This window comes from Phenylobacterium sp. (genome assembly GCF_030693625.1).
Classification (GTDB): domain Bacteria; phylum Pseudomonadota; class Alphaproteobacteria; order Caulobacterales; family Caulobacteraceae; genus Phenylobacterium; species Phenylobacterium ferrooxidans.
Genome location: NZ_JAUYAF010000026.1, coordinates 1 through 54,279, shown reverse-complemented (window position 1 = coordinate 54,279; position 54,279 = coordinate 1). Strand labels below are relative to the sequence as shown.

57 protein-coding genes, 2 tRNA genes and 1 pseudogene (1 of these 60 only partly in view) are annotated in these 54,279 nt (G+C 68.0%); 22 read left to right on the top strand and 38 right to left on the bottom strand.

Features of this window, described 5'->3' with window-relative positions:
* The 11 genes from Q8N10_RS05875 to infA form a co-directional block, all read right to left on the bottom strand.
* Positions 1 to 343: the start of an energy transducer TonB gene (locus Q8N10_RS05875; protein WP_304775718.1), read on the bottom strand. Its footprint begins 356 nt before the window's first position; 343 of the gene's 699 nt are visible here — the first part of the coding sequence; it begins with the start codon at positions 341 to 343; its stop codon lies beyond the left edge, outside the window.
* Positions 344 to 352: 9 nt separating this feature from the next.
* Positions 353 to 784 (bottom strand): biopolymer transporter ExbD, encoded by a 432-nt coding sequence (locus tag Q8N10_RS05870; protein ID WP_304775719.1) that lies wholly within the window; start codon positions 782 to 784, stop codon positions 353 to 355.
* Positions 785 to 789: 5 nt separating this feature from the next.
* Positions 790 to 1,701 (bottom strand): MotA/TolQ/ExbB proton channel family protein, encoded by a 912-nt coding sequence (locus Q8N10_RS05865; RefSeq protein WP_304775721.1) that lies wholly within the window; start codon positions 1,699 to 1,701, stop codon positions 790 to 792.
* Positions 1,702 to 2,363: 662 nt separating this feature from the next.
* The gene (locus tag Q8N10_RS05860; protein ID WP_304775724.1) at positions 2,364 to 4,466 is read right to left on the bottom strand and encodes a TonB-dependent receptor; all 2,103 of its coding nucleotides are present in this window, start codon (positions 4,464 to 4,466) and stop codon (positions 2,364 to 2,366) included.
* A gap of 156 nt (positions 4,467 to 4,622) precedes the next feature.
* Positions 4,623 to 6,557: a translation factor GTPase family protein gene (locus Q8N10_RS05855; protein ID WP_304775726.1), complete on the bottom strand. Its 1,935-nt coding sequence runs from the start codon at positions 6,555 to 6,557 to the stop codon at positions 4,623 to 4,625.
* Positions 6,558 to 6,692: 135 nt separating this feature from the next.
* Entirely contained in the window at positions 6,693 to 8,972 is a 2,280-nt protein-coding gene (locus tag Q8N10_RS05850) for an NADP-dependent malic enzyme (protein WP_304775727.1), read from the bottom strand.
* A 92-nt stretch (positions 8,973 to 9,064) separates the two neighbouring features.
* Positions 9,065 to 9,140, bottom strand: a tRNA-Phe gene (locus Q8N10_RS05845).
* A gap of 154 nt (positions 9,141 to 9,294) precedes the next feature.
* Positions 9,295 to 9,468 (bottom strand): DNA gyrase inhibitor YacG, encoded by a 174-nt coding sequence (yacG, locus tag Q8N10_RS05840; RefSeq protein WP_293492475.1) that lies wholly within the window; start codon positions 9,466 to 9,468, stop codon positions 9,295 to 9,297.
* A complete protein-coding gene (locus Q8N10_RS05835; RefSeq protein WP_304775732.1) occupies positions 9,465 to 10,496 on the bottom strand; it encodes a ribonuclease E/G in 1,032 nt (343 codons plus the stop codon). Before Q8N10_RS05835 ends, yacG begins: the two co-directional genes overlap by 4 nt.
* A complete protein-coding gene (locus Q8N10_RS05830; RefSeq protein WP_304775734.1) occupies positions 10,493 to 11,074 on the bottom strand; it encodes a nucleoside triphosphate pyrophosphatase in 582 nt (193 codons plus the stop codon). Before Q8N10_RS05830 ends, Q8N10_RS05835 begins: the two co-directional genes overlap by 4 nt.
* A 16-nt stretch (positions 11,075 to 11,090) precedes the next feature.
* Positions 11,091 to 11,309, bottom strand: coding sequence for a translation initiation factor IF-1 (gene infA, locus Q8N10_RS05825; RefSeq protein WP_215341158.1), 219 nt, complete (start codon positions 11,307 to 11,309; stop codon positions 11,091 to 11,093).
* Positions 11,310 to 11,443: 134 nt separating this feature from the next.
* Between infA and Q8N10_RS05820 the strand changes: the two genes are divergently transcribed.
* Positions 11,444 to 12,190 carry a nucleotidyltransferase domain-containing protein gene (locus Q8N10_RS05820; RefSeq protein ID WP_304775737.1) on the top strand — a complete coding sequence of 249 codons (747 nt, stop codon included), beginning with the start codon at positions 11,444 to 11,446 and terminating at the stop codon, positions 12,188 to 12,190.
* On the opposite strand, the gene Q8N10_RS05815 is transcribed toward Q8N10_RS05820, so the two are convergent.
* The 6 genes from Q8N10_RS05815 to Q8N10_RS05790 all read right to left on the bottom strand — a co-directional run bounded on the left by Q8N10_RS05815 (position 12,187) and on the right by Q8N10_RS05790 (position 16,017).
* Entirely contained in the window at positions 12,187 to 12,639 is a 453-nt protein-coding gene (locus tag Q8N10_RS05815; RefSeq protein WP_304775740.1) for a low molecular weight phosphatase family protein, read from the bottom strand. The genes Q8N10_RS05820 and Q8N10_RS05815 overlap by 4 nt on opposite strands.
* A gap of 6 nt (positions 12,640 to 12,645) precedes the next feature.
* Entirely contained in the window at positions 12,646 to 13,125 is a 480-nt protein-coding gene (locus tag Q8N10_RS05810; RefSeq protein WP_304775742.1) for a UPF0262 family protein, read from the bottom strand.
* Positions 13,126 to 13,265: 140 nt separating this feature from the next.
* A complete protein-coding gene (locus Q8N10_RS05805; RefSeq protein ID WP_304775744.1) occupies positions 13,266 to 13,913 on the bottom strand; it encodes an SH3 domain-containing protein in 648 nt (215 codons plus the stop codon).
* Between the two features lie 140 nt (positions 13,914 to 14,053).
* On the bottom strand, positions 14,054 to 15,337 hold the full coding sequence (gene hisD, locus Q8N10_RS05800) for a histidinol dehydrogenase (RefSeq protein WP_304775746.1): 1,284 nt from the start codon (positions 15,335 to 15,337) through the stop codon (positions 14,054 to 14,056).
* A 42-nt stretch (positions 15,338 to 15,379) separates the two neighbouring features.
* Positions 15,380 to 15,799, bottom strand: a complete 420-nt coding sequence (locus Q8N10_RS05795; protein WP_304775748.1) for a DUF2948 family protein — start codon at positions 15,797 to 15,799, stop codon at positions 15,380 to 15,382.
* An 86-nt stretch (positions 15,800 to 15,885) separates the two neighbouring features.
* Positions 15,886 to 16,017 carry a hypothetical protein gene (locus Q8N10_RS05790; protein ID WP_305663876.1) on the bottom strand — a complete coding sequence of 44 codons (132 nt, stop codon included), beginning with the start codon at positions 16,015 to 16,017 and terminating at the stop codon, positions 15,886 to 15,888.
* A gap of 104 nt (positions 16,018 to 16,121) precedes the next feature.
* Here Q8N10_RS05790 and Q8N10_RS05785 point away from each other — a divergent pair.
* Both Q8N10_RS05785 and Q8N10_RS05780 read left to right on the top strand, forming a co-directional pair.
* A tRNA-Thr gene (locus tag Q8N10_RS05785) sits at positions 16,122 to 16,196 on the top strand.
* Positions 16,197 to 16,380: 184 nt separating this feature from the next.
* Positions 16,381 to 16,956: a DUF2239 family protein gene (locus Q8N10_RS05780; protein WP_304775752.1), complete on the top strand. Its 576-nt coding sequence runs from the start codon at positions 16,381 to 16,383 to the stop codon at positions 16,954 to 16,956.
* Here Q8N10_RS05780 and Q8N10_RS05775 read toward each other — a convergent pair.
* Positions 16,953 to 17,123 carry a hypothetical protein gene (locus Q8N10_RS05775; protein ID WP_304775754.1) on the bottom strand — a complete coding sequence of 57 codons (171 nt, stop codon included), beginning with the start codon at positions 17,121 to 17,123 and terminating at the stop codon, positions 16,953 to 16,955. The two genes, Q8N10_RS05780 and Q8N10_RS05775, sit on opposite strands and share 4 nt — an antisense overlap.
* Positions 17,124 to 17,346: 223 nt before the next feature.
* On the opposite strand from Q8N10_RS05775, the gene Q8N10_RS05770 reads away from it, so the two are divergent.
* Positions 17,347 to 18,132, top strand: coding sequence for an SDR family oxidoreductase (locus Q8N10_RS05770; protein WP_304775756.1), 786 nt, complete (start codon positions 17,347 to 17,349; stop codon positions 18,130 to 18,132).
* Positions 18,133 to 18,173: 41 nt separating this feature from the next.
* On the opposite strand, the gene Q8N10_RS05765 is transcribed toward Q8N10_RS05770, so the two are convergent.
* Positions 18,174 to 18,971, bottom strand: coding sequence for a hypothetical protein (locus tag Q8N10_RS05765; RefSeq protein WP_304775758.1), 798 nt, complete (start codon positions 18,969 to 18,971; stop codon positions 18,174 to 18,176).
* A gap of 588 nt (positions 18,972 to 19,559) precedes the next feature.
* Between Q8N10_RS05765 and Q8N10_RS05760 the strand changes: the two genes are divergently transcribed.
* On the top strand, positions 19,560 to 20,519 hold the full coding sequence (locus Q8N10_RS05760; RefSeq protein WP_304775759.1) for an alpha/beta fold hydrolase: 960 nt from the start codon (positions 19,560 to 19,562) through the stop codon (positions 20,517 to 20,519).
* 1,101 nt (positions 20,520 to 21,620) lie between these two features.
* The gene (locus Q8N10_RS21015; protein ID WP_370690179.1) at positions 21,621 to 21,737 is read left to right on the top strand and encodes a DUF3291 domain-containing protein; all 117 of its coding nucleotides are present in this window, start codon (positions 21,621 to 21,623) and stop codon (positions 21,735 to 21,737) included.
* 106 nt (positions 21,738 to 21,843) lie between these two features.
* Here the strand turns inward: Q8N10_RS21015 and Q8N10_RS05755 are convergent, their stop codons facing one another.
* From Q8N10_RS05755 to Q8N10_RS05735, 5 genes and pseudogenes are all read right to left on the bottom strand, one after another.
* The gene (locus tag Q8N10_RS05755; RefSeq protein ID WP_304775761.1) at positions 21,844 to 23,301 is read right to left on the bottom strand and encodes an Ig-like domain-containing protein; all 1,458 of its coding nucleotides are present in this window, start codon (positions 23,299 to 23,301) and stop codon (positions 21,844 to 21,846) included.
* A 603-nt stretch (positions 23,302 to 23,904) separates the two neighbouring features.
* A pseudogene (locus Q8N10_RS05750) lies at positions 23,905 to 24,054 on the bottom strand (IS5/IS1182 family transposase); the annotation flags it as partial.
* A gap of 245 nt (positions 24,055 to 24,299) precedes the next feature.
* Positions 24,300 to 25,061, bottom strand: coding sequence for an enoyl-CoA hydratase/isomerase family protein (locus Q8N10_RS05745; protein WP_304775763.1), 762 nt, complete (start codon positions 25,059 to 25,061; stop codon positions 24,300 to 24,302).
* Between the two features lie 59 nt (positions 25,062 to 25,120).
* The gene (locus Q8N10_RS05740) at positions 25,121 to 25,699 is read right to left on the bottom strand and encodes a hypothetical protein (RefSeq protein WP_304775766.1); all 579 of its coding nucleotides are present in this window, start codon (positions 25,697 to 25,699) and stop codon (positions 25,121 to 25,123) included.
* Positions 25,700 to 25,731: 32 nt separating this feature from the next.
* Complete coding sequence (locus tag Q8N10_RS05735; RefSeq protein WP_304775768.1) at positions 25,732 to 26,046, bottom strand: hypothetical protein; 315 nt, start codon at positions 26,044 to 26,046, stop codon at positions 25,732 to 25,734.
* An 83-nt stretch (positions 26,047 to 26,129) separates the two neighbouring features.
* Here Q8N10_RS05735 and Q8N10_RS05730 point away from each other — a divergent pair, with 83 nt between their 5' ends.
* The 5 genes from Q8N10_RS05730 to Q8N10_RS05710 all read left to right on the top strand — a co-directional run bounded on the left by Q8N10_RS05730 (position 26,130) and on the right by Q8N10_RS05710 (position 30,311).
* The gene (locus Q8N10_RS05730) at positions 26,130 to 26,771 is read left to right on the top strand and encodes a S24 family peptidase (protein ID WP_304775771.1); all 642 of its coding nucleotides are present in this window, start codon (positions 26,130 to 26,132) and stop codon (positions 26,769 to 26,771) included.
* Positions 26,772 to 26,851: 80 nt separating this feature from the next.
* Positions 26,852 to 27,310 (top strand): hypothetical protein, encoded by a 459-nt coding sequence (locus tag Q8N10_RS05725; protein ID WP_304775772.1) that lies wholly within the window; start codon positions 26,852 to 26,854, stop codon positions 27,308 to 27,310.
* Positions 27,311 to 27,345: 35 nt separating this feature from the next.
* Positions 27,346 to 27,786, top strand: coding sequence for a MarR family winged helix-turn-helix transcriptional regulator (locus tag Q8N10_RS05720; RefSeq protein ID WP_304775774.1), 441 nt, complete (start codon positions 27,346 to 27,348; stop codon positions 27,784 to 27,786).
* The gene (locus Q8N10_RS05715) at positions 27,783 to 29,225 is read left to right on the top strand and encodes an MFS transporter (RefSeq protein WP_304775776.1); all 1,443 of its coding nucleotides are present in this window, start codon (positions 27,783 to 27,785) and stop codon (positions 29,223 to 29,225) included. The genes Q8N10_RS05720 and Q8N10_RS05715 overlap by 4 nt, the downstream gene beginning before the upstream one ends.
* An 18-nt stretch (positions 29,226 to 29,243) precedes the next feature.
* A complete protein-coding gene (locus tag Q8N10_RS05710; protein WP_304775777.1) occupies positions 29,244 to 30,311 on the top strand; it encodes an NADP-dependent oxidoreductase in 1,068 nt (355 codons plus the stop codon).
* Positions 30,312 to 30,347: 36 nt separating this feature from the next.
* Here the strand turns inward: Q8N10_RS05710 and Q8N10_RS05705 are convergent, their stop codons facing one another.
* Together Q8N10_RS05705 and Q8N10_RS05700 are read right to left on the bottom strand one after the other, a co-directional pair.
* On the bottom strand, positions 30,348 to 30,560 hold the full coding sequence (locus Q8N10_RS05705; protein WP_304775779.1) for an alkylphosphonate utilization protein: 213 nt from the start codon (positions 30,558 to 30,560) through the stop codon (positions 30,348 to 30,350).
* Positions 30,561 to 30,639: 79 nt separating this feature from the next.
* Positions 30,640 to 31,149, bottom strand: a complete 510-nt coding sequence (locus Q8N10_RS05700) for a DUF1993 family protein (RefSeq protein WP_304775781.1) — start codon at positions 31,147 to 31,149, stop codon at positions 30,640 to 30,642.
* 97 nt (positions 31,150 to 31,246) lie between these two features.
* On the opposite strand from Q8N10_RS05700, the gene Q8N10_RS05695 reads away from it, so the two are divergent.
* Both Q8N10_RS05695 and Q8N10_RS05690 read left to right on the top strand, forming a co-directional pair.
* Positions 31,247 to 31,600, top strand: a complete 354-nt coding sequence (locus Q8N10_RS05695; RefSeq protein WP_304775783.1) for a DUF4180 domain-containing protein — start codon at positions 31,247 to 31,249, stop codon at positions 31,598 to 31,600.
* Positions 31,601 to 31,679: 79 nt separating this feature from the next.
* Complete coding sequence (locus Q8N10_RS05690) at positions 31,680 to 32,915, top strand: acyl-CoA dehydrogenase family protein (RefSeq protein WP_304775786.1); 1,236 nt, start codon at positions 31,680 to 31,682, stop codon at positions 32,913 to 32,915.
* Here Q8N10_RS05690 and Q8N10_RS05685 read toward each other — a convergent pair.
* Positions 32,912 to 34,645 (bottom strand): PAS domain S-box protein, encoded by a 1,734-nt coding sequence (locus tag Q8N10_RS05685; protein WP_304775787.1) that lies wholly within the window; start codon positions 34,643 to 34,645, stop codon positions 32,912 to 32,914. The two genes, Q8N10_RS05690 and Q8N10_RS05685, sit on opposite strands and share 4 nt — an antisense overlap.
* Positions 34,646 to 34,777: 132 nt before the next feature.
* Between Q8N10_RS05685 and Q8N10_RS05680 the strand changes: the two genes are divergently transcribed.
* Positions 34,778 to 34,966: a hypothetical protein gene (locus Q8N10_RS05680; protein WP_304775789.1), complete on the top strand. Its 189-nt coding sequence runs from the start codon at positions 34,778 to 34,780 to the stop codon at positions 34,964 to 34,966.
* Between the two features lie 113 nt (positions 34,967 to 35,079).
* Here Q8N10_RS05680 and Q8N10_RS05675 read toward each other — a convergent pair whose 3' ends face one another.
* Positions 35,080 to 35,289: a cold-shock protein gene (locus tag Q8N10_RS05675; protein WP_215341185.1), complete on the bottom strand. Its 210-nt coding sequence runs from the start codon at positions 35,287 to 35,289 to the stop codon at positions 35,080 to 35,082.
* Positions 35,290 to 35,390: 101 nt separating this feature from the next.
* The gene (locus Q8N10_RS05670; RefSeq protein WP_304775792.1) at positions 35,391 to 35,807 is read right to left on the bottom strand and encodes a hypothetical protein; all 417 of its coding nucleotides are present in this window, start codon (positions 35,805 to 35,807) and stop codon (positions 35,391 to 35,393) included.
* Between Q8N10_RS05670 and Q8N10_RS05665 the strand changes: the two genes are divergently transcribed.
* Genes Q8N10_RS05665 through Q8N10_RS05655 form a run of 3 tightly spaced genes read left to right on the top strand, consistent with a single transcriptional unit; the run spans position 35,806 to position 38,443 of the window.
* The gene (locus tag Q8N10_RS05665; RefSeq protein ID WP_304775795.1) at positions 35,806 to 36,798 is read left to right on the top strand and encodes an ATP-binding cassette domain-containing protein; all 993 of its coding nucleotides are present in this window, start codon (positions 35,806 to 35,808) and stop codon (positions 36,796 to 36,798) included. The genes Q8N10_RS05670 and Q8N10_RS05665 overlap by 2 nt on opposite strands.
* A gap of 3 nt (positions 36,799 to 36,801) precedes the next feature.
* Complete coding sequence (locus Q8N10_RS05660) at positions 36,802 to 37,635, top strand: hypothetical protein (protein ID WP_304775797.1); 834 nt, start codon at positions 36,802 to 36,804, stop codon at positions 37,633 to 37,635.
* Positions 37,636 to 37,639: 4 nt separating this feature from the next.
* Positions 37,640 to 38,443, top strand: coding sequence for an ABC transporter permease (locus Q8N10_RS05655; protein WP_304775799.1), 804 nt, complete (start codon positions 37,640 to 37,642; stop codon positions 38,441 to 38,443).
* A 73-nt stretch (positions 38,444 to 38,516) separates the two neighbouring features.
* Here Q8N10_RS05655 and Q8N10_RS05650 read toward each other — a convergent pair whose 3' ends face one another.
* Entirely contained in the window at positions 38,517 to 39,542 is a 1,026-nt protein-coding gene (locus Q8N10_RS05650) for an alpha/beta hydrolase (protein ID WP_304775801.1), read from the bottom strand.
* Positions 39,543 to 39,608: 66 nt separating this feature from the next.
* The gene (locus Q8N10_RS05645) at positions 39,609 to 40,613 is read right to left on the bottom strand and encodes a nitronate monooxygenase family protein (RefSeq protein ID WP_304775803.1); all 1,005 of its coding nucleotides are present in this window, start codon (positions 40,611 to 40,613) and stop codon (positions 39,609 to 39,611) included.
* 138 nt (positions 40,614 to 40,751) lie between these two features.
* Here Q8N10_RS05645 and Q8N10_RS05640 point away from each other — a divergent pair, with 138 nt between their 5' ends.
* The 3 genes from Q8N10_RS05640 to Q8N10_RS05630 all read left to right on the top strand — a co-directional run bounded on the left by Q8N10_RS05640 (position 40,752) and on the right by Q8N10_RS05630 (position 45,148).
* Positions 40,752 to 42,182 carry a methylmalonyl-CoA mutase family protein gene (locus Q8N10_RS05640; RefSeq protein WP_304775806.1) on the top strand — a complete coding sequence of 477 codons (1,431 nt, stop codon included), beginning with the start codon at positions 40,752 to 40,754 and terminating at the stop codon, positions 42,180 to 42,182.
* Complete coding sequence (gene scpA / locus Q8N10_RS05635) at positions 42,179 to 44,341, top strand: methylmalonyl-CoA mutase (protein WP_304775809.1); 2,163 nt, start codon at positions 42,179 to 42,181, stop codon at positions 44,339 to 44,341. Before Q8N10_RS05640 ends, scpA begins: the two co-directional genes overlap by 4 nt.
* 84 nt (positions 44,342 to 44,425) lie before the next feature.
* Positions 44,426 to 45,148 carry a M23 family metallopeptidase gene (locus Q8N10_RS05630; protein WP_304775812.1) on the top strand — a complete coding sequence of 241 codons (723 nt, stop codon included), beginning with the start codon at positions 44,426 to 44,428 and terminating at the stop codon, positions 45,146 to 45,148.
* Here Q8N10_RS05630 and Q8N10_RS05625 read toward each other — a convergent pair.
* The 3 genes from Q8N10_RS05625 to Q8N10_RS05615 form a co-directional block, all read right to left on the bottom strand.
* Entirely contained in the window at positions 45,129 to 46,415 is a 1,287-nt protein-coding gene (locus tag Q8N10_RS05625) for a SulP family inorganic anion transporter (RefSeq protein WP_304775815.1), read from the bottom strand. The genes Q8N10_RS05630 and Q8N10_RS05625 overlap by 20 nt on opposite strands.
* Positions 46,416 to 46,546: 131 nt before the next feature.
* Positions 46,547 to 46,981, bottom strand: a complete 435-nt coding sequence (locus Q8N10_RS05620) for a DUF4112 domain-containing protein (RefSeq protein ID WP_304775816.1) — start codon at positions 46,979 to 46,981, stop codon at positions 46,547 to 46,549.
* 35 nt (positions 46,982 to 47,016) lie between these two features.
* Positions 47,017 to 47,478, bottom strand: a complete 462-nt coding sequence (locus Q8N10_RS05615; protein ID WP_304775819.1) for a DUF4112 domain-containing protein — start codon at positions 47,476 to 47,478, stop codon at positions 47,017 to 47,019.
* 159 nt (positions 47,479 to 47,637) lie between these two features.
* Here Q8N10_RS05615 and Q8N10_RS05610 point away from each other — a divergent pair, with 159 nt between their 5' ends.
* The gene (locus tag Q8N10_RS05610; protein ID WP_304775821.1) at positions 47,638 to 47,976 is read left to right on the top strand and encodes a heavy metal-binding domain-containing protein; all 339 of its coding nucleotides are present in this window, start codon (positions 47,638 to 47,640) and stop codon (positions 47,974 to 47,976) included.
* Positions 47,977 to 48,142: 166 nt separating this feature from the next.
* Here Q8N10_RS05610 and Q8N10_RS05605 read toward each other — a convergent pair whose 3' ends face one another.
* The 4 genes from Q8N10_RS05605 to Q8N10_RS05590 all read right to left on the bottom strand — a co-directional run bounded on the left by Q8N10_RS05605 (position 48,143) and on the right by Q8N10_RS05590 (position 53,415).
* Positions 48,143 to 50,752 (bottom strand): polar localization protein TipN, encoded by a 2,610-nt coding sequence (locus Q8N10_RS05605; RefSeq protein ID WP_304775824.1) that lies wholly within the window; start codon positions 50,750 to 50,752, stop codon positions 48,143 to 48,145.
* Positions 50,753 to 50,922: 170 nt separating this feature from the next.
* The gene (locus tag Q8N10_RS05600; RefSeq protein WP_304775826.1) at positions 50,923 to 51,147 is read right to left on the bottom strand and encodes a hypothetical protein; all 225 of its coding nucleotides are present in this window, start codon (positions 51,145 to 51,147) and stop codon (positions 50,923 to 50,925) included.
* Between the two features lie 236 nt (positions 51,148 to 51,383).
* A complete protein-coding gene (locus Q8N10_RS05595) occupies positions 51,384 to 51,923 on the bottom strand; it encodes a methylated-DNA--[protein]-cysteine S-methyltransferase (protein WP_304775829.1) in 540 nt (179 codons plus the stop codon).
* A complete protein-coding gene (locus Q8N10_RS05590) occupies positions 51,904 to 53,415 on the bottom strand; it encodes an AlkA N-terminal domain-containing protein (RefSeq protein WP_304775831.1) in 1,512 nt (503 codons plus the stop codon). The genes Q8N10_RS05595 and Q8N10_RS05590 overlap by 20 nt, the downstream gene beginning before the upstream one ends.
* Positions 53,416 to 53,616: 201 nt before the next feature.
* On the opposite strand from Q8N10_RS05590, the gene cysD reads away from it, so the two are divergent.
* Positions 53,617 to 54,279, top strand: a 663-nt coding sequence (cysD, locus tag Q8N10_RS05585) for a sulfate adenylyltransferase subunit CysD (RefSeq protein ID WP_305663875.1), incomplete at its 3' end; no start/stop codon positions are given.

Genomic DNA, 54,279 nt, shown 5'->3' with positions numbered 1-54,279 from the left:
GCTTCTCGACCGGCGGAACCGGCAGAGGGGGGATCGTCGGCATATCAGACGGCACGTTCACCGGAGGCCGCGGCTGCAGCTTGGGCGGCGGCGGCGGCGGGGTGTTCGGCGGCGGAGGCGGAGGCGGCGGAGGCGGCGGCGGGGCGGGCTTGATAAGCGCCACGTCCGTCACTTCGTCCGAGTATTCCTTGAACTCCGACTGGAATTTGGCTTTCCAGAGGTAGACGCCGACCACGCCGTGGACAACGACAGAGCCGATGATGGCGGCAGTCACCCCGTTGTTGCGCTTCTTGCGTGGCGCATCAAAGGGGTTGTGCCCGGGGTGGGTGATGTCTTCAGCCATGCTCCACCCCTACTTATCTTCGCCGATCAGCGCCACGCTATAAAACCCATTGTCCTGGAGCTGGTTCATCACGCCCATGAAGTCCCCGTAGAGGACCCCTTTATCGGCGCGGATGAAGATCCGCTCTTTCTCCGGGTTGCGCTTGTTGCCGATGTTCTTCCGCAGGTCGTCACCCAGGGTCGCGATCTCAGTGGGAATGTCCCCAATGAACAGGCGACCGGATTCCTGGATGGAAATGTAGACCGGCTTGGGAGGGTTGGTAGACGGCGGAGCCACCGCGTTGGGAAGTGCGACCTTCACCGTTACGGCGGCCATGGGTGCCGCCACCATGAAGATGATCAGGAGGACCAGCATGACGTCCACGAAGGGCGTCACATTGATCTCGCTGTTCGCTTCCACGGCGTACCTGCCACCCCCAGAACCTGAGAGTTTGGCGCCCATGGTGCTTAGGCCCCTTTGTCGAGCTGCCGGGAGATGCCGTTCATCAGCTCAGCCACGAACCCTTCCGTACGCGCACCGTAAGCGGAGATGCGGGTCTGGAAGTAGTTGTAGAAGATAACCGACGGGATGGCGGCGAACAGGCCGATACCGGTGGCCAGCAGCGCCTCGGCGATACCGGGGGCGACGACGGCCAGGTTGGTCGTGTTGGTGTTCGCGATCCCGATGAACGAGGTCATGATCCCGTAGACGGTGCCGAACAGACCGATGAACGGACCGGACGAACCGACCGAGGCCAGGAACTGCATGCCGCTGGAGAGACGACCACCGAGCGACGCCTGGACGGCGGAGACGGCGTTCTCAGCGCGATGGATGACCGCGTCACGGTGAGCACCGTTGATGGCCAGGCCGGCTTGGCGCGACAGTTCGACTTCTTGGGCGGCCGCGGCGGCCATATCGGCCAGCGGATTGCCTTCGAATTCGTCTGACATGCCGATGCGGCCCATGTCGTTGATGGTCTTGGCGGTGCGGAAGGCTTCGAGGAAGCGATCCGTCTGGCGGTTAAGAGCGCCATACTCGAGCAGCTTGGTGACCAGCAGAGTCCACGAGAAGATGGAGCAGAGCACCAGGCCGATCATGACCACCTTGACGACGGCGCCGGCGTCCATGGCCATCTGGATGACGCTGAGCTTGCCAGCGCTTTCCATTTGGGGCGGAGCAGCTTCTTCGGCCGGAGCGGCCTCAGCAGCAGGGGCGGCGGCGGCGGCGTCAGCCGGAGCAGCGGCGGGAGCCGCAGCGGCGGCGTCAGCAGCAGGGGCGGCCGGTGCGGCGGCATCCTGCGCGAACGCCGGCGCGCTCGTCATCAGCACCAAGGCGCCGAAGAGAGCGATGAAAGGAGTCGTTCGTTTGTTGTCGAGCATCTGTCGCCAGTTCCTGATTGGTCTAGCACGTTTGGACCGAGGGTCGTCGCGCGAGAGCGTGTCCACCCCAATTGAAATTGCCCGCAGTCCCGCTCGTAACCACGAGAGGAACGACGGAGCCGCTATCGCTGCGCCCGACCCGTAACCCGCGTCGCCATTTGGCGACCTCGCGTTCCGAGGGCGGGAGCGACCTCGCCTGCCCCGAGGGGAAGTTGAAGTCTTACCGCTATGTTAGACGTGCGGCAGGGGTGCTTTGGCAACCCCTTTTCCAAGCGTCAAGGGGGCTTACCGCCAAGCGTAACCATACGGGCGCAATGGAGGATACGGTATTGCTGCACCGCACAACGTGATCCGCAAGTAATCCTGATCGTTTTTCTACTAGCGAGGGAATTTCTGCGCTGCATTGCAGCATATTCGGCGGAACGTGGGTCTTGAAATAACACGGTCGCTGAACAGCCCGGAGGCCTTCACGCCTGATTTTCGGTCAGGTCGCGGTACGGATCGGGAAATGGGAGTCTGGGGCGCGGGCGTCAAGACCGGTCCGCCCGAGTCGGCGGCGGAAGTCGCCCGCCATGGCCTGGCGGCCACAGTTGATGACGTCGCCAGGGGCGACGTCGCTGGACCGCGTGACACCCCCGCCCAGGGAAGGGGGCAGCCCTAGCCTAGAAGCTGTATGTGACGCCCGCACGAAGGGTGCGGCCCGGCAGAGGGGCGATGTCCTTCAGGAAGGAGGCGTGCTCGCGGGCCTCCTCGTTGGTCAGGTTGCGCCCGTCCAGGAAGACCCTGAAGTCCTGATCGGCCAGGGGCCGGTAGGACACTCGGGCGCTCAGCAGGGTGTAGGCCTCAGTCGGCGGCTCGAAGGTGCTGACGCGATCCTGCTTGCCGACATGGCGAACCTCCACCTGAGCATCCAGGCGCGGCGCGGTCCACACCACGCGCCCCGTCACCGAATAGGGCGGGATCCGCGCGGGCGGCCCGCTGTCGGTCTGGCCGTGGACGTAGTCATAGGCGCCCTGCAGGGCGAGCACGCCGTCACCATGGCACCAGACATCATAGGTCCCCTCCACCTCGCCGCCATAGAAAGTGGCGTCGGACTGGATGAAGCGCACCACCGGGAGTTCCCCGGCCGGATCAAGCACCCCGGCGTCGTCCACCATGTCACCGGTGCGCGCCTCGTCGATGAAGCCCTGGTAGGCGGCGCGGTAGAGATGAGCCTCCACCTTGCCGTTTTCCCCGGTCCACCGAAGCGTCGCCTCCAGGGAGGTGACCTGCTCGGCGTCGAGGGTGGGGTCGCCGATCTCGTAGGATCCCGTGCCGCCGTGCGGGCCGTCGGCGAAGAGTTCGAATTCGGTGGGAGCCCGGGCGTTGTGCGCCAGGCTGAGACCCAGGAACCAGGCGGAAGCCGGCCGCCAGAAGACGGCGACGGAGGCCGAGGCGTTGGTGAAGTCCTGCTTCCCCGACGCCGTGGCCCAGTTGATCCCGTCGCCCGCCGCCGCGTCGCTGGTGGGACGGCCCCGGAGATCGGCTTCGAGGGTGCGGGTGTCGACCCGCAGCCCGCCCTCCACGCCCCAGGCGTCACGGTCCAGGCGCTGCAGCATGAAGGCGCCCAGCTCGCCGATCTCCACGGCTGGGATGAAGGCCTCGCCGCCGAGAGCCTGGAAGTCACGGCCCAGCACCTGGAGGCCGAAGGCCCCCTTCCAGCCGTCCCGCTCGCGCTGGACCAGCTCGATTCGGCCCTCGGCGCCCTTTGACAGGAAGGTGGTTCCGATCGCGCCGGTATCGACCTCGATCTCCTGGTGTTCGTAGTCGGCATAGCCCACGGACACGCGGACCGTCTCGAAGGGCCCCTGGTGCAGGGCCGTCTCGCCACGCAGGTCGTAGCGCGTCTGCTTCAGGTCGATGAAGACCGGCCCCTCTTCCGGCGGCGGGCCGACCTGAAGGATCTGCGGGAACGGGACGCCATAGCGGGTCTCGGTGCGCTTGATGGAGGCGCCGATGAAGCCGGCCTCGCCGACATAGGAGACCCCTGCTCCATAGGCGGTGAGATCCACGTCGGTGTTGCGGACGGCGCGGTCCGGCAAGGCGGTGACGCCGTTGGCGGCTTCATAGCGAGTGGAGACCGGATTGACCGGGGTGTCGTAGTCGCCGCTTTCGCGTTGGACGGCGTCCAGAGCCACGACCCAGGGCCCCTGCCCCGCCTTGAGGCCGGCCGAAACCGCATAGGAGTCATCGCCCGAACCATAGGAGGCCGACACATGGCCATCCGCGCCACCCTGGGCCGTCGACGAGGGCACGCGCTCGTCGAGGATATTGACCACGCCGCCGATGGCCGAGCCGCCATAGGCCAGAGTTGAGGGGCCGCGCAGAATCTCGATGCGCGAGGCGTCACCGGGATCGGAGGCCACGGCGTGGTCCGGAGACAGCGAGCTGGCGTCCACCAGGCCGACGCCGTTCTGCAGGATCATGACGCGCGGACCCGACAGGCCCCGGATGATCGGCCGGCTGGCGCCGGGACTGTAGGAGGTGGACCTTATCCCGGGCATGCCGTTCAGCAGGTCGCCGATCCCCACCGGCGGCGCCGTGGCCAGCTGCTCCTGGGTGATGATGTTGATGTGGGTGGTGGCGCTGTCGAGGGACACAGCATAGGGCGCGCCAGTGACCACCAGTTCCGAGACGGTGGGGCCACCGACGTCCTCGGCCATCGCCTGGCCGGTGCAGAGGGCGGACACGCCGACAGCGGCGAGAAGGAGTGTTTTGGCGCGCATGTGGGAACCCCAGGAAGCAATTCTGGAGTCCACTATGTTATATCATAACACCACTCAAGTGGTTTTCGATCTGTCGAGGCGAGCGGATCGAGGCGCCGTCGTTTCAGGCGACCCACTCCCCTCGATCATCACGGCCGGGCTTGTGGTGTGGGCAAATCACCCTCGCCGGGCCAGCCGCGTGAGGTAGTCCTTGCGGTTGAGAGGATTGTTGTCGGTGCGCGGGCGCATGGGAATGTCGCCGCGAACCGGTCGGTAGTGATCAAAGGCCGCCTCCAACACCCCCTCCCCGCGCGTCAGGCCCGGCAGTTGCTGCTGCAGGTCGTGGACCCTGGCCGCGGGGATGTCCCCCTCCAGCCAGCAGCCCGCGCCGCGCATCGCCGGAACGCCCGGCGCGGCGCCCAGCTTGGCCAGCACGGGAAGCATGGGCCCCAGCACATCGGCGGGGATCTCCAGGCCGAAGCGGTGGACCGGCTCGCAGACCTGGACGCCGGCCCGCTGCAGGGCGGTCATCAACACCAGGGGCGTGAGGTTGCGATGTTCCGACGGGGTGCTGGTGGCCCAGTCCCGATAGCGGATGCCGTGGGTCATGGTGACCCGGCAGTCGGTGACCCGCCATCCATGCAGGCCCTGGCCCAAGGTTTCGCGCACGCTTTCCTCCACCGCCTTGTGGAAGGCCAGCGGCAGGGAGCCGAACTCGACTTCCAGCTGGAACTCCACGCCGCTGTCGACGGGGCCGGGCTCGACCCGCAGGCCGATGGTGGCGATGAAGGGATAGGGGGCGTGCTCGATGGCGGTCCCGACTCCCGTCGGCCGTTCGATGCAGATCACCCGGGTCTCGCGGAACTCCGCCTCGACGCCATAGTCGTTGGCCAGGGTCTCGCGGATCACCTCCTTCTGCACCTCGCCATAGAGGGAGACGGAAATCTCCTGGCGCACGTCATCCTGGCGCAGGTTGATCAGCGGATCCTGCTCGGCCAGTTGGGCGAGCGCGGCGTGCAGCGCCCGGCCCTCCCCAGGGTGGCGCGGATAGATCACCGTCTCCAGGGTCGGGGGTGCGAAGTGGTGGGCCGGGCCGCCCGTTCGCGGGACGCCGAGGTTGTCGCCGATCTGGATGTCGGCGAGGCCCCAGAGCTTGGCGATCTGCCCGGCCGCCGCGCTGTCCGTGGCGACCGCCGGGCCGCGATCAAAGACGCTCAGGGCCGTGATCTTGGCCGTTCGGTCCTGGCCGAAGCTCAGCCGATCGCGCACGTGGATCGTTCCTGAGAACAGCCGCGCATAGGCGATCTTCTCCCCGGCCGGCCCACGCTCCACCTTGAAGACCGTGCCGGAGACCGGCGCCTCGCCGTCGCCCTCGGCGGCCGGGAGCAGGGTGGTGATCCCCGCCATCAGCGCCTCGGTCCCCGTTCCGGTGATGGCCGAGCCCAGGAAGACGGGGTGACACCGTCCTTGCCGCGTCTGACGCCGCAACGCCTTGCGCAGACGCCCAGGGGAGATCGCCTCGCCGCCAACATAGGCGGCCATGAGCGCCTCGTCCTGCTCGGCCAGACGCTCGGAAAGTCGTTCGCCATCGCCGGGGCCGAAGGGAACGAAGGCCGCGTCCCGCTCGCCGGCGGCGCGGGCGACGCCCATGGGCGCGACGGCCGGGGTCAGGCGCTCGGCGATCGACCGCAGCACCCGCTCGGGATCGGCGCCGCGCCGGTCGATCTTGTTGATGAAGATCAGGGTGGGGATGCGCAGCCTCTGCAGAGTCCGCATCAGGACCCGGGTCTGGGCCTGCACCCCCTCCACCGCCGAGACCACCAGAACCGCGCCGTCCAGCACGTTCAGCACGCGCTCCACCTCGGCGATGAAGTCCGGGTGGCCAGGCGTGTCGATCAGATTGACCGCCACATCGCCCATGACGAAGGACGCCACGGCCGCCTTGATGGTGATGCCGCGCCGCCGCTCCTGATCCAGGGAGTCGGTCTGGGTGTTTCCGCCGTCGACGCTGCCGATCTCGTCGATGACGCCGGCGCCAAAGAGCAGCCGTTCTGTCAGGCTCGTCTTACCGGCGTCGACATGCGCCAGGATTCCCAAGTTCAACGTACGCATTCCGCCTCATGTCCTCTTGAAGGGTCAGTCCCGTCTCGATGGTCATGAAGGGTCGGCGCATGGGTCTCTCCTTGGGGCGGATGCCTCGTCGCTCAGTACAGATCACCCCGTTCTCCGGAGCAATCGAAATATCGTCTACAACATGCGTCCAGTGCTGGCCTCGACGGCGGCCAGGGCGGTCAGGTTGACGATTCCCCTCGCCGTGACGCTGGGGGTCAGGACGTGGACCGGCTTGGACATGCCCAGCAGCATGGGCCCCACCAGCAGCGCGTTGGTGGAGGCCTGCAGCAGGGTCAGGCTGATATTGGCCGCGTCCAGGTTGGGCATGACCAGCAGGTTGGCCGCGCCCTTCAGGCGGGAATCGCTGACCAGCCGGTTGCGCTGGTACTCCAGCAGGGCGGCGTCGGCGTGCATCTCGCCGTCCACCTCCAGTTCCGGCGCCTGGGCGCGCAGCAGGGCCAGGGCCTGACGCATCTTCCGCGCGCTGGGGGAATTGGAGGCCCCGAAGCTGGAGTGTGAAAGCAGCGCCGCCTTCGGCTCGATGCCGAAGCCACGCACGGTGTCGGCGGCCAGGCGGGTCATCTCGGCGATCTGCTCGGCGGTGGGATCGGGGTTCATGTGCGTGTCGCAGATGAACAGCACCCCCTCCCGCGTGATCAGGGCCGACAGGGCGTGGATGCGGTCGATGCCGGGGCGGCGCGGGATGATGGGCATGACATAGGTCATGTGTTGCCACCAGTCGCCGGATCCGCCGACCAGGGCGGCGTCAACATGGCCGCTTTCCAGCAGCATGGCCGCCGTGACCGAGGGCCGGCGCTCGACCCGGCGGGCGGCGGCCGCGGGTGGCGCGCCCCGGCGGCTGACCAGGGACTGGTAGCGGCTGATCAGCGGCGCCAGGAGCGCGTCGTCCTGGTTGGGGTCGAGGATCTCGATGTGGGTGTCGAGCTTCATGCGCAGGCCCAGGGTGGCGATGCGGGCCAGGATCACCTCGCGGCGCCCCACCAGGACAGGCCGGGCCAGGCCCTCGTCCACCACCGTCTGAACCGCACGCAGCACACGATCGTCCTCGCCCTCGGCATAGGCGACCTTCTTCATGGCCTTGCGGGCGCCTTCGAAGATCGGCCGCATCAGCTGGCCCGACCGGTAGACGAACCGCTCCAGCTCGGTGCGATAGGCGGCGAAGTCGGCGATCGGCCGCCGCGCCACCCCGGTCTCCATGGCCGCCTTGGCCACGGCCGGTGCGATCTGCAGGATCAGGCGCGGATCGAAGGGCTTGGGGATGATGTACTCGCGCCCAAACAGCGGCGCGGCCCCGCCATAGGCGGCGGCCACCACCTCGGAGGCCTCGGCCCGCGCCAGGGAGGCGATGGCCTCGACGGCGGCCAGCTTCATGGCCTCGTTGATCTCGCTGGCCCCCACGTCCAGGGCGCCCCGGAACACGAAGGGGAAGCAGAGGACGTTGTTGACCTGGTTTGGATAGTCGCTGCGGCCGGTGGCGACGATGGCGTCCGGCCGGGCGGCGGCCACCAGCTCGGGCAGGATCTCCGGCTCGGGATTGGCCATGGCCAGGATCAGCGGATTGGGCGCCAGCAGGGGCAGCCACTCGGCCTTCAGCACCCGCGGCGCCGACAGCCCCAGGAACACGTCAGCGCCCGACAGCACCTCCGGCAGCGTCCGCGCGTCGGTCTGGCGCGCATAGGCGGCCATGTTGGGTGGCATGTCGGGCTCGCGGCCCTGATAGACCACGCCCTTGATGTCGGTGAGCGTGATGTTCTCAGGCTTCAGCCCCATCGCCACCAGCAGGTCGACGCAGGCCAGCGCGGCGGCCCCGGCGCCGGAGGTCACCAGCTTGATCTCGGCCAGGGTCTTGCCCTGCAGAACGAGCGCGTTGCGGACGGCGGCGGCGCAGACAATGGCCGTGCCGTGCTGGTCGTCGTGGAAGACCGGGATGTTCATCCGCTGGCGCAGGGCCCGCTCGATGGCGAAGCACTCCGGCGCCTTGATGTCCTCCAGGTTGATCCCGCCGAAGGTCGGCTCCAGGGAGGCGACGATGTCGACGAAGCGGTCGGGGTCGAGGGCGTCGATCTCCAGGTCGAAGACGTCGATGCCGGCGAACTTCTTGAAGAGCACCGCCTTGCCCTCCATCACCGGCTTGCTGGCGAGCGGCCCGATATTGCCCAGGCCCAGCACCGCCGTGCCGTTGGAGATCACCGCCACCAGGTTGGCGCGGGCGGTGAACTGGTCCGCCGCCGCCGGATCGGCCACGATCGCCTCGCAGGCCGCGGCCACGCCGGGAGAATAGGCGAGCGCCAGGTCACGCTGGGTGTCCATGCGCTTGGTGGGCTCCACCGACAGCTTCCCGGGTCGGGGAAGCCGGTGATAGTCAAGCGCGGCCTTGCGGAAGTCGTCGTCCATGATCGTCAGGTCTCCTGAGGCGACCTCTGCGACGATGCGGCGTCATCTTCAAGGCCTAGGGCCGAAGGGCGCGTCATGATGTTCGGGAGAAGTGGTGCCTGGGGGCGGATTCGAACCACCGACACGTGGATTTTCAATCCACTGCTCTACCAACTGAGCTACCCAGGCCCGGAGCCTTTTTCAAAGAAAAGGCTCGGAATTCTTAGTTGGAGCGCGACGGTCGCCTGAACCGGTATCCACTTCAGGCTGTCACGCTCCGTGCCCCGCCTTCGCGGGAGCCGCGTCTATAAAAGAGGGTCGGGGCGGTGTCCAGCGAGGAGCATCAATTCCCGTCATCCTCGTCGTGGAGGCTGTCGGCCTCGTCTTCCTCCACCGGAATCGCATAGCTCCCCACCAGCCAGCGCTGCAGGTCCACGTCCGAACAGCGGCGCGAGCAGAACGGCCGATACTCCACCGAGCCGGGCTTCTTGCAGATGGGACAGGGGGCGGCGGTCATCTGACGTCCAGGCGGTCGCGGGCCCAGTCGGGGTTCGTCTCGATGACGAACCGCGCCCCGATCCGCGCCGCAAGAGTTTCGCCGTAGGGCTTGGCCGCCTGGGCCACCGAGGGCGCGCAGGTGGCCACGAGGCGTCCGCCGGGATCGCTGGCGGCGGCGGCCTCCAGGCGGCGGATCAGGCGCAAGGCGAGGGTCAGGTCCGAAAGCCCCCCTGCCCCGTCCCCCAGGATGTCGCGGAGCGCGCGGCCGCGCCGGGGCACGGTCATCTCCATGGTGCCGAAGCGGCCCACGGGACCGATGGCGACGCCGGGATTGTCCGGGGCGAAGGCGGTGCGGGCCGCTGTCAGGAGGGCGTTGCCGTCATGGCCGCGCCCCACGAGATCGATGACCACGATGCCGCCCAGGCCCTTCAGGCGCAGCAGGCGGGCGGATTCAGCGAGCGCCGTGTGGTTGGCCTGACGGGTGACGCGCTTGACGTCCTGGCCCTTGCGCTCGCCGACATCGACGTCGATGGCCACCAGGGCGCGGGTCGGCTCGATGGCCAGGTCGCCACCGCCGGGCAGCGGGTGAAGGGTCTCCAGGGCCTCGGCCTCGGCGGCGTCGGCCATGGCGCGGGCCTGACGCCCCTCGATGATCGGGGTGTCGCGGGCGAAGAAAGCGAGCTGTTCGGCGATGTCCGGCGCGGCGGTCAGCAGGCGCGGCTTGCCCTCGGCCGGGCCGATCAGGCGCGCGGTGGCCAGCTTGCCGTCGCGCGGCTCGCTGCGGATCTCCACCTCGATGGCCTGGCCCTCGACGGGGCGGGCGTCCGGCTTGAAGGACATCAGGGCCTCGACGCCGCCCAGGTCGATGAAGGCCGAGGCGAAGGCCGGCTCCACCTTGCGCACCCGTCCCACCAGCCGCGCGCCCAGTTGGGTCAGCGGACCGTCCCCATCGCGGGCGATCAGCAGGCGCTCCGGCGCGCCGTCGAGCGTGACAACACCACGGGTCTCGCCGATCCCCCGGTCCAGATAGAGTTTCCGCACGCTCATGGCCTTGAATACCCCAGGCCGGTCAGCAGGTTCAGGGTTTCGTAGAGCGGCAGGCCGACCACGGCGGGATAGGAGCCCTGCAGCGACATCACGAAGGCGCCGGCCCGGCCCTGGATGGCGTAGCCGCCCGCCTTGCCGACACCCTCGCCGCTGGCGAGATAGGCGGTGATCTCGGCGGGCGTCAGTCGCTTGAAATGCAGACGGCTCTCCACCAGCCGGCTGGCCTCGCGACCGTCGGGACCGCGCACGGCGACAGCAGTCAGCACCTTGTGGGCGCGGCCCGACAGCAGCTCCAGGCAGGTGCGGCCCTCGGCTTGCGTCTCCACCTTGGGCAGGACACGGCGGCCCACCGCCACCACCGTGTCGGCGGCCAGGACATAGACGCCCGGCTGCTCGGCGGCGACCTTGGCCGCCTTGGCGACGGCCAGCCGCAGCGCCAGCAGGCGTGGCGTCTCGTTGGAAAGGGGGGTTTCGTCGATCTCGGCGGCCACCACGGCGTCCGGTTTGAGATCGATCTGGGCCAGGAGATCGAGCCGCCTGGGGCTCGCGGAGGCCAGCACCAGGCGCGGCGTCGTCATCGGGGGCGAACGCCCGCTAGCGGACGCGGAAGGTGATGCGGCCCTTGGACAGGTCGTAGGGGGTCATCTCCACCAGGACCTTGTCGCCGGCCGAGACCCGGATGCGGTTCTTGCGCATCTTGCCGGCGGTGTGGGCGATGATCTCGTGATCGTTCTCGAGCTTCACGCGGAAGGTCGCGTTGGGCAGGACTTCACTCACCGTGCCCGGAAACTCCAAAAGTTCTTCTTTAGCCATGCAGGCTCCAAATAGACGCCGATAAAAGTCGAACGGCCCACGCCTGAATCGAGGGGCGCGAGCCGTGGGAGAGGCCTCTATCATAACGCGGAGCCCGCCGCACGGTCGAATGCCACGGCTGGAAAGTGAGAGAATTGAGCGATCACGCCACCGAACGCCCCCGATACTTCGAACTTCTGGAGCTGGCCGAGACCCATTCAGAGGTCCTGGCCTTCTGGTTGACAGGGTCGCGCGGCAAGGGCCGGGAAACTGCGGCGTCGGACTACGACTGTGTGCTGATCGTCCGCGACGAGGCTTTCGAGGCCTGGCGCGGGCGCTACGCCAGGCGGGCCTACGGGCGGACCGACTGCTCCGTGATGACCCTCGAGGGCCTTCGCGCCCACGCCGCATGGGGCGGGCCCGACGCCTGGGACCGCTACAGCTACGCCCATGTACGAATGCTGGTGGATCGGACAGAGGGGCTGTGCCAGCAAGTTATCGATGAAAAGGCCCGCGTCCCCGGTCCGGAGGTCGCGGGGTTCGTCGATCGGTCGTTGGATCACTATCTCAACCAGACCTATCGCGCCCTGAAGTGTCTGCGCGGCGGCCAGCCCCTGGCCGCGCGCCTGGAGGCGGCGGAAGCGATCGCGCCCCTACTGGACGCCCTCTTCGCCCTTGATGGCGGTCGGCTGCGGCCCTTCTACAAGTATCTGGCGTGGGAATTGGCGGAGCACCCGCTCAGCTCAGGCCAGGCCTTGGCCCTCCAGACCCCTGCGCTGCTGGACCCTGACCCAGCGACCCTCCGGCGCCTTCTTCGCGACACTGAGGCCCGGTGCCGAGACGCCGGTCACGACTCGGTCTTCGACGGTTGGGGCGGTGATCTCGCCTGGATGCGCGGTTAGCGCGGAAACCGCTGGGCGATGTGGGCGGCGAGCGTGTCGCGCACCTCGCGATAGGCCGCCAGCCTCGCTTCCCGCGAGCCTTCCACCAGGGTGGGGTCGAAGGTCGGCCAGTACTCGATCTCGGCCGCCCGGCCCCGGGTCATCTCGACGGCCCGGTGCTGCGCCTCAGGGGTCAGGGAGACCACAAGGTCGAAGGACGAATCCTCCAGGTCGTCGAAGGTCTTGGGCCGATGATCGGCCAGGTCGACGCTGAGCTCGGCCATCACCGCCTCGACGAAGGGATCGGCGCCGTCGGCCGCGTCCCGCTTCAGGCCGCAGCTGTCCACATAGACCCGGTCGCCCAGGGCGCGCTTCATCAGCGCCTCGGCCATGGGTGAGCGCACGCGGTTGAAATTGCAGGCGAAGAGCACCGCGCCGGGCAGCGGCGGGGCGGACGGGTCAGCGGCCATCGAACCCTAGCCCCGCCAGTGCAGGGCGCACATCAGGGTGAACAGCCGCCGCGCAGTGCCGAGATCGGTGTCGATCTTGCCCGCCAGCCGGGTGCGCAGCAGGGTCGAGGCCTCGTTGTGCAGGCCGCGCCGGCCCATGTCCAAGGCCTCGATCTGTGACGGGGTCGAGTTGCGGATCGCCTGGTAGTAGCTCTCGCAGATCAGGAAGTAGTCCTTGATCAGCGGCCGGAAGGGCGACAGCGACAGGATGTGCCGGCGCTCGTAGTTGGGACCACGCACATCCAGGACCAGGCGGTTCTCCACGAGGCCCATCTTCAGGTCATAGGGCCCGCCCTCGGCGCCCTCAGGATGGAAATAGTTCTCCTCCAGCAGATCGAAGATGGCGATCTGCCGCTCCTGTTCCTGGTCGCGCGAGACCGCGGCGAGGGATTCCTCGTCGATCTCCACGGTCTGCAGGCGGTGCTTGGTGCGGTCTTCGTCGGCCATGGCGGTCGAAAGGGAGGAACAGGTCAGCGAGCTTTATTGCAAACCAACCCCTAACGTCATCCTCCCGATCGCGGCACAAAAAATCGCCCGACGCTGGGGAGCGCCGGGCGAAGTCGGTTCGGGGAGGAACCTAGAGGGGCTTAGTAGCCGTAGGACGCGTACTGGTGGCCGACGGGCTGGGCGTAGCGGCCGCTGACATAGCCAACGCCGACGCCGTCCTGACCCACCAGGATCCAGTCGGTCCCGCGCACGCGGGCCAGGGCCTGGAAGCGCTCACCGGCCCTGAGCGAGCCGACCTTGTGGGCAGAGGTGGACGGGGCGCCCCGCAGGTTCAGCTTGCTGCTGGCCGCGAAGGTCCCACCGTCCCGGACATACCTGGCCGGCGAGATGTCCCCCGACAGGCGATAGCCCGAATGGCTGTAGGTCGCCGGCTGCTGATATGCAGGCTGCTGATATGCAGGCTGGTAGGTCTGGCCATAGCCGTAGGCGTTCTGGCCCTGGTCTGAGCGCTGCATCCTGCAGCCGACATAGGAGCCGGTGGCCCCGCCGACCACGGCGCCGATGGCCGTGCCCGTGCCGCGGTCATTCTTGGCCAGGTTCGAACCGGCGACCGCGCCCAGCAGGGCGCCGATCAGGGCGCCGCCGACCTGCTTGTTGCCGGGCGCGTCGCAGCCGACCACCGGGCTTAGGTTGGTCTGGGCCGACGCGCCCGAGACGGCGCCGACGGAAAGGGCGGCGGCCATCGTCGCAACGGCCGCGCTGCGGATCAGCTTGGAAGAGGTTTGCATGGCTTGGTCTCCGTCTTGAATGGGTCCGAAGCCTCGTCGGCTCCGATGACCCCACACTAGGGGACCCATCCTGAACGGGCGCCTGGACGGCGCTGTTAGACGCCGTTCAGCTTACCGGGACTCACCCAAGCCCTTCGTTCCTAGCCTTGGCCCAGGCGAATGGCGGCGGAGCGCGCGTGGGCGGGCAGACCTTCGGCGTCCGCCAGCGCCACCGTCGGCGGCCCGAGAATCGCAAACGCCGCCTCGTCGCACTTCACGATCGAGGTGCGCTTGATGAAGTCGTACAGCGACAGTCCCGAGGAGAACCGCGCCGCGCGGCTGGTGGGCAGGACGTGGTTGGAGCCGGCCACATAGTCGCCGACGGCTTCGGGCGCGTGCCGTCCCAGGAAGATTGCTCCAGCGTGCCGCACCTGGTCGGCCAGGCGCTCGGGCTCGTCCAGGGCGAACTCCACGTGTTCGGGCGCGATCATGTTCACCAGGCGGGGCGCCTCGCTTAGCGGCGCGATGATCACCGCTCCGTGGTTGCGCAGCGAAACCGTCGCGTCGTCGCGGGTCTCCAGGCTCCCGAGCTGCAGGGCGATCTGCGCCTCGACAGCGTCGGCGAAGGCCTCGTCGTCGGTGATCAGGATCGATTGCGCCGCCGGGTCGTGTTCGGCCTGGGACAGCAGGTCGGCGGCGATCCAGTCGGGCCGGCTGGCGGCGTCCGACACCACCACGATCTCAGAGGGGCCGGCCAGGGCGTCGATGCCCACCGTGCCATAGACCCGCCGCTTGGCGGCGGTGACGAAGGCGTTGCCCGGCCCCACGATCTTGTCCACCGGCAGGATCGGTCCGGCGCCATAGGCCAGGGCTCCGACCGCCTGGGCGCCGCCCACCCGCCAGATCTCGGTCACCCCGGCCTCCTTCGCGGCCGCCAGCACCGCCGGCTGCAACCGCCCCGGCGGGGTCACCATGGCGATGCGCTCAACGCCGGCCGCCGCCGCGGGCACCGCGTTCATCAGCACGGTCGAGGGATAGGCCGCGCGGCCTCCGGGCACATAGATCCCCACCGCCTCCAGCGGGGTCCAGCGCCAGCCCAGCTCGACGCCGGCCTCGTCGGTGAACCACTGGTCGGCGGGACGCTGCCGCTCGTGATAGGTGCGGATGCGCTTGGCGGCGAAGGCGATGGCCTCGCGGACTTCAGGCGCGCATTGCGCGGCGCCGGCTTCAATCTCTTCCGGGGTGACCCGGATGTTTTCTGCGCTCACATTGGCGCGGTCGAACTGGCGGCCAAAGCGCAGGACAGCCTCGAGCCCCTCCGCGCGGACCGCCGCCAGGATGTCACGCACCAGGGCGTCGACATCGTCGGGGGTCTCACGCCGTTCTTCGACAAAGGCGGCGAAGGCGGCCTCGAAGCCGGGCTCGGAAAATCGGAAACGGCGCATGGGCGCTACTTAGCGACGCAAGCGGCTTCGCGCTACGGCTTGTCAGGCATCGTGTGCGGGAGTTCTGGGCGTCGGCCAGGGCGCGGAGATGTCGGCCAGCACCGCGTCGATGCATTCGACTGCGATGCGCAGATCGCCATCGCCGGCGAAACTCAGGGTGATCGTGCCGCCCGGCGCTTCGCCAGGCGCGAATTCCAGGGTCAGCAGCTCGATCACCGCCGACTTGGCGCCGCGCCGCAGATTGCGCGCCTGCACCCCCAGCACCGAACCGATCTGCAGGGCCGATCGCACGCGCTCGCCGCCCTTGCCTTCCCAGCGATAGCGATTGAAGGCCACCGTCACCCGGCGCCCCCGCTGCTCCACCGTGATGTCACCGATCTTGGCCACCGCGTCCTGCAGGGCCGCGGAGATGACCGCGAGGTCCTCCGCATCTTCCGCCAGCAGGTGAAGCAGGTCGTTCATCTCAGATCCCCGGTTTGTCCTGACGCGGCGCGCCACGGCAAGGCTCGTTGTCTAGCCCTCGAGCCCGCCTTACGGAAGGTGGCGTCCTATTTCTCGTCATCGACCTTGGCGGGCGCCGGCCTGGGCTCGGGCGCCTTGCGGCGACGCAGATTGGCGCGCAGCGCCTGGGCGAGCTGGGCCTCGCGCTCGGCCGACTTCGGTTTGCCGGATTTGTCCATATTCCCAGGGGTGCGGCGACCGGTCCGGGAGGTCAAGTTGTCTTCCGGCGCTTTTGGGCTTCACGCGGCCCCCGACGTTGGCTATAGCCCGCCCTCGCCTTTTCGCCGTTGTAGCTCAGAGGTAGAGCGCATCCTTGGTAAGGCTGAGGTCCAGGGTTCGAATCCCTGCAACGGCACCACTACAAACCCTTGCGGTGCAAGGGATTTCAGGGGGACGGAACGCACCAGCGCTCCGTCCCTTTGTCATTTCGCACCGTTGGAATGCCTGGCCCGCATCGCAAACCTGCTTGCCGCCCATCATCCTCCGCATATATACCCGGGCAATATTCGCGCCAAGGGCGCCCTGACCTCGACGAGGCGCTGATGGACGAAGCCGCCACCTACACCGCCTTCGCTGCGCAAGAGGGGTTGGCTGCGGGCTCGCTCCGGGACGTCGCCCTTGCCGCCAAGGCCGCCCACGACAGCGGGCGCGAACGGGTCCTGGTCTTCGACGACGCCACGGGCCGGACAGTCGAACTGGACTTCCGGGGTACGCCTGACGATGTCCTGGCGCGCCTGGCGGCGAGCGAGCCGCCGCCAAAGCCAGGGCGGGGCCGGCCCAGGCTCGGAGTCACGGCGCGCGAGGTGACCCTCCTGCCCCGGCATTGGGAATGGCTGGCCAGTCAGCCAGGCGGCGCATCGGCCGTACTGCGCCGCCTGGTCGAGCAGGCGCTCCGCGAGAACTCGGGCGCCGACGACACCCGGCAGGCCCTGGAGGCGGCGCACCGCGCCATGACCACCCTGGCCGGCGACCTGCCCGACTATGAGGAGGCCATGCGCGCCTTCTACGCCAAGGACTATGATCGCTTCGGCAGCCTCACCGCCGTCTGGCCAAGGGACATCGGCGACTATCTTCGTCGCCTTGTGGCCACGGTGCGGGAGCGGCGGGCTCGCGCCTAGCGTCCGTCCAGGGACTTCAAGCCCATCCCCGCGGCGAAGGCCGAGACGCCGGCCGCCAGCCACGGCGCGCTCTTGACCATCCAGTTCCAGAACACCGCCGCGCCGAGAATGTAGCGAAACTGCGCGAGGTCGTCAAGAACAAAATAGGAACATTTGTCGCCTGTCATCCCGACGCACGCCGGGCCTGTATCCAACCGGAGCTTCGAAGGCGGCCCCCGTTCGTGGGGTTCGTGGGGTTCGTGGTTCCAAGTCTTCCGGCCGTAACACCGCGAGGCGGATCAGGTTTGTCCACGAACCCCACGAACCCCACGAACAGGCCCGCCCATTGCCTTGCCCCCCTCCCCGCCCTACCCCTGCCTCCAACAAGACACGCGGGACGGAGACCAAGACATGGACGTGAAGGGTAAGATCGTTGTCGTGACCGGCGCCGCCGAGGGGATCGGCGCGGCGCTGGCCCGCCGCTTCGCCGCCGAGGGCGCCGCCCACGTTGCCGTCGTCGACCGCAACGCAGAGGGCGCCCAGGCCGTGGCCACCGAGATCGGCGGGACCGCCTACACCGTCGATGTCTCCGACGGCGCCCAGGTGGCCGCGATGGTGGCCGCCGTCGAGGCCGCCCACGGCCGCATCGACCTCTTCTGCGCCAATGCGGGCGTTGGCGACGGCGACCCGGATCGCGAGAACGCGGTCTCCTCCCCCGACGCCGTCTGGGCCCGCGCCTGGGGGGTCAATGTCATGGCCCACGTCCACGCCGCCCGCGCCGTCCTGCCCGGCATGATCGCCCGCGGCGAGGGCTACCTGCTCAACACCGTCTCGGCGGCGGGCCTGCTGTCGCAGATCGGCGGGGCGGTCTATTCCACCACCAAGCACGCCGCCGTCGGCCTGGCCGAAAGCCTGGCCATCACCCACGGCGACCAGGGTATCAAGGTCTCGATCCTCTGCCCGCAAGGCGTCGACACCGCCATGCTGCGCGCCGGCGGCTCCGGCTCGCCCCAGAGCCTGGACGGCGTGCTCACCCCGGAGGAAGTCGCCGGCCACGTCGTCGAGGGCCTGGCCGCCGAACGCTTCCTGATCCTGCCGCACCCCGAGGTGCTCACCTACATGCAGCGCAAGACCGCCGACTACGACCGCTGGCTCGGCGGGATGCGCCGCCTGCGGGCCAAGGTGATGGGGACGTAGGGGCGACAGGCCCGCCACCAAGGGGGCGGCGGGCCCCTCGATCAGCCGAAAGCCCAGCCGTGATCGGCATTCGCGCGCGCTGCGTCGTCGAACCCGATGTTGCGAATGAAAGCACGCAGGTCCTGGGAGGACATGACGTCGCTGAGTTCACCGCTGGCGACCGGCAGGACCAACTTGTAGCCGGCGCTGCCATCGACTTCGCCGGCCGTCCCGGCCCCGGCCCCGGCCGGCGTTGTCATGCCGTGGATCACGATCTCGCGGAGGGCCAGCATGGGGTCGACACCGAGCGAGTCCTGGGGGAGCCGATAGCTTTCGACGAAGTACTCAGACCCGTTTGGCGCCGTGGGAAAGCCCGTGACCGCCCCCTCATGGCTGTGGCCGTTGTCCCCGCCCGATCCATTGGCGTGGTTGGTGGAGAGGTTGAGCAGGATGGGTCCGTAGGTATCCAGACCCTCTGCCAGTTCGACATATCCGTCGCGGTCGTCGTCCTGGTCCAGGGTCGGGGTGCGCGCTTCGGCGCCATCGAGGAATCCGTGGATATGCTGGATGTGGGGCTGGTTGGCTTCGAGCCCCTTGGCGCTGATGGCGACGGTCAGGGTGTGCGTTTCGTCATCATAGGCGGCGATCGCCCCACCCGTTACGCCGGACCCGTTGAGCGCCGTGAAGGGTGCGAAGTAGAAGTGATCGGCGGCTAGGAACGCTTCGTCTCCGGTGGCGCGATAGAGCAGCGCGCGCTCCTGCATAAGATTTACGTCGGCCTTGGTGTGACCCTGGCCAAGGTCCTGGCCAAGAGCTAGGCCGTTGGCGGGTGGCGCATCTTGCATCATGGGCTTGGGCATTTAAGCTTTCCTCACTGGTGAATGCTCAAAAACCTTCGATAAAACTGAAAGTTCCTATGGTTAACCTTAGGCAAAAATATTTAATAGTCACGCATCCAAGTCTATACGCAACTCGTATGCGGCCTAGGTTTCTGGCGTCGCGCGTCGCTTGGGTCCCCCGAGAGGATCGCTGGCGAAAGCCTGAGACCACCCCGGCCCTATCAGAGCCGCGACCAGCAAAAACAGCGGCGAACGCCGCGTGCGTGGATCTGCCGGCGATGGAGACCTGGGGCCGAAGGCCCCACCCCACCAACAACCGTCATCCCCGAACACCTGACCCCGGGACCCATGCTCTCCGCCTGGCTTCAGGTCGCGCGGCATCCGGCACACGTACTTCCCGCACCCCGGAGATCATGGGTGGGCGGGACAAGCCCGGCCATGACGATTGAAATATGAGCCCGGGCGGTGGCGTCCGCTTCCGGTCAACGACTCAATGGCCGCTCACGACAATGGGCTCAGCCGTTGGCGGCGTCTTTGGCGGCGCTCCTCCCTCAACATGGTCGATCACTGAAGCTCGACGGACTCAGTGGTCGCGACTAGGCATTGCACATGCTGCTCAAGGTCTTGCGCTTCGCCGTTCGCCTGCTGGCCATCACCATCGTCGGTTGGGGCACGCTCGCGGTCGCCGCCGAGGCGATCAGCCGGTCCAAGCCGCCGCGGGGGCGGATGGTCGATGTGGGCGGGCACGAGCTGCGCCTCGTCTGTGAGGGCCCCAAGTCCGAACGGCCGGTGGTCTGGATGGAGGCCGGGGCGTTCAGCGGGGCTGCGGATTTCGCGGCGATCCAGCATAAGCTGACCGCCAAGGGCTACCGCTCCTGCGCCTACGACCGGGCCGGTATGGGGTACTCCGAGGCGGGTCCCCGGCCGCGCGATGGGAACGCCATCGTCGGCGACCTCAAGGGCTTGATGGCCGCTTCGGGAGAGGCCGGACCCTATGTGCTGATGGGGCACTCCATGGCCGGCCTGTATCTGCACCAGTTCGCGGCGCAACATCCCGATCAGGTGGTCGGGCTGGTGCTGCTGGACGCGGTGACGCCAGAGCTTTTGCAGGCGCCCGGGGTCGGGGGGTTCGCTGATCGGATGCACGACATGGCGCGGCTGGGATCGATCGCCGGAACGCTTGGCCTGACCAAGCCGCTCTACTGGTGGGGCGACCGCATCGGCCTGCCGCCGTGGGGCAAGGCGGAGAAACGGCGTGGCTTTGTTTCCGGCCGCCAGAGCCGCACGGCCTACGCCGAGGTGCAGATGTGGCGCACCGCGGGCGAGCAGGCCGCGGCGGCAGGTTCCTTATCCCCCCACTGGCCGGTTGCGGTGATCACCGCCGGGCCGTCAGCCAGGGGCTCGGCCTGGGGCGAACTGCGCCAGGCGCCGGCGCGGCGTTCCGCTGCGCCCATGGTCGAAGCGATCGCCGGCGCGAACCACAGGACAATGCTTGGGCTGGTCCACGGCGGCCATGCGGTGGCGGGCGTGGAGCATGTGGCGGAACGTCGAAGCTCCCGCGCCCCCTGAAACGCCTGTGCCGGCCGAAGATTGCGGACACGCGGTCTCTCGCGGTTCAGAGAACTTGGAAGCGCATAAGCTAGCGCCGAACCCTCCATTCAACCCTCGTCGAGCCAGGGCGGAAGACAGATACGCGACCCGATGCGTGCGCTGAGCTAGACCCTCCGTAACAGCAAATCTCCGCGTTGCTCGACGCGCTGCGTCGCGATCACGATCGTCCGCTTGCAGACCCAGCGCGAGTAACGAATTTCGACCCATTGGCGACCTTGGCGGGTCCAATCCGAGCACGTGCGAAACGGGTTCGATCGCCATGAGCCATGAGGGCCTATTCTGTGGTCAGGCCGATGAATTTTCGTATCTCCTCGCAGTCGATTTCCGGCGCATGAGGTGCGGGTGACCAATTCATGCTTACGCCCGTGGGAACCCACCCGGTTGGGGATTTGACCCCAGCGTTCCAGCCCAGTTGCGCAACTCCATCGCGGACATCTGCATCCCAAACGGGGTCGCCGGAGGACAGCGCAACGATGGCTTGATGTCTAAATACGCAAAGTACGGCCACCCGTTTTTTGGGCATTGAACGTCCGGGATCGCGGGGCTCGTAGGGGCAACGGGCGGGGCCGACCAATGCCGCATGGCAGGGCGGAGGATCGAGCGGGCCGGGAGCCGCGAAGGTGAGGCACAGCGCCGCCCCGACGCCGACAAAATGTGGTGTCCGACGTGTCGCCATAGGCCAGCTTAGCTTTAGAGCGCGTACCAATCCATGCGTAGAGGAAGCCTGCGGCTTCTCACTTCCGGCTCTCCCTTACGGCGCGCAGAATGCCGCGTCCGTTCAATGAGCACTGACACCGACCGCGCGAGCGATGAAGAACACAGGGCCACTTGGACAAGTTCAGAAGGTCGGCTGAGCCAAGCTCAAGGCCGAAGGTCAGCTTGCATGTCGCGCGCCGATGGCCGGAGCCGACCCATCTCGGACGTTCACGACGTCCGGTTCCTGGAGGTCGGCACGCATGTCCGGTTCCGGGCTCGTGGCCTAAGACGGTAACCGACCCCCTAGCGTTCCTTGGGCATGCCTGCTTACGGCGCGGTCAAGGTTGAACGCCTGGGGGTGGCATGGACATTTCCCCCGCCATTGGAGAGGCCGCGGACCGCCTCGAAGAACTTCAAGCTCGCGGTCCGTCGCCGTCTGCGTTCAGCCTAAGAGCGCCCTATGATGCGGATAGCCGGTAAACGACCCTGGACCGCCACCATGCCAGTAAAGATCAAACGCAATGGTTGCGCCGCCCCCTTTGCTAACCAACTGGGCCGCCGTGGTGAGCGGCGGCCTCGCTGTCGATCAGTAGTTCGTGGCGAAGTTGTCGATTGAGTACCAACCGGTGCCGCCACTATAACTACCTCCGGTGATCACGATCTGAAATTTATCGATGGAGTTGTAGTTCAGCACATAGTTGGTCATCGCAGTATCGCTGAGCGTCACGTGCGTCGAGTAGACCAAGACCCCGTCGTCAAAGCCCAGCAGATCGACTTCGTTGGCTTGACTGAAATAGCCTTTGTAGGCCCCGTCAGCCATGTCGAGCGACACCAAGTCGAAATCTTCACCGGTGCTGCGCGTGATGTCCATAATCTTGGGACCGTAGCCATTGTACGCCTCCCGGTCCGAACCGTTCTGGTCCCAGTCGTAAGGATAGAAGGTCACATGCGACCCATCCGACGTGTAGCTCGATCCATGACCGACCCAGTTAAACCCTTCATAGCCGGCTGAAACCGCTCCGCCGCCGTCGAAGGTCACGACGTGGTTTGCGGTCGCGTTACTGACCCCCGCCACGCTCCAAGAGACTGAGGCTGGCGTCGTAGCCGCGCCGTCGGTTACGCTATAGGAGACCGAAACGACCTGGGTTTGGCCCGCGTTCAGGCTGGCATAAGCTGGGTCGGCCGGATTGAGAGTGAAGCTGCGCGTAGCCGCGTCGTAGCTGACGCCCGGAGGCAGCGCACCTATACCGCTCACATTGAGAATCGCCCCGTCATCAACATCGGAGGCGTTGGCCAGGGCGTTCAGGGTGATCGCCGGGCCGCCCTCGATGGCCGCACCGTTCACGGCCCCGGAGACAACGGGGGCGTCATTCGTCCCGGTGAGGTCCCAGCTCACGCTTGCGCCCGTGGTGGCGATCCCGTCTGATACCCCATAGCCCACCGAAACCGTCTGGTGGACGCCCGCGGCCAGATGGTTGTAGGCGCTGTTATTGGTGTCGAGCGCGAAGGCCTGTGTCGCGGCGTCGTAGGTGACGCCGGCGGGAAGCCCCGCCGGGACCCCCACAATGCTGAGCGTCGTTCCGGCATCAACGTCGGAGGCGTTCGCCATAGCGTTCAGCATCGACGTGCCCGCACCTTCGGTCGCAGCACCGATCACAGCGCCGGAGACCACCGGAGCGTCGTTCGTGCCGGTCACATTGACGCTGACCGTCGCGACGCTGAGCGCGCCGTTGCCCAACTTGATGACGTAGCTGAAGGTGTCCGTAGCGACCTGGCCGGCTCCCAGGGCCTCAAAAGTGGCGCTGTTGGCCGCGTAGCTGATCTTGTCGCCGACGATGGTGATGGTGGCCCCCATGGCCGAGGTCGCCGTGGCCGCGACCGTGCTGGGCGTGGTCTGGTCCAGGGAATAGAGTTGCTTGGCCTTGCCGCCCAGGTCATTGGCCATCACGTCCAGGATGACCGTGCCGTTCTCCGTGCCGGTGAACAGATCGTCCTTCGCCTGCGGCGTGTTGTTGGTGCTGGGTGAGTTGGCTGGCGTAGGCATGCTTTGGATTGCCTGAACTCGCTGTACGGCCGGGGACAAGCGCCCGACCACCCAGGGCCGTGCGGCCCTTGGTCGATGCGGTATTTGGGTGAACGCCCCGTTGACCCTATGGCGAAGCTAGCTTGGCGCGTAGCGCTGGCGCAAAGATTTTCTCCAACTGCATGAGGGGCTAAGTGAAGAATATCCCCGGAAGGTTGCAAACTGCGTGAACCCGGTTCGCGAAAGGCGCCGGGTTGGCGCGAGATCGCACGACGGGTGCAGAAACCCCTGCTTGAGGTTCGAGGTCGTCTGCTCCGACGCGGCGGAGCATCGCCGCCCTGTCGAAAGTCGTCGGCCCGATATTGAGGGTTATGAGCTTCCGACATGGCAATCTGTCTTGGCTCACGAATACTTCCGTGGACGGAGCCGCATTTCGGGATCGATACCACCTTAGTAGGCCCAGACGCCGCGCTCGAATGATTGAGCGGTGCGTCAGCTAAGTCCGCCTTCCACCGAGGCTGTGTGTAAACGCGCTGACGCACCCATGGGGAGTTTGGTCGACGGCCGTTCAGTGAGGCCGGGCGATGGAGGCGGCGTTTCGGCGCGAGGCCAGCGACGGCCTCCTCAGGCCCTGATGGCCGCCACGAGCGGCTGCACACGGAGGATGGCGATCATTCTCTTCAGATTGTAGGCTAGGACGTGCAGGCTCATCTCGGTTCGGACCTTTTCAAGCGTCCGGGTCCTGAAGTGCGTCGCCCCCATCCAGGCCTTGACGTAGTCCTCAAGATATTCCGGGAGCAGCGTGCACTGACGCCGGCCCTCCCCCTCGACAAACCGTTTCATCCCGGCCCCCGAAGCTGATGGATAGAAATCTAAGCTGCTTCGGTGTTTTCACACGGCCTGCACCCCTAGCTGACATGGCCACGGTCGGCTTCCGCACTGTCTGCGCATGACGACGAACGGGTCGCTGGATCCCCCTCCCGCAGAGGCCCCCTGCAGCGCCGCCCGTCCCTCCGAACCTACTTCACTGCAGGCATCCCCACCGCCGCCGTGCGGCCACGGATCATCTGGATCTGCCCGCGCTCCTCCAGCTCGAGGGCCGCGTCGAAGCTCATCCCCTCCAGGGTCGCGTCGAAGGTGCGTTTGGAGATCCGCAGGGCGTCGGGGCCGGCCTTCAGCATGGCCGCCGCCAGGCGTTCGCCCTCGGCGGCCAGTCCGGCGTCGGGGATCACCTTGGAGACCAGGCCCACGCGATGCGCTTCCTCGGCGTTCATCGGCTCGCCGGTCAGCAGCATCTCCCGGGTCCGGGAAATCCCCATGGTCCGCTGCAGGCGCCAGCTCACCGCCAGCTCCGACCCCGACAGCCCGATCTTGATGAAGGCCGGATGGAAGGCCGCGCTGGCGCCGGCCACGATGACGTCGGCGGCCAGAGCGATGGCCAGGCCGCCGCCGGCCGCGGCCCCCTGCACCAGGGCGATGATCGGCTGCGGGCAGGCGCGCATGGCCTTCAGCGTGTCGCGCAGCATCCAGTCGCCGTTGGGCCCGTCGCGCAGGCGGTCCGGCTGCCCCCCGGCCTTCAGGTCGGTGCCGGACGAGAACGCCCGCCCCGCCCCGGCCAGCACGATGACGCGGGCCTCGGTGTCGCGCCGACGGGCCTCGAAATAGGCCAGCAGGGCGTCCGACAGCGGCTGGTTCAGGGCGTTCAGCCGCTCGGGCCGGTTCAGCGTCACCCAGTCGGTTTCGCCACGCCGCTCCACCAACAACACGTCTTGATCGGCCACGCCGGCCTCCTTGGTTTTTTCCTGCCCGGCGCGAACACTCACCGGAGTCAGGGCGAGAGTCACGAGCCCTGTGCGCCGCCCTCCTGCGCCAGCAGGTCCAGGGCCACCTCCAGCACCGCCTCCAGCCGCCCGGCCTCGCGGTCGGTGCGGGCGGCCTCCCGCGGCGTCAGCTCCTCGCCGCAGACCAGGTCGCAGGCCGCCAGCAGCAGCGGATGCTGGTGCAGCTTGCGGCGATAGAGGGCCAGCTTGGCCGCCGCCGCCGCCCGCGCCTCGGCCTGAGCCAGCACCTCGCCGATGCTGGTCCCCGACGGGTTGTCGCCGTGCTTGATGTCCAGGCTTGAGCCGATGTCGGCGCCGGCCGCCGCGCGGCGGTAATAGGTCCCGTAGCGTTCCCCGGCGCGCTTCTGCTGATCGTTCAGCCGCCCCTGGCGAACCAGCCACTCCAGGCCGGCCTGCCGCCGATGCGGCTTGCGCGGCGTGGCCGGCGCCTCGATGGCGGCGCCACGCCCCTGCGACAGGGCGATGGTCTCGGCGATCCCGCCCTGGACGGCCAGGGCCTCGGCGCGGGCCTTGCCCCGCCGCTCCAGGACCAGCAGACGCTCGCGCTCCAGGCGCGCCAGATGGGCCGTGCGGCTCATGCGCTTGAACTCCCGTATGGATGTGAAGAGGCCTAACCCTTGGGCGGCGGGATCATCGGCAGGCAGACCGCCGCCCCGTCGCGGCCGATCCGGCGCTCGGAGAAGGCCCAGAATCCGCCCGCCGCCAGCACCGCCGCCACATGGGCCTCGTGCCGCGCGAACTTCGGCAGCTGGCGGTCCCCGCCTCCGCGCGCCGTGCGAGCCCGGAACAGCTTCTCGAACCGTCTGACCTGCCAGTCCTGCAGACCCAGCTGGGTCCTGGCGCGCAGCGGCGACGTCCCACTTTGACGTAGGGCCGCGTAATCTTGCCCGTCGGCGGGCCTTGGTATGGCGTTTTCCCGTTGCATGTAGAAAACATACGGAACATATAGGGAACGGGCAACATGAATCTGTATTTTCTGTACAGACTTTCCACTGTAGGTTTCAGGCCATGGACGAACCTTTCCAACGCCTCCGCCTCGCGCGGACCGAAAAGGGCTTCGACACCGCCGCCGCGGCGGCCGAGGCCTTCGGCTGGAACCGCAACACCTACGCCTCCAACGAGAACGGCAACGCCCCCTTCTCCTACCGCAAGGCCAAGGAGTATGCCGCCGCCTTCGGGGTTCGCCCGGAATGGCTCTACGACGCCTCGGGCGCCATGCGGCCTGGCGCGGGTCCGGGCCTGGTCAAGGTGATCGGCAGGGTGGGCGCCAACCCCGAGGGGACCATCCTCTACGCCACCGGCCAGGAGGCTGATGACCTGGCCCCGATCCCGCCTGGGGGAACGGAAAACGCCGTCGCCGTCCAGGTTTCCGGCCACTCCATGCGCGGCCTCGCCGACGACGGCGCGCTGATTTATTTTGAGAATCAGCACTTCCCCCCCACCCCCGACATGCTGGGCCATGTGGTGGTGGTGGAGACCGACACCGACGAGGTTTTGGTCAAGCGCCTGCTGCGCGGCAGCGAGCCCGGCCGCTTCGACCTGGAGAGCCTGGCCGGCCCCACCCGCCATGACGCCCGCCTGCGCTGGGCCGCCCACATCACCGCGATCATCCCGCCCTACCAGGCGCGTCGGATCATCATTCGCGGCTGACACACCTTCAGGTGGTCCTCGCCTCCAAGAAATCTCAGATTCGCCTTGGTGAGATTCTGTATCTTTTATACAATTCACACATGGAACCCCGCGATCCTGACCTGATCGACCTCCTGGTCGCCGAACGCGCCCTGGACCGCGCGCGGCTTGTCTGGAGCGCACGGGAGGCGCGGCGGGCCAGCGGGGTCGCCTGGTCCGGCATGTCGCCGCCGCCCTGCGCGCCACGCAGCAAAGACGCCCGTCTCCATGAGGCCCACGCCAAGCTCGCCGCCCGGCGCCAGTGGCGGGAGAGCGCCCGGGGGCGGTTCGTGAGCGCGATCGCCGAGGTTCAGAGCTTGGCGCGGGCGGTCCACGCCGGCGGCGAACGGGCGCGCGAGGCCGCCGCCCGCGGCTTTGAGGACGACCTTGAAACCTGCGAGGCCATCGCGCGCGATCTGCGCCGCCAGACCCTGGCCCTGATCACCGGCCTCCGCGCGGCGCGGCGCGCGGTCAGGGACGCGGCGGACCAGCGCCTTGACCGGCAAGACCGCCAAATATAGGTAGTTCGCCAACCTAACTATCTTGGCGAGTCTCGATGCCCACCTCGACGGACGATCCGGTCGTGCTCGCCGAAACCCTGCGCCCGGCCCTGCTGCGGGTGTCGCGCCGCCTGCGCCAGGAAGCCCAGAAGGCCGGGGTCTCGGCCCTCGACGCCCTGCTCCTGACCCAGATCGCCCGCAGCCCGGGGGTGGGCGTCTGCGACCTGGCCGACAGCGAACAGCTGTCGCGCCCCACCATGAGCGGCCACATCAAGCGCCTGGAGGCCGCCGGCTGGATCACCCGCGCCGACAGCGCCACCGACGGCCGCCGTTCCGGACTGGCCATCACCGCGTCGGGCGAGGCCCAGCTCGACGCCATCCGCCAACACCGCAACGACTGGCTCGCCGCCCGTCTCGCCAAGCTGCCCGTGGACGCGCGCCGCCAGCTCGACGCCGCCGCCGGCCCCCTCCTCCAGCTGCTGAGCCTGGAGGCATGAGCGAGCCCGAAGGCCCGGTCGAGGCCCGGGCCGCCGCGCCCGCCAGCACCGCCGCCACCCGCGGCTGGATGATCCCGGCCATCATAGGCTCGGCCATGCTGATGCAGACCCTGAACGCCACGGTGATCTCCAACGCCCTGCCCACCATGGCCGTGGCCCTGGACGAGGACCCCCTGCGGCTGAACCTGGCCATCACCATGTTCCTGCTGGCCTCGGCGGTCTTCCTGCCCATCAGCGGCTGGGTCGCCGACAAGTTCGGGGCCAAGCGGATCTTCATGATCGCCATGGTGCTGTTCGCCCTGTCCTCGGCCGCCTGCGGCTTCGCCCAGAACCTCAACCAGCTGGTCATCGCCCGCATCTTCCAGGGCATGGCCGGCGCCATGATGGGCCCGGTCGGCCGCCTGGTCCTGCTGCGCACCACCCCGAAAAACGAGCTGGTGGGCGCCATGTCGGTGCTGACCATGCCCGCCCTGCTGGGCCCGGTGATCGGGCCCGTGGTCGGCGGCGCCATCGTAACCTTCTTCGATTGGCGCTGGATTTTCTTCATGAATTTACCGATCGCGGTGGCCGGCGTCCTGCTGGTCCGGGCCTATGTTCCCAACGTGAAGGAACAGGTCGTCTCCCCCATCGACTGGATCGGCATCCTGCTCACGGGACTCGGCCTCGCCGGCCTGATCTTCGGCTTCGAGAACATTGGCCGCGACGCCCTGCCGCCCGGCGTGGTGGCGGCCCTGTTCCTGGCCAGCATCGCCGCCCTGGTCGCCTATCGCTTCCATGCCAAGGATAATCCCCACGCCATCATCGACCTGTCGATCTTCCGGCTGGTGACCTTCCGGGCCTCGGTGATCGGCGGCGCCTTCATGCGGGTGGCCATGGGAGCGACCCCCTTCCTGCTGGCCATGCTGCTGCAGATCGGCTTTGGGCTCTCGGCCTTCCAGGCCGGCCTGATGACCTTCATCTCGGCGGCTGGCGCCCTGGTCATGAAGACCACCGCCCCGCCCATCCTGCGCCGCTACGGCTTCCGCACCGTGCTGCTGGTCAACGCGGTCATCGTCGGGGTCAGCTTCATGGCCTACGGCTTCTTCAAGCCCTCCACCCCCCACTGGATCATGCTGACGGTCCTGGCGATCGGCGGCTTCTTCCGCTCCCTGCAGTTCACCAGCCTCAACGGCCTGGCCTATGCGGAGATCGAGCAGCACCAGATGAGCCGCGCGTCGACCACCTCCTCCATGGCCCAGCAATTGGTTCAGTCCATCGGCATCGGCCTGGCGGCCCTGCTCCTGCACATGCTGATGGTCGCCCAGGGCGAGACGCAGATGACCGCCGCCACCATCGCGCCCGCCTTCGTGATCATCGGCGCCATCACCTTCATCTCCATCCTGTTCTTCATCCCCCTGCCCAAGGACGCCGGGGACGAGATGAACGGGCGATCCAGCTAAGCCCTCGACTTCCCCGGCGTGCGGTCGGCATCGTCTCCCCCAACGAACAAGGGAGAGTTCCTCACGCCCACCAACCGCCAGTGGATCCTGCGCCGCCGCCCGACCGGCGAGATCGGCCCGGAAGACCTCGAACTGGTCGAGACCCAGACGCCGGAGCTCAAGGACGGCGAGGTCCTGGTCCGCACCACCTACCTGTCCCTCGACCCCACCAACCGCATCTGGATGAGCGACCAGGATCAGTACCTGCCGCCCGTCGAGATCGGCGACGTCATGCGCGGCGGCGTCATCGGCGTCGTGGAACAATCGCGGAGCCCGGACCTCCAGGTCGGCCAGATCGTCAATCCCGGCCTCGGCGGCTGGCAGGACTATACCGTGCTCCCCGCCGCCATGGCCCGCCCCAGCCTGCAGATCCCCGGCGTGCCCATGACGGCCTATATGAGCGTCCTGGGCGCCACCGGCCTGACCGCCTGGTTCGGCCTCATGGACATCGGCAAGCCGCAGCCCGGTGAGACCGTCGTGGTCTCCGCCGCCGCCGGCGCCGTGGGCTCCATCGTCGGCCAGCTCGCCAAGCTGAAGGGCTGCCGGGTCGTCGGCATCGCGGGCAGCCCCGAGAAGTGCCGCTGGCTGACCGAGGAGCTCGGCTTCGACGCCGCCATCGACTACCGCAACGAGGACGTCGGCGCCGCCTTGGACCGCCACTGCCCCAACGGGATAGACGTGAATTTCGAGAACGTCGGCGGCGAGATCATGGACGCCGTCATCGGTCGCATGAACAACTTCAGCCGCATGGCGCTGTGCGGGATGATCTCCACCTACAACATCGACGGCCAGATCCCGGGGCCGAAGGACTTCGCCCGCGTCCTGATGCGCCGCATCCTGATCAAGGGCTTCATCGTGATCGACTACCTGCCCCGCGCCGCCGAGGCGATGGCCGAGCTGATCCCCCTGGTGGCGTCAGGACAGCTCAAGTGGAAGACCCACACAGTCGACGGCCTGGAGAACGCCGCCGAGGCGGTGAAGCTGCTCTTCACCGGCGCCCATGACGGCAAGCTGCTGGTGCGGGTCTCGCCTGAGCCCAACACCTGAGGGGCGCGACGACGCCCGTGAGCCGTATGCCGCGACCTAGGCCTTCTTGACGAACTCGGTCTTCAGGACGAGGTCCTTCACCTTTTCCGCGCGGCACTCGATCTGGGTCTCGTCGTCGGTGAGGCGGATGTTCTTGATCAGCGTCCCGCGCTTCAGGGTGACCGTGGTCCCCTTGACCTTCAGGTCCTTGATCAGGGTGACGGAGTCGCCCTCGACCAGGAGGGCGCCATTGGCGTCGCGAACATTCATGGCGGAAGTCCCTGCGCAGCAAAGAGCTGTGCTGTAGGGGCTGGGCGGCCCGCCGACAAGCCGGCCGCCCTCCGAGACCCTAGGCGACGGCGCCTAGATAGTCGCGCTTGCCGACCGCCACGCCCTTGTGCCGCAGGATGTCGTGGGCGGTCACCACGTGGAAATAGAAGTTCGGCAGCGCAAAGCCGAACAGGTAGTCCGCGCCGCTGAAGGACGGCTTCATCGGTCCGAAGTTGAGCGTGATGGTCCGCCCCTCACCGGCGTCCACATCGGCCACCGGCAGGCTTTCCAGATAGGCGATGGTCTTGGCGATCCGTTCCTGCAACTGCGGGAAGGTGGTCTCGTCATCCGGCATCTTCGGGGCCTCGATCCCGCTCAGCCGTTCACCGGAGAGCTTGGCGGTGTCGCTGGTGCGCTGCACCTGGGCGGCGAGGGCCAGCATGTCTGGTGCCAGCCGCGCCTCGATCAGTTCCGAGGGGTCGACGCCGTTCTCCGCCGCATGAGCCGCGCCCTTCTCCAGCAGGCTGGCGAGGTTCTTCAGGCCACGCACGAAGAGCGGGATCGAGGCTTGGTGGAGGGAAATCGGCATGCAGGCGTCCTTGGAATGGCGTTGACCCACCGTGGGCCATCGCCGCTCATATGGGGTATGAGCGGCCAAAGCGCGACCATGCGGCGGTGATCGAACCATGAGCCTCCAGATCCTCAACGGCGTCCGCGTCTGGCTGTGCGACGCTGAGGGCCCGCGTCTGTCCAGCGGTCGCGACGCCACCGGCATCATCGGCGAGGCCTATGGCGCAGAGGTCGACGTCATCGCCCTGCCCGCAGCCCGCCTGACGGACGAATTCTTCGATCTCAGCACCCGCCTGGCCGGGGAGTTCGTCCAGAAGTTCGTGAACTACGGCTCGGCCCTGGCCATCGTCGGCGACATCACCGTCCACGTGGCCGCCAGCAACGCCCTGCGCGACTTTGTCTATGAGTCCAACCGCGGCCGACACCTGTGGTTCGTCGGCGACCTGGAGGCCCTGGCCGCCCGCCTCTGACGCCAGGGCAGGCTTGCGCCGCGCCGATGATCGGTCGACCCTTCCGCCCAACCAGAAAACCACAGGGCGGAGAGCGACCATGTCCATCGACTTCGAGATTCCGGCGGAGGCCAAGGCCATCCGCGCCAAGGTGCGCCAGTGGGTGCACGATGAGTGCATCCCGGCCGAGAAGCGCCTGGTGGACAAGGAGTCCTTCAAGACGGTCCTGGCCGAATTGCGGACCAAGGCCCGCGCCGCCGGCCTCTGGCTGCCCTTCATCCCCAAGGAATATGGCGGCATGGGCCTGGGCCCGCTCGCCAACGCCCTGGTGCAGATGGAGCTGGGCGAAAGCCACCTGGGCGCCTTGTCGATGAACAGTCAGGGTCCCGACGACGCCACCATGCTGACCCTGCTGGCCCACGGCACCGAGTTCCAGAAGGAGAAGTACCTCAAGCCCCTGCTGAACGGCGACAAGCGCGTCTGCTACTCGATGACCGAGAAGGCGGCCGGCGCCGACGCCACCGGCATGCAGACCCGGGCCGTAAAGGACGGTAACGAGAACTACATCCTGAACGGCGAGAAGTGGTTCTCCTCGGCGGCCAGCGCCGCCGACATGGCCGTCGTCATGGCCATGACCGACCCCGACGCCCCGCGCCACCAGCGCTATTCCACCTTCATCGTCGAGCTGCCCAACCCCGGCTACATCATCAAGCGGGACATCGGCACCATGGCCAAGGAGGGCCCGCTCAGCCACATCATGGGGGGCGGCCACTCGGAGATTGAGATCAAGGACCTGGTGATCCCGGCCGAGAACCTGCTGGGGGGCGAGGGCCAGGGCTTCAACATGGGCCAGCACCGCCTGGCCTACGGCCGCCTGCGCCACGGCATGCACAACGTCGCCATGGCACAGCGGGCCCTGGACATGGCCGCGGCTCACGTCACCCAGCGCGAGACCTTCGGCAAGAAGCTGTCGGAGCGCCAGGGTGTGCAGTGGATGCTGGCGGACTGCGCCAGCGAGCTCTACATGGCCCGTCTGATGCTGCTGCACATCGCCTACAAGGCCGAGCGCGGCATGGACCTGCGGCAGGAGAACTCCATCGCCAAGGTGTTCCTGGCCCACATGGTCCACAAGGTGGTGGACACCGCCATCCAGCTGCACGGAGCCCTGGGCTACTCCACCGACACGCCGCTGGCCGCCTGGTACACCCACATCCGCTCCCAGCGGCTGGTGGACGGACCCGATGAGGTTCACCGCTGGACGGTGGGCCGCAACGTGATCAAGGCCTATGAGCGCGACGGCACCACCGCCGCCGCTGCGGGCGGCGACCTGCTCTAGCGGGTCTGGGGGAGCGGCAGGCTCAGCCGGGCCATCAGGCCGCTCTCCCGCCAGTCCAGCACCGCATGGCCCCCGACGCCGCCGCCCAGGGCCCGCTGCAGCATGTTGAGACCAAGGCCCCGACGGGTGGGCGCGACCACCGCAGGCCCGCCCGTCTCGGTCCAGTCCAGCGTCACCTCCTCGCCCTCCAGGGCCCAGGTCACCGAGACCTCCCCCGTGGCGCATGACAGCGCCCCGTACTTGGCGGCGTTGGTGGCGAGTTCGTGCAGCGCCATGGCCGCTGACTGGGCCACCTGTGGGCTGAGGGTGACATCCGGCCCTCCAAACCGCACCCGGCCCTCAGCGCCCAGCCGGTAGGGCCTCAGCTCCTCCTCCACCAGCCGGCGCAGTTCCGCCCCCCGCCAGCGGGCCTCGGAGATGAGCTGGTGGGCGTGGGCGAGCGCGCGGACCCGGCCGGTGATGATGTCCTTCAGCGCGTCGGCGGTCTGCGCCGAGGTCAGGGCGACGGTGGCCTGCACGACGGTCAGCAGGTTGTTGGCCCGGTGGTCCACCTCGCGGGCCAGCAGCTTCAGCCGCTCCTCGGACTCCCGCCGCTCGGTAATGTCCAGAATCACCCCCAGAACGCGCTGGGGTTCGCTGTCGGCTCCCAGGTTGATCTCGGCCCGCACCATCAGCCAGCGCACCTGACCATCGGGCCAGACATAGCGGTACTCGATCTCGACCTTTCGCGCCTGGCTCGCTACGGCCTCCCGATAGGCCTCCTGCATGCGTTCGAGTTCGCCTGGGTAATAGCCCGCATTGATCTCCTCCATGGTGGGCTCGGCGTCCGCGGCCAGGCCCAGCAGCCGGTTCAGCTCCGGGCTGCCCTGCAGACCGCCGCCGGTCAGCAGGAACACCGCCATGCCGCCGGCTTCCATGGCCAGCCGGAGGCGCGCCTCGGACTCCCGCAGGTCCTGCGCCGCCGTCCGCTCCGCCGTGATGTCCGCCACCGTGCCGACATAGCGGACAGCGGCCCCGCTCTCGGGGTCGAACACCGGCTCGCCCTGGGCGCGGACCCAGCGCATCTCGCCGTTTGGCTGCGGCATGCGGTATTCATAGGGGGAGGCGTCTCGCACCTGCGGGTCCATCGCGCGCCGCGACAGGGCCAGGATTCCCGCCTCGTCTTCGGGGTGGGCGTTGCGGGGGATGTCCTCGATCTGCACCACCTGCTCGGGCGAGAAGCCCCAGATTTCGCGGGCCCTGGCGGAGACGATCATCTCGCCGGTGACGATGTTCCATTCCCACACCCCCAGCCGCGACGCCTGGGTCGCCAGCTCCAGTCGCGCCTCGCTGGCGCGCAGGGCGTCCTCGGTGCGTCGGCGTTCGGTGATATCGGAGAGGGAGACGGCGATGCCCGCGTCGCGCATGGGCAGGATGCGCAGCTCCACCATCCGCCCGGCCCGCGCCCGCGAGGGGATTTCGAACCGCGAGGCGATCCGCTCGTCCATCGCCCGCACACAGGCCCGCTCGAAGACGCCGCCACGGCCCTGCGGGAAGATATCCCACATCGCCTTGCCGATGAGTTCGTCCCGGGAGACCCCGAAATACTCCTCGGCCGCTCGGTTGAAGACCACGTAGCGCCAGTCGTGATCCAAGGCATAGAAGCCGTCGCTGATGCTTTCGAGCACCGCCTCTAGGCGCGCTTCGTTCGCGCCATCCTCAGGGCGTGTCGATGGACCAGGATCGTTCATGGCGGACCGGCTTGCGGACGTTCGAGACCCTAGACAACACGTTCGGCTCGAGAAAGCTCCACGGTCCTCCCTGTGGGCGGAACCCTGCCGCTCGGGCCAGGGTTGATCTGATCAGCACCAGAGGAGGAACCCATGGGCAAGATTCAAGGTGAGGGCGACTACGACGCCGCCCGTCGCTTCCGCCAAGCGGAGGAGGACTTCGTCAAGACCGGCCCTGTCGAACAAAAGGCGAAGGAAGCCGAGGAAGCTCTGGACGGGCCCGAAGGCGCGGAGCTTGAAAAGGCGCGCGTCGACACCGCCAAGGGCGCCAAGCTGCGTTAGCTCGGCCAGCGACCGAAGCGTAGAAGACCGCCAGGGCCGATGGCTCTGTCGGGCAGATCGGCAGAGATCAAGAAGGCGGGGCGCGCCGAAACCGGCGGCCCCGCCGTCGAGAACTACAGGATTTGCAGCTGAGCGGCCGAATCCTTGCCGCTCTTGCGGTCGCGCTCGACTTCGAAGCTGACCTTGTCACCTTCGTTCAGACCGCCGAGGCCCGCGCGTTCAACCGCCGAGATATGGACGAAAACGTCGCCGCCACCGCCCTCAGGAGCGATGAAGCCATAACCCTTGGTTCCGTTGAACCACTTCACAGTACCAGTCGCCATTGTCGTCCCTATCAAAGTGAGTGAATCCGCAGTGGCAGAGGACGGCCAAAGACGCAAGCGTGCAAAATTCTATGCCCCAGCGGAATCTGGGGTTTTGTCGTTCAAAATGTGGTGTCCGGGCGGTACTCGAAGTCCACCAGATAGACCTTGTCGCCAAGGCCATGCTTGGCTGTCTTCAGCAGGTCGACCACGCCCTCGAACCCCGAGTCCCGCGCCAATTGTGGCGTGATATCAGTCAGTTCGATCTGCCGCAGCGACATGACCTCCACCGCGCCATCCCCCAGCCGGTAGCGTCCGCCGACCTTCACGCGTGGCGCTCGCCAGATGCGTACGCTGCAACAAATCTCGCCGCGGATGATCGGTTCGCGCAGCTTCTTGGTGAAGGTCATCCCCAATCCCTTTTTCAGGCGATCGGCATCCTGGCGCCGACCTAGGAAAACCGGAAGCGGCGCCATTGACGCGGTTAACGCCCGCCCATAGCGTCCGGCCTCTTCTTTGACATCGAAGGCGGCCCCCATGCCCCAGATCCTGGTTCAGGACCTGGCGAAGACCTATCGCGTGGCCGAACGCGACCCCGGCATGCTCGGGGCCGTGCGCGGTCTCGTGCGCCGCCGCTGGCGCACGGTGGAGGCCCTGAAGGACGTCAGCTTCTCTCTGGAACGCGGCGAGCTGCTGGGCTTCATCGGACCCAACGGCGCCGGCAAGTCCACCACCATCAAGATCTTGTCGGGCATCCTGCGCCCGGATGGCGGCCGCGTGGAGATCGAGGGCCTCGTCCCCTATGCCGACCGCATCAAGCACGTCGCCCGCATCGGCGTGGTGTTCGGTCAGCGGACCCAGCTCTGGTGGGACCTGCCGGTGATCGACGGCTTTGACCTGCTGCGGGATATCTACCGGGTCGATCCGCAGCGCTACAAAGCCACCCGCGATGAACTGGTGGCCATGCTGCGGCTGGAGAAGCTGCTGGACCAGCCGGTGCGCCAGCTCTCCCTCGGCCAGCGCATGCGCGCCGAGATCGCTGCGGCCCTGCTGCACGAGCCCTCCATTCTGTTCCTCGACGAACCCACCATCGGCCTGGACGCGCCGTCCAAGCTGGCGGTGCGAGAGTTCGTCAAGAAGCTGAACCAGGAGCGCGGCGTCACCGTCCTGCTCACCACCCACGACATGCACGACATCGAGGCCCTGGCGCAGCGGGTGATCGTCATCGGCCACGGTCAAGTGCTGGCCGACAGCCCCTTCGAGACCCTGCGCGCCAATGTGCTCGCCGAACGCCGCCTGTTCGTGGACTTCGCGGGCGACGCCCCCGCCCTCGACCTGCCCGGCGCCGAGGTCCGCAACCGCGACGGCCGGTCCCTGGAGCTGGCCTTCGACCCCCGGGTCACCAGCGCGCCGGCCCTTATCGCCGCCATCACCGCCCGCCACGCAGTGGAGGACATCCACGTCGAGCAACCGGCCATCGAGGAAGTGATCGCCAAGTTCTACGACCTGCACGGCGCCAACGAGGCGTGATCCGTGGACGCGCTTCGCCCCTACATCGCCGCGTTCAACTCGCGGTTCCTGCTGATGATGCAGTACAGGGCCGCGGCCCTGGCCGGCTTCTTCACCCAGTGCTGGTTCGGGGCGGTCCATGTGATGGTCCTGGCCGCCTTCTACCTCGGCGCGCCTGAGGCGGCCGCCGCCAGCCCCATCACCCTGTCCCAGGCCGTGACCTATACCTGGCTGGCCCAGGGGTTGCTGGCGGTCATGCCCTGGAATGGAGATCCCGAGGTGGCCGCCGGGGTCCGCACCGGATCCATCAGCTATGACCGCCTGCGACCGGTGGACGCCTACGCCCTTTGGTATGTCCGCGCCGCCGGCTGGATGACCGCCCGCCTTGTCCCCCGCGTCGCCCTGATGATCCTGGCGGCCGGGATCGCCCTGCCGCTGATCGGACAGGGCCAATGGGCCTGGCAGCCGCCGTCCAGCCTGTCGGCCGCCCTGCTCTTCGCCCTCTCGGAGACCCTGGCCATCGCCCTGGCCTGCGCCATCGTCATGCTGATCAACATCATCGTGGTGGCCACCCTGAACGCCCGGGGGATCAATATCCTGATGCAGCCGATCGTGATCATCTTCACCGGCAACCTGCTGCCCCTGGCCCTCTATCCCGACGTCGTCCGGGTCGCCCTCTTCCTCCAGCCCTTCGCGGGAACCCTGGACATCCCCAACCGCATTTATTTCGGCAATCTGACCGGCCAGATGGCCTGGGCGGGCATCGGGCTGCAGATATTCTGGACGGTGCTCTTCATCGTGCTCGGGCGGTTCTGGCTGGGCCGGGTCATGTCGCGCCTCGAAGTGCAGGGAGGCTAGGCCTGTGAACGCCCTCTCCCTGCTCGGCCGCTACTTTGGCGCCTCGATGCGCAGCCAGATGCAGTATCCGGCCTCGGCCATGATGCTGACCCTGGCCCAGCTTGCCTCCACCGCCATCGAGATCGTGTCCATCTGGGCCCTCTTCGACCGGTTCGGCGCAGTGAAGGGCTGGGCGTTCGGCGAGGTGATGTTCTTCTACGCCCTGATCGGCATCAGCTTCTCCTTCGCCGACTTCCTGACCCGCGGCTTCGACGTGTTCGGATCTGACTTCGTTCGCACCGGCGCCTTTGACCGCCTGCTGCTGCGCCCACGATCGGCCGCCCTCCAACTTGTGGGTCACGATTTCCGCATCAGCCGCTTCGGGCGCTTCTTCCAGGCGTCCATCATCCTGGCCATCGCCACGGGGACGCTGGGCTTCGTTTGGACGCCGCAGGCCATCCTGCTGGCGCTCTGGACCATAGCCGGCGGCGTCGCCTTCTTCGGGGCCCTCTTCGTGCTGCAGGCGGTGATGGCCTTCTGGACCGTGGAGAGCCTCGAGGCGGTCAACGCCCTGACCTATGGCGGGGTCTATGCCGGCCAGTTCCCGATCAGCTTCTACGCCCGCTGGTTCCGCACCTTCCTGATCTTCATCGTGCCCCTGGCCTGCGTGTCCTACTTCCCGGTCCTGGCGATCCTGGGGCGCAGCGACCCGCTGGGGGCGCCGGACTGGTTCCTGCCCCTGGCGCCGGCGGCGGGGTTCCTGTTCCTGGCGCTGGCGTTCCTCGCCTGGCGGTTCGGCGTCTCGAAGTACACCTCCACGGGCAGCTAGAGCGCGTCAAGGTTAAGTGGCCACCGGTTAACCCGCCCGACGCGCTCCAAACATGGAGCTAGAGCCAAAGGCTCTAGCCCGAGGGCAGCTCTCCGATCACCCGCCAGGCGCGGCGGGTGGGGATATACTCGCGGTTGGGGAACCGCTCCGGCTCGGTGCCCGCCAACACCGAACCGATGTCCTGGGCCATGGCCTTGGAGTTTATATAGTAGCTGTGCTGCACTTTCTCGTCGGCACCCTTGGCCACGTTGCGGCAGTCGACGATCACCACCTTCTTGGGCAGCAGGTCGATCAGGCGCGGACCATCGGACCCCAGCCGGTCGGGATTGGTTTTGGTCTTGTCGGAGACCACCAGGGCGAGGTCATGGGGGTTGTGATAGACCGTCACCTGCCGCGCCAGGGCGGGTAGGCATTTCAGCTTGTCGTCGTCCTCGAAGGCGTCGTCGTCCTCGTCGGGCGAGGCCAGGATGATCTGGTCGAACAGCCGGACCAGGGCCTTCGAATCCTTGGCGCACACCGCCTGCAGTCCCTGCCGCAGCACATAGTTTCCCATGGAGTGGGCCAGCAGGTGCAGCCGCTGCTGGCAGTGGTCGTCGCGCTTCAGGCCGCTGACGAATTCCTTCAGCTTCAGATAGGCGCGAGCCACGGCAGGGCCCGAAACCCGGGCGTCCTCGCGGTCGCTGTAATAGGACATCAGCGGCACGGCCTTGCCGTCGGAGGGCCAGCTGAACAGCACCACATTCAGCGAGTGGTCGCCGATCTTCACCTCCCGGGCCAGTTCGGCCGCGGCGGTGAGCGCGCCCATGAAGGTGACGTTGAAGCCATGGATGAAGACCAGGGTGTCGGTGGCCGAGCCGGCCATGCTGCCGTGCAGCTCCTTCAGGAACCGCTCGCTGCCCAGGACCTTGAACTCGGCGTCGCCGGGCTCCTCGGGATAGACATCCACCGCCCTGGGCCGGGCGCCATCGGTGGTGAAGTCGGCGTGGCCGAAGCGCAGGGCCGCCACGCCGTCGGGATTGAACGCCGCGCCGAACATCTCGAGCTTGTTGTCAGGCAGCAGGTTCCGGTTGGTCGCGAAGTAGACGCGCACATTGGCCATTGCATTCCCCCTGATCGCTCAGGAAGAATGCAACTCATTGGCGAGCGTTTTCAAGCCTGAGCTTGGCTATTCGGCGGCCATCAGCACCTTGCCGCGGGTCAGCGAGGTCTTGGCGGCGAGTTCGGCCTTGGCCTGCTCGTACTCGGCCGCCAGGCGGTCCACCAACTCGCCGGCCGTGGGGATGGACTTCACCGCGCCGATGCCCTGGCCACAGCCCCAGATGTCCTTCCAGGCCTTGGCTTCCTGGTTGCCGCCCGAGCCGAAGTTCATCTTCGACGGATCGGCCTGGGGCAGGTTGTCGGGATCGAGGCCGGCGCGCTCGATGGAGGGCCGAAGATAGTTGCCATGCACCCCGGTGAACAGGTTCGAATAGACGATGTCCTCGCCGGAGCTCTCGACGATCATGTCCTTGTAGCCCTGGACGGCGCGCGCCTCCTGCGTGGCGATGAAGGCCGAGCCGATATAGGCCAGGTCCGCGCCCATGGCCTGGGCGCCCAGGACGGCGCGGCCATTGGCGATGGCGCCCGACAGCGCGATGGGGCCGTCGAACCACTCGCGCAGTTCCTGGATGAGGGCGAAGGGCGACAGGCCGCCGGCATGGCCGCCGGCGCCGGCCGCCACCGGGATCAGGCCATCGGCGCCCTTCTCAACCGCCTTGCGGGCGAACTTGTCGTTGATGACGTCGTGCAGGACGATGCCACCGTAGGAATGGATGGCGTCGTTGACCGCCTGTTGCGCCCCCAGCGAGGTGATGGTGATCGGCACGCGGTACTTCACCGCCAGCTCCACGTCTTCCTCAAGCCGGTTGTTGGTCTTGTGGACGATCTGGTTGACGGCGAAGGGCGCCGACAGGCGGTCGGGGTTCTTGCGGTCCCAGTCGGCCAGTTCCTCGGTGATCTGGGCCAGCCACTCGTCCAGCTGGCTCACCGGGCGCGCGTTCAGCGCCGGGAAGGAGCCGACGATGCCGGCCTTGCACTGGGCGATCACCAGCTCCGGGCCCGAGATGATGAACAGCGGCGAGGCGATCACCGGGATACGCAGACGCTCGGAGAGAATGGGCGGCAGGGCCATGGATTGTTTCCTCTGGTAATGCGTTTGGATCTTATTTTTACAACGTATACGCAAGACGCGAGATCGTGCAAGCCGGTCTCTCCGCCTGCCCCCGCGTGAACTTGACGAGGGCCACGCGGGCGGGACATCTGGGCCGCGATGACCGACCTCGCCCCCCTCGCCGCCGCCTTCCCCCCCGCCAGCGCCGCCGACTGGCGCGCCCTGGTGGAGAAGACCCTGAAGGACCAGCCCTTCGAGAGCCTCCAGCGGCAGACCGCCGAGGGCCTGCCGATCGCGCCGCTCTATGAGGGCTCCCACCAGGCGCCGGCCTTCACCCCGCGCCCCTTCGACGCCGAACGCCCCTGGGACATCCGCGGCCGCGTCACCCATCCCGACGCCGCCCAGGCCAACATCGACCTGGTGACCGACCTGGAGGGGGGCGCGGCGTCCGCCCTCATTCGCATCGATCCGACAGGGCAGGACGGCGTCGCCATCGGCTCGGCCCAGGGCTTGGGCCGGGTGCTGGACGGCGTCATGCTGGAGCTGGCGTCCGTGGCTCTGGACGCAGGGTTCTTTGGGCCCAAGGCGGCCGACTGGCTGGCCGCCGCCGCCAAAGGCTCGCCTGCCGCCAAGCTGTTCTTCCACCTTGATCCGCTCAGCGCCTTCGCCCGCACGGGCCAGAGCCCGGGCCCGATCGAGAGCCACCTCGTCTCGGCCGCCAACGTGGCGCGCCGCATGGCCGACGCCTATCCCTCCGCCGGCCTGTTCCTGGCCTCGGGCCAGGTGGTCCACGAGGCCGGGGGTGGCGAAGCCGGCGAACTGGCCTTCGCGACGGCCGCGGCCCTCACCTACGCCAAGGCCCTGGTCCGCGCGGGCCTCAGCATGGATGACGCCTGGGGCCGGATCGTCATCGGCCTGGCCGCCGACGCCGACTACTTCGCCACCCTGGCCAAGCTCCGCGCCGCGCGCGCCGTCTGGTCGCGGGTGACCGCCGCCTGCGATGTCAGCGCCGCGCCACGCATCGAGGCCCGCTCATCCCACCGCATGCTGGCGGTGCACGACCCCTGGACCAACATGCTGCGGCTGACGGCCTCGGCCGTTGGGGCCAGCATCGGCGGCGCCGACGCCGTGGTGCTGGGCAGCTTCACCGATGCGCTCGGCCTGCCCACCGCCTTCGCCCGGCGCCAGAGCCGCAACGCCCAGCTCGTCCTGATGGAAGAGGCCCATCTGGGCCGCGTCGCCGATCCGGGCGCTGGCTCAGGCTATGTCGAAGCCCTCACCGACGAAATCGCCCGCGCCGCCTGGGCCGCCTTCCAGGCCATCGAGGCCAAGGGTGGGTTGATCGCGGCGCTCTCCGACGGCCACATCGCCGCCGAGACCGCCACGGTGCGCGAGGCCCGGGTCGCCGCAGGCCCCCTGAAGATCGTCGGCGTCACCGCCTTCCCTCAGCCCGACCAGGCGCCGGTGGAGGTTGTCCGCGCCACGCCCAAGGCCGTCGAGGCCCCCTCGCCTCGCCTGCCCGGCCCCGACAGCCATTGCCCGGCGCTTGCGCCCATCCGGCTCGCCGAAGCCTATGAGGTGAAAGCGTGAGCAGCTTCCCCGACTTCTCCACCCTGGACTTTGACGACAAGGCCGCGGTCGCCGTCGCGCCCGGCTCGGCCTCGCCCTCCTGGGAGACCCCTGAAGGCATCGCGGTTAAGTCGGCCTATAGCGCCGCCGATATCGCCGGCCTCGACGAGCTGGCCGGCTATCCGGGCCTGGCCCCCTTCGTGCGCGGCCCCTATCCGACCATGTACCTCACCAACCCGTGGACCATCCGCCAGTATGCGGGCTTCTCCACGGCTGAGGATTCCAACGCCTTCTACCGCCGCAACCTGGCCGCCGGGCAGATGGGCCTCTCCATCGCCTTCGACCTCGCCACCCACCGCGGCTATGACAGCGACCACCCTCGGGTGAAGGGCGATGTCGGCATGGCCGGCGTCGCCATCGACTCGATCCTGGACATGCGGACCCTGTTCGACGGCATCCCGCTCGACAAGATGAGCGTGTCGATGACCATGAACGGCGCAGTCCTGCCGGTCCTGGCCCTCTATATCGTCGCCGCCGAGGAACAGGGGGTCAGCCACGACAAGCTGTCGGGCACGATCCAGAACGACATCCTCAAGGAGTTCCTGGTCCGGAACACCTACATCTATCCGCCGTCGCCTTCGATGCGGATCATTTCGGACATCTTTTCATACACTTCGCGCGAAATGCCGAAGTTCAACTCGATCTCCATAAGCGGCTATCACATCCAAGAGGCCGGGGCGACGCTGGACCTGGAGCTGGCCTACACGCTCGCCGACGGTATCGAATATGTCCGCGCCGGGGTGGCCGCCGGCATGACCGTCGACCAGTTCGCGCCGCGCCTATCCTTCTTCTGGAACGCCGGCATGAACGCCTTCATGGAGATCGCCAAGCAGCGGGCCGGGCGCCTGCTGTGGGCCAAGCTGATGAAGGACGAATTCGACCCCAAGGATAGCCGCTCCCTGTCTCTGCGCGCCCACACCCAGACCAGCGGCTGGAGCCTGGCGGCCTCGGACGTCTACAATAACGTCCCCCGCACCCTCATCGAAGCCATGGCGGCGGTGGGCGGCCAGACCCAGAGCCTGCACACCAACTCGCTTGACGAAGCCCTTGCCCTGCCGACGGATTTCTCCGCCCGCATCGCCCGTAACACCCAGCTCTTCCTGCAGCTGGAAAGCGGCCAGACCCGAGTCGTCGATCCCTGGGGCGGCAGCTTCTATGTCGAGCGCCTGACAGCGGATCTCGCCACGCGGGCCATGGAGCATATCGCCGAAGTCGAGGCGCTCGGCGGCATGGCCAAGGCCATCGAGGACGGCCTGCCCAAGCGCCGCATCGAAGAGGCCAGCGCCCGCACCCAGGCCCGCATCGACAGCGGCCGCCAGAGCGTGGTCGGCGTGAACCGCTACCGCTCTGACATCGCCGAGGTGATCCCCATGCTGAAGGTGGACAACTCCGCTGTCCGCGAGCGGCAGCTCGAAAAGCTCACCCGCCTGAAGGCCGAGCGCGACTCCGCCGCCGTCGAGGCGGCGCTCACCGCCCTGACCGAAGGGGCGCGCGGGACCGCCAACCTGCTGGAGCTGTCAGTCAATGCGGCGCGGGCCAAGGCGACTGTGGGCGAGATCAGCCTGGCTTTGGAACACGCCTTCAGCCGCCACTCCGCCGAGGCCTTCGCGGTCACCGGCGTCTATCTTCGGGAGGCCGGGCCAACACCCGCCAGCGAAAAGGCCAAGGCCATGACCCAGGCCTTCACCCAAGCCGACGGCCGCAAGCCGCGCATTCTGGTGGCCAAGATGGGCCAGGACGGCCACGACCGCGGCCAGAAGGTGATCGCCTCAGGCTTCTCCGACCTCGGTTTCGACGTCGACATCGGCAATCTCTTCCAGACCCCGGCCGAGGCGGCGGCCAAGGCCGTGGCCGATGGCGCTCATGTCGTGGGGGCCAGCTCGCTGGCCGCCGGCCACCTGACCCTGGTTCCCGAATTGAAGGACGAACTGGCCAGGCTGGGCCGCGCCGACATCCTGGTGGTGGTGGGCGGGGTGATCCCGCCGGAGGACTTCGACGCCTTGCGAGAGGCGGGGGTCGCGGCCATCTTCACCCCTGGCACGGTGGTGCCAGAGGCGGCCATCGAGGTGCTCGACCGGCTGAACGAGCAGCTGGGTTACGCCCAGTTGGACAAGGTCTAGCTGCGGGCGGCGTGTCGCCGCAGGCGGGTTGCGCCTTAAACCCATATCGGTGATGGTTCGAACGAACGTCTGAGGAGCGGCATCTTGGCCCGTACGAAAACGCTCGCGCTCGCCCTGGTCGGACTGAGCGCGCTTACCCTGACCCAGGTGGCAAGCGCAAATGCTCCTGTGAGGGAACGCACCCTGGCCGCCGCTGTTCCGCAGCGTGGGCCGGTTCCGATGGCTGCCAGCACCGTCACGCACCGCTACTGGCCCGTGGTCACCAACCTGTCCCAGGCCACCGTCGCCCCCGCGCACCTCTTCAACGGCAAGGTCCAGGGCGCGCCCCTGCGCAGCTTCGACAGCCGTCGGCCCGCCGATCCCTCCAAGGTCCAGACCCGCCGCCATGTGGGGGTCGACCTGACCGCCGCCGAGGGCGACACGGTGGTGGCGATGGAGAGTGGCAAGATCGTCAACTTCTACCCCTTCCTGACCCGCGCCGCCTCGGTGGGCGGTGAGAAGACCTACGCCGTGCTCATCCAGCACAAGGACTATGTGGCCCTCTACGGCGAGGTGCGCGCCAACAGCCTGACCGCCCGCGGCCTGAAGGTCGGCGACCAGGTGGCGGCCGGCCAGCCGATCGGCGTGGTCAGCGGCACCGCCCAGCTCCACACCGAGACCTATGCGTCCGGCGTCACGCGCAATATCAAGTGGCCGGTGGGCTCGCCCCCGCCCAAGGAAATGCGCAACCCCACCCAGCTGCTGCTGGACACCGCCGTCGCCGGCGAGCGCCTCTATCCGAAGAACATCAGGCTCGCCGCCTCCTGAGCCGCGCCTCGGCGGCGAACACCACCGCGAGAAGGCAGCCCACAGAGATCCCTGTGATCAGGTCGCGCGCCAGGGTCAGGCCAAAGGTCGCCAGCAGCACCACCGCCGTGCGCCATGACAGGCCGACAAGCCGCGCGAACTCCGCCCGCTCGGCCATGTTCCAGCCCACCACGACCAGCATCCCAGCGAGCGCGGCCAGGGGCACATAGGCCGCCAGCGGCGCGGCAAGCACCATGAAGCCTAGCAGGAACAGACTGTGCAGTATGCCCGCAACCGGCCCCCTGGCCCCGGCGCGTATATTGGTCGCGGTCCGGGCGATGGTCCCGGTGACGCTGATCCCGCCAAACAGGGCCGCGCCCATATTAGCCACGCCCTGGGCGACGAGCTCGATATTGGAGCGATGCCGCCGCCCGCTCATGCCATCGGCCACCGTCGCCGACAGCAGGCTCTCTATGCCTCCCAGGAGGGTGAACGCCGCGGCCGCCGGCAGAACCGCCAGGACCTTCGCCATTGTCATCACCGGCAGGTGGGGCGCCGGCAAGCCGCTTGGAATCCCGCCGAACCGGCTGCCGATCGTCTCGACGTCCAAGGGTAGGAAAACAGCCGCCAATGTGGCCACGACCACGCCGATCAGCAGGGCAGGCCAAGTGGGCCTCCACCGGCGCAGAGCGAGGGCCACGGCGACGCAGGTGACGCCGACCGCCAGGGCGGCGAGATTTGCGGTCGGCAGGGCCTGCCCCAGCGCCAGCAGCTTGGGTCCGAATTCCCCCGGCTCGGGGCCAGACAGCCGCAGGCCGAACAGGTCCTTGAGCTGGCTGGCGGTGATGACCACGGCGATGGCGGTGGTGAAGCCCACGGTCACGGTGTGAGGCACGTAGCGGATCAAGGACCCCAGGCGCAGCAGACCTCCGAGGGTCAACATCAGGCCCGACAACATGGTCGCCAGCAACAGGCCGTCGATCCCGTGCTTGGCGCCGGTCGCCGCCACCAGGACGATGAAGGCCCCCGCTGGCCCGCCGACCTGGAACCGGCTGCCCCCCAAGGCGGAAACCAGAAAGCCGCCGACGATGGCGCTGTAGAGGCCCCGGTCAGGCGACACCCCCGATGCGATGGCGATACCCATGGACAGCGGCAGGGCGACGATCGCCACCGTCAGGCCCGCGATGGCGTCGGCGCGCAGGTCTTTCGGTCCGTAGCCCTCAGCGAGAATGGTCGCCAGCTTCGGCGTAAATGCGCCTGCGAAGCGGGGCCTTCCGATGTCGGTCATGCCAGGGCCCTAAATGCGCGCCGCGCCGCGTTGAAGATTGTCCTCCAACGCCCCTGGCGGCGCCTTGCGCCAGATCAACTCATGAAGCGGACCCGTCTCAGGGCGCGATCGCCCTCCGACGGGACGCCAGATCAGAGCTGAGGGGTCACGTTCCTCAGCTTGCCGCCTCGGGCGCGCTTCTTCTTCCCGCCCCAGCCCAGCGGCATCTCCGCTGGCCCATGACGCTTCTCGATATCCTTCTGCAGCGCCTTGGCCGCCATCAGGTGCGCGGGGAACAGGGTGTCGATGGCCCAGCCAGCCACAGGCACGGTCGAGCTCATGGAGTCGGCCGCCAGATAGGCGCCCATCCGCAACAGGGTCCCGAGCGACGCGCCGCCCGTGATGCCCGAAAAGATCAAGGCGCCCCCGGCCGCCAGGCTATAGGCGGTGCCGAGGCCGGGCACCCAGGCCAGCACCCCATCCAGACCGATGCCGAACGGCCCGATGCCGATGAGACGATCCGACAGGCCCTTCACGCGCTCGGCGGCGCGCCAGGATTGATGAGCTCGATCTCTTGAAACCGCCATCCGCGCTCAACGCGCTCCTTTTTGGAAAGCTGCACCTAGCCGAGAAACACCACCCGGCGCTTTTCCTTACCCGCGCGAATCCGCGACAGAACATCCTTGTATTCCGGGCTGTTGGCGGCGTCTTTTCGCACGCCTTCGAAATAAATGGTGTCTTCCATGTGCTTGAGTAGCATGTCGGCTGACCACTTGTGCCCGGTGAACAGGAGGTCGGCCAACTTCCCAGCCACAGGGACTTCCCCCACCAGCGTGTCGATGGCGATGATGGCGAACATCTGCAGCAGGATCATCGGCGCGGCGCGCGCCCGGACCCCATCAAAGAGCAGGATGGCGCCGGCCCCCAGGCTGTAGAGAGCCCCGGCGCCGGGGATCCAGGTCAGCAGACCGTCCAGGCCCACGCCGAACGGGCCGATCCCCACGACATTGTCGGAAAGCTTCTTCGTCCGCTCGATACTGTTGCGGATATTGTGCAGGTCGATGTGCGACTGCGCGAAAAGCATTCACCGCTCCTAGGCTTGGGCGGGCACTCTGACGCAAGCGCGCATGACCTCAAAGCCCGCACGGGGTCTTTTCGCCCGACAGGCTAAACCAAGCGTGGGGTTTGCGCGTATGACGGGAGGGCGCCTCGCGACGGCGCCAGATTCACCCTATGTTGGGCCATGGCCAGGAACGACCCGCCTCTCTTGATCGTCACGACCCACTTCATCGAGGGGCGTCCCGTGCGTCAGCACCTGGGCATGGTGTCCTCGCAGGCGATCCTCGGCGCCAATGTGGTGATAGACCTGATGAACGCCATCCGCGACTTCATCGGCGGGCGCTCCAAGGGGTATGAGCGCGTCCTGGCCCAGGCCCGCGCCGACGCCCTAAAGAACCTGGAAGCCGAGGCCCGCGCGCTGGGCGCCAACGCCATCGTCGGCGTGGACCTCGATTACAATACGGTGGGCCCGAACGGTTCGATGCTGATGGTCTCGGTGAACGGCTCGGCGGTCATTCTCTGAGAGGCCCTAGATGCTCCCACTCTGGGGGAGCTGGCGCGAAGCGCCTGAGGGGGACTTTGACTCTTCTTTTGCTGAGCTGGGGTCGACGACGTCGATCCCCCTCCGGCTCGCCGCTGCGCGACGACCCACCTCCCCCACATCGGCGCAAAGCGCCTGGGGGAGGATCTTAGACTAGATCCCCCGCCGCGGCGTCGAAGAGCAGGTAGGTGCGACCAGCGTCGCTGGACAGCAGCTTACCAACCTCAAAGCCCTGGTGATCGCGGGCGGCGGCGTCATCCAGCATGTCCTGGAAGCCGTTGAGGTAGGTGACAACTTGGCGGCGCAGGGTTTCGTCGGTGAACAGGCGGCGCGCCAGGCGGCGCGTAGCCGCGGGCGCCAGCTTGCGCACCACCTCGCGGGCGCCGTCGACATCCTCCACCTGGATGGCGGCGCTGATCTCGTCGATGCGGCCCCTGGGCAGGAGGGCGACCGGGTCGATGCCCATGGCCGCCACCTCGGCGGCCAGCACCTGTTGCAGGCCGGGCTTGCCGAGTGCGCCGCTTTCGTCGATCGAGGACAGCAGATCCTTCCAGGTCCACTCATCGCCCGCCTCCTCGGCGGCGGGCGCCGGCGCGGGGGCCTCAGGGCGACCGCCGGCCTGTTCAAAGACGCTGGAGAACTCCTCGTCGGTGGCGGTGGGCGTCAGACGCAGGCGACGGCGCGCCGGAATCTCGGGTTCAGGCAGGGGCGCCGGCGTGCGCGGGCGTCGGGCCGCGGGCTCGGGCGCCACCGACTGGGTCAGTTCCAGGGCCTCATCGTCCTCGTCGTCCTCAATGTCGGCGAACAGGGTCTCTGGCTCCGGCTCGCGGCGTCGGGCGGCCCTCGGCGGCGGCGCGGCGATGCGCTCGCGCATCTGGGCGGGCTGGGGCGGGGCCGGGCTACTGGCGCCGCCCGCCACCGTGCCCATCAGGCGCACGGCCTCGCTGAGCATCTCGTAATTGCGGCGCACGCGCTCCTGGAAGGCGGCGTCGATGGCCTGGGTCTCATCTGAAGTTCGACGGGCCTGTTCCATCAGGTCCTCGATACTGTCGGCCACGGCCTGGCGCACCTCTTCGGCCTGACCACGGGCGGCGGCGGGCAGCCGGGTCGCGCGGGCCTCGATGTCGGCCATCATGCCGGCGAGTTCGTCCAGGGTGGCGCGGGCCGCAACAGCCCCCTCCTCCAGCTTGCGCGCGGTGGCGGCCCCGGCCTGTTCGACCATCTGGGCCGAGCGTTCGATCAGGTCGCGGGCCTCGGCCAGCCGCTGCTCGAAGACCTGGTTGGCCTTCTGGCCGGCGCTGAAGGCGGCCTCGGACAGCTGGTCGACCTGCTCGCGGGCGGTGACGGCATGGGCCTCGGCGGCCTTGCGGGTCTCCTCGGCGGCCTGGCCAAGCCCGTCGATGGCGGCGCGGGTCTGCTCCTCCAACTTGCGGCGCTCCTCGGCGGCGGCCTGGGAGACGGCCTCCATGGAGTGCAGGGTCGACTGGCCGAACTCGTCGCGCTCGGCCTTGGCCGACTCCGCCAGCTCGCGGAACTGTTCAGCGGCCTCGGCGATCAGTTCGCGCAGCGCCTCGCCGCCCTTCACGGCGCGGTCGCCCATCTCGGCGGTCGACAGCCTGGCCTGGCTGATGAATTCGGAAAGCTGGGCCGCGTGGGTCTCCGACTGGGCGCCGAAGGCCTCCTGCTCGGCGCGCAGGGCGTGGGCGGTGGTGACGAGGCCGGCGCGTTGCTCGGTCAGGCCCTGCTCAACACCGCGGATCTGATCGGCGACCCCCACCCCAGCCGTCTCCAGGCGGGAGATGTGACGGGTCAGATCCTCACCGGCGGTGCGGGCGGCGTCGCTGGCTTCCCCGGCCGCGGCGGCCAGGTCGGCCGCGCGGGCGGCCAGGGCGGCCTCGGCTTCACGTAGCTGGGTCTCGGCCAGGTCCGAGGCCTCGGCGACCATGCGGGCCTGCTTGGTGATGGCGTCGGCCACTGCGCCGGCCTGGGTGTCCAGGGCCTGGGTCAGGCTGGCCATCTGGGTCCGCTCCTGGCCCAGCACGCCGGTAAGCTCATTGGCCGACCGCGCGCTCGTGGAGGCCGCCTCGATCAGACGGTCGCTCTCCGACGCCAGGGCCTGGCGCAGGGCCAGCAGAGTCTCGCGGGCCTCGTCGGCGGCGGTTCCGGCGCGCACGATCTCCTCGCGCACGGCCTGGACGACATCGCTGGCCCGCGCCCCGGCGGACATGGCCGGCGTGACCATCTCATCGGCCAGTTGCTTGGCGCGGCGGGCCTCGGCCCCCAGCTTCTGGCCCTGGCGGATCATATAGGCCGCAATCCAGACAAAGGCGGCCGGCCCGAGCGCCATGGCCGCCAGCACTGTGAGAGCGAAGGGGTCGAAATCGAAGGGTGACACGGCCCGACGATAGCCGAAAGCGAAGGCTATGGGCGCCAGGGCCCACAGCACCGACACGACGAGGGCGGCGAGATAGATCGGCCAGGCCGACGGGATATCGGCGCGAATGGTCTTGAGGGGGGCGGGGTCAGGGCGCGGGGCCGGGATCTGTACGTTGGCCGGGGCGAGGTCCGCCGCGGGTGGGATTGGCGACAGGGGCGCGGAACCCTGCGGCTCCGCCACGGGCGGGCTGAGGGGAGGAACGGCGGCGGCGAGGTTGAGATCCGGGGTGGCTTCCGGCGCAACGGCGCCCAGACGCTGCGTGGCGTCCTCGTCGGTCAGGCTTTGGAAATCTACCGGCGGATGCCGCTTCTTGATCTTCATTCGCGGCCTGTCTCAAGCGCCCCTGCGACCGGGCCGGCGCGAAACTCCGCGCGGCCCGAAATTCGCGCCCCAAACGAAAGGATTACCGGCGAACCGGGCGCGCGGAAAGCGTCATTGGACGGAATCATGTCCGGTGGAGACTGATTGTCGCGGAGTCCCGAAATGGGGCGTCAGGTTTTGACGACCTGGGCCCTCTGGGTGGGGCAATCCGAGGCCTTCTGAACGCGCTCCAGCACCTTTACCGCCGCGGGCCTGGGCGTGGCGGTGCGGGCGATGGTGCGTTCGGCGGGGGCGGGCTCGGCGCGAGGCGCCTCGATTGCGACCCCAAAGTGCGAGTAGGCGACGGCGGAGGAATGCACCACCACGGCCGCAACCAGTTCGGTCAATGTCTGCACTGGAACACCTCCCCGAGCCCGATGCGATTCCGTCTATCGTCGGTATACGACAAGCGCCGCATTGGCGCGACGCTATGTAACGTGAAATTTTCGTCATGTAACGGGGGACAGGGTGGATCGACCCTGAAACCAGGCGATCGGGGCGACGGACGTGCCGGCTGCCCCACCTTCACCGCAGAATAACGCCCGTCTCCCAGACGGCCGGCAGGCGAGGTCGGGATGACAGGCTGGTTCGCTCACGCCGCGACCGCGTCCTTGAAGGTCGCGCCCTCGTGGGACAGCAGCCAGCGTTTGCGCGGCAGGCCGCCGCCGTAGCCGGTCAGCCCACCGTTCGCCCCGATCACCCGGTGGCAGGGCACGACAATGGCCACCGGGTTGGAGCCGTTGGCCAGGCCTACGGCGCGCATGGCGCTGGGGGAGCCGATCCGCTCAGCCAGGCCCTTGTAGCTCAGGGTCTCGCCCGCCGGGATCGTGCAGAGCGCCTCCCAGACCTTGCGCTGGAAAGCGGTGCCGTTGGTAGCCCAGGCGATCCCATCGAAGGCGGAGAGGTCGCCTGCGAAATAACGCGTGACGGCCGCCCGGATCGGCTCCGGCGCACGGCCAGGGGTGAGCGCCATGCCGGGATAGTGGCGGCCCATCAGCCTGAGCATGCGGGCCTCGTAATCGGCGAAGTCGAAGGCGCGCAGGACGCCGGCCTCGTCCACCACCACCAGCGCCTCGCCGACCGGGGTTTCGACGCGGTCAAGGATCAGGGTCTCAGGCAGCGACTTGGTCATGGGATTTCTCCTTGGTGATCTTCGGGTCGAGCGCCGCGTCGGACGCCCAGAGATGGGAGGCGGCATAGGCCCGCCAGGGGCGCCAGCGTTCGGCGCGGGTCAGCAGTTCGGCCGGAGTGGGCCGTTGTCCGTTCTCGTCCTCCAGGGCCCGCAGCAGGCCGAGATCGGCGTGTGGGAAGGCGTCGGGTTCGCGCAGGGCGCGCATGGCGATGTATTGGGCGGTCCATTCGCCGATGCCTGGAAGGGCGCGGAGTTGGGCCACCGCCGCCTCCAGGCTGCGCTTCATGCCAAACAGGTCCGGATCGGCGGCGGCGACCTCAGCCAGAGAGACCAGGGCCCGGGCGCGGGCGCGGGGCATGCCCAGGGTCTCGACATCGGCGCTCGCCAGTTGTTCCGGCGTCGGGAACAGGCGGGTAAGGCCTAGCGTGTTGGCCGCATCGTCCTGGACCGGTGAGCCATAGGCCGCGGTGACCTTGCCGGCGAGGTTGCGGGCGGCGACCACCGTGATCTGCTGGCCCAGCACGGCGCGGACGGCGAGCTCGAACCCGTCCCAGGCGCCGGGCGCCCGCAGGCCCGGACGCCGGGCTACGAGGGCGGCCAGTTCCGGGTCCTCCGAGAGATGGCCGTTGATCAGAGCCGGGTCGGCGGCCAGGTCGAAGACCCGGCGCAGCTTGGCGATAACCGCCGGCCAGGCCTGGACCTTCGGGAAGCGCAGGGTGACGTCCAGCCAATCGCCGGCCCCCTGCCCTACGATCACCAGGCCGTGGGCGGCCCCCACCTGCAGCAGCCTGGCATAGCGGCGGCCGACCACCGTCTCGACGCCTGGGATCGCGCGCAGGGTCCAGAAGGCCAGCATGGCGTCCCAGTCATAGGGCGCGCGATAGGGCAGCCGGATCGTCGTCCCCGCCCCATCATCGGCGCCCACATCGGCCGCTCCCGAGCGCCGCAGGGCGCCGGGCGGCCGGTCGAAGAGCTGCTGGAAGGTCTCGTTGAAGCGTCGCACGCTGCCGAATCCCGAGGCCATCGCCACCTCAGCCATGGGCAGGCGGGTCTGGTGGATCAGCTGCTTGGCCAGCAGCACGCGGCGGGTCTGGGCCACCGCCACCGGCGAGGCGCCCAGGTGCTGGCGGAACAGGCGCCTGAGCTGGCGCTCCCCGACGCCGAGCCGGTCGGCCAGGCCGTCGACATCGCCCTCGTCCAGCGCCCCATGCTCGATCAGCGACAAGGCTCGCGAGACGGTGTTGGAGGTGCCCTTCCAAGAGCCGAGATCTGGCGAAGTCTCCGGCCGGCACCGAAGGCAGGGGCGGAACCCGGCCTCTTGCGCGGCGGCGGCCGAGGGGTAGAAGGCGATGTTCTCGCGCTTGGGCGTGCGGGCGGGGCAGACCGGGCGGCAGTAGATGCCGGTGGTCTTCACCGCGCCAAAGATGCGTCCGTCGAAACGGGCGTCTCGCATCGAAAAGGCGCGGTAACAGGCGTCGTCGTTCATATCCATGAGCTGATAGTCTGCTCGCGGGTTCTCGATGTCTCGCGGTTTTCGGACATCACCCCATGTTGGTGGCGGTTTTCGGACACTGAAGGCGGTGGCCCTTTCCTCCACACGCTGTCAGGAATTCTCTGTCGTATCCCAGGCGGGCCTCTCGTAAGTCAGCCGCCTGGCCAAGGTCTGGCCGATTTTGAACTGCAAGGTTTCCTGATGGCGGTCCCCGCTCTCGCATCCTCGCCGGAGATAACTCCGGCCACGCTCACCCACCTCCAGCGCCTGGAGGCCGAGAGCATCCACATCTTCCGGGAGGTGGTGGCTGAGTGCGAGAACCCGGTCATGCTCTACTCGGTGGGCAAGGATAGCGCCGTCATGCTGCGCCTGGCGCAGAAGGCCTTCTTCCCCTCCAAGCTCCCCTTCCCGCTGCTGCACGTCGATACGACCTGGAAGTTCCAGGCGATGTACGAGATGCGCGCGCGGATGGCCGCCGAGCTGGGCGCCGACCTGCTGGTCTACCAAAACCCCGAGGCCAGGGAGCGAGGCATCAACCCCTTCGATCATGGCAGCCTGCACACCGACATGTGGAAGACCGAGGGCCTCAAGCAGGCCCTGACCGAGCACGGCTTTGATGCAGCCTTCGGCGGCGCCCGCCGGGACGAGGAAAAGTCCCGGGCGAAGGAACGGGTGGTCTCGATACGCCAGCCTGGACATGGCTGGGAGCCCAGGGCGCAGCGTCCAGAGCTCTGGAGCCTGTACAATACCCGGCTTGGGCCAGGTCAGAGCGCTCGGGTCTTTCCCCTGTCCAACTGGACCGAAAGCGACATCTGGACCTACATCCTGGTGCGTGGACTGCCGCTCGCGCCACTCTATTTCGCC

Coding starts and splice junctions, on each gene's coding strand:
- Q8N10_RS05865 (WP_304775721.1), bottom strand. CDS start 1,701: ATGCTCGACAACAAACGAACGACTCCTTTCATCGCTCTCTTCGGCGCC.
- Q8N10_RS05770 (WP_304775756.1), top strand. CDS start 17,347: ATGGACGTGAAGGGTAAGATCGTTGTCGTGACCGGCGCCGCCGAGGGG.
- Q8N10_RS05675 (WP_215341185.1), bottom strand. CDS start 35,289: ATGGCGACTGGTACTGTGAAGTGGTTCAACGGAACCAAGGGTTATGGC.
- Q8N10_RS05670 (WP_304775792.1), bottom strand. CDS start 35,807: ATGGGGGCCGCCTTCGATGTCAAAGAAGAGGCCGGACGCTATGGGCGG.
- Q8N10_RS05870 (WP_304775719.1), bottom strand. CDS start 784: ATGGGCGCCAAACTCTCAGGTTCTGGGGGTGGCAGGTACGCCGTGGAA.
- Q8N10_RS05735 (WP_304775768.1), bottom strand. CDS start 26,046: ATGCAACGGGAAAACGCCATACCAAGGCCCGCCGACGGGCAAGATTAC.
- Q8N10_RS05780 (WP_304775752.1), top strand. CDS start 16,381: ATGGACGAAGCCGCCACCTACACCGCCTTCGCTGCGCAAGAGGGGTTG.
- infA (WP_215341158.1), bottom strand. CDS start 11,309: ATGGCTAAAGAAGAACTTTTGGAGTTTCCGGGCACGGTGAGTGAAGTC.
- Q8N10_RS05625 (WP_304775815.1), bottom strand. CDS start 46,415: ATGACCGACATCGGAAGGCCCCGCTTCGCAGGCGCATTTACGCCGAAG.
- Q8N10_RS05850 (WP_304775727.1), bottom strand. CDS start 8,972: ATGGACGACGACTTCCGCAAGGCCGCGCTTGACTATCACCGGCTTCCC.
- Q8N10_RS05615 (WP_304775819.1), bottom strand. CDS start 47,478: ATGCTTTTCGCGCAGTCGCACATCGACCTGCACAATATCCGCAACAGT.
- Q8N10_RS05725 (WP_304775772.1), top strand. CDS start 26,852: ATGGAACCCCGCGATCCTGACCTGATCGACCTCCTGGTCGCCGAACGC.
- Q8N10_RS05650 (WP_304775801.1), bottom strand. CDS start 39,542: ATGGCCAATGTGCGCGTCTACTTCGCGACCAACCGGAACCTGCTGCCT.
- Q8N10_RS05640 (WP_304775806.1), top strand. CDS start 40,752: ATGACCGACCTCGCCCCCCTCGCCGCCGCCTTCCCCCCCGCCAGCGCC.
- Q8N10_RS21015 (WP_370690179.1), top strand. CDS start 21,621: ATGGACATTTCCCCCGCCATTGGAGAGGCCGCGGACCGCCTCGAAGAA.
- Q8N10_RS05860 (WP_304775724.1), bottom strand. CDS start 4,466: ATGCGCGCCAAAACACTCCTTCTCGCCGCTGTCGGCGTGTCCGCCCTC.
- Q8N10_RS05620 (WP_304775816.1), bottom strand. CDS start 46,981: ATGGCGGTTTCAAGAGATCGAGCTCATCAATCCTGGCGCGCCGCCGAG.
- Q8N10_RS05645 (WP_304775803.1), bottom strand. CDS start 40,613: ATGGCCCTGCCGCCCATTCTCTCCGAGCGTCTGCGTATCCCGGTGATC.
- Q8N10_RS05680 (WP_304775789.1), top strand. CDS start 34,778: ATGGGCAAGATTCAAGGTGAGGGCGACTACGACGCCGCCCGTCGCTTC.
- yacG (WP_293492475.1), bottom strand. CDS start 9,468: ATGACCGCCGCCCCCTGTCCCATCTGCAAGAAGCCCGGCTCGGTGGAG.
- Q8N10_RS05700 (WP_304775781.1), bottom strand. CDS start 31,149: ATGCCGATTTCCCTCCACCAAGCCTCGATCCCGCTCTTCGTGCGTGGC.
- hisD (WP_304775746.1), bottom strand. CDS start 15,337: ATGCGCCGTTTCCGATTTTCCGAGCCCGGCTTCGAGGCCGCCTTCGCC.
- Q8N10_RS05740 (WP_304775766.1), bottom strand. CDS start 25,699: ATGAGCCGCACGGCCCATCTGGCGCGCCTGGAGCGCGAGCGTCTGCTG.
- Q8N10_RS05690 (WP_304775786.1), top strand. CDS start 31,680: ATGTCCATCGACTTCGAGATTCCGGCGGAGGCCAAGGCCATCCGCGCC.
- Q8N10_RS05605 (WP_304775824.1), bottom strand. CDS start 50,752: ATGAAGATCAAGAAGCGGCATCCGCCGGTAGATTTCCAAAGCCTGACC.
- Q8N10_RS05685 (WP_304775787.1), bottom strand. CDS start 34,645: ATGAACGATCCTGGTCCATCGACACGCCCTGAGGATGGCGCGAACGAA.
- Q8N10_RS05760 (WP_304775759.1), top strand. CDS start 19,560: ATGCTGCTCAAGGTCTTGCGCTTCGCCGTTCGCCTGCTGGCCATCACC.
- Q8N10_RS05715 (WP_304775776.1), top strand. CDS start 27,783: ATGAGCGAGCCCGAAGGCCCGGTCGAGGCCCGGGCCGCCGCGCCCGCC.
- Q8N10_RS05595 (WP_304775829.1), bottom strand. CDS start 51,923: ATGACCAAGTCGCTGCCTGAGACCCTGATCCTTGACCGCGTCGAAACC.
- Q8N10_RS05835 (WP_304775732.1), bottom strand. CDS start 10,496: ATGAGCGTGCGGAAACTCTATCTGGACCGGGGGATCGGCGAGACCCGT.
- Q8N10_RS05665 (WP_304775795.1), top strand. CDS start 35,806: ATGCCCCAGATCCTGGTTCAGGACCTGGCGAAGACCTATCGCGTGGCC.
- Q8N10_RS05765 (WP_304775758.1), bottom strand. CDS start 18,971: ATGCCCAAGCCCATGATGCAAGATGCGCCACCCGCCAACGGCCTAGCT.
- Q8N10_RS05830 (WP_304775734.1), bottom strand. CDS start 11,074: ATGACGACGCCGCGCCTGGTGCTGGCCTCCGCGAGCCCCAGGCGGCTC.
- Q8N10_RS05810 (WP_304775742.1), bottom strand. CDS start 13,125: ATGGCCGACGAAGACCGCACCAAGCACCGCCTGCAGACCGTGGAGATC.
- Q8N10_RS05855 (WP_304775726.1), bottom strand. CDS start 6,557: ATGCGTACGTTGAACTTGGGAATCCTGGCGCATGTCGACGCCGGTAAG.
- Q8N10_RS05790 (WP_305663876.1), bottom strand. CDS start 16,017: ATGGACAAATCCGGCAAACCGAAGTCGGCCGAGCGCGAGGCCCAGCTC.
- Q8N10_RS05705 (WP_304775779.1), bottom strand. CDS start 30,560: ATGAATGTTCGCGACGCCAATGGCGCCCTCCTGGTCGAGGGCGACTCC.
- Q8N10_RS05610 (WP_304775821.1), top strand. CDS start 47,638: ATGGCCAGGAACGACCCGCCTCTCTTGATCGTCACGACCCACTTCATC.
- Q8N10_RS05695 (WP_304775783.1), top strand. CDS start 31,247: ATGAGCCTCCAGATCCTCAACGGCGTCCGCGTCTGGCTGTGCGACGCT.
- Q8N10_RS05795 (WP_304775748.1), bottom strand. CDS start 15,799: ATGAACGACCTGCTTCACCTGCTGGCGGAAGATGCGGAGGACCTCGCG.
- Q8N10_RS05755 (WP_304775761.1), bottom strand. CDS start 23,301: ATGCCTACGCCAGCCAACTCACCCAGCACCAACAACACGCCGCAGGCG.
- Q8N10_RS05815 (WP_304775740.1), bottom strand. CDS start 12,639: ATGGCCGCTGACCCGTCCGCCCCGCCGCTGCCCGGCGCGGTGCTCTTC.
- Q8N10_RS05720 (WP_304775774.1), top strand. CDS start 27,346: ATGCCCACCTCGACGGACGATCCGGTCGTGCTCGCCGAAACCCTGCGC.
- Q8N10_RS05590 (WP_304775831.1), bottom strand. CDS start 53,415: ATGGATATGAACGACGACGCCTGTTACCGCGCCTTTTCGATGCGAGAC.
- Q8N10_RS05730 (WP_304775771.1), top strand. CDS start 26,130: ATGGACGAACCTTTCCAACGCCTCCGCCTCGCGCGGACCGAAAAGGGC.
- Q8N10_RS05805 (WP_304775744.1), bottom strand. CDS start 13,913: ATGCAAACCTCTTCCAAGCTGATCCGCAGCGCGGCCGTTGCGACGATG.
- Q8N10_RS05775 (WP_304775754.1), bottom strand. CDS start 17,123: ATGACAGGCGACAAATGTTCCTATTTTGTTCTTGACGACCTCGCGCAG.